Source organism: Erythrobacter cryptus DSM 12079, from assembly GCF_000422985.1.
Classification (GTDB): domain Bacteria; phylum Pseudomonadota; class Alphaproteobacteria; order Sphingomonadales; family Sphingomonadaceae; genus Erythrobacter; species Erythrobacter cryptus.
Genome location: NZ_AUHC01000009.1, coordinates 1 through 57,115 on the forward strand (window position 1 = coordinate 1; position 57,115 = coordinate 57,115).

The 57,115-nt window shown below is 68.1% G+C and carries 46 protein-coding genes, 1 tRNA gene and 1 pseudogene (1 of these 48 cut by a window edge); 16 read left to right on the forward strand and 32 right to left on the reverse strand.

Features of this window, described 5'->3' with window-relative positions:
• The 3 genes and pseudogenes from G524_RS16575 to apaG form a co-directional block, all read right to left on the reverse strand.
• A pseudogene (locus G524_RS16575) lies at nucleotides 1-345 on the reverse strand (transposase); the annotation flags it as partial.
• A 190-nt stretch (nucleotides 346-535) separates the two neighbouring features.
• Entirely contained in the window at nucleotides 536-1,324 is a 789-nt protein-coding gene (locus tag G524_RS0106845) for a LysR family transcriptional regulator (protein ID WP_027443050.1), read from the reverse strand.
• Nucleotides 1,325-1,408: 84 nt separating this feature from the next.
• On the reverse strand, nucleotides 1,409-1,825 hold the full coding sequence (apaG, locus tag G524_RS0106850) for a Co2+/Mg2+ efflux protein ApaG (RefSeq protein WP_027443051.1): 417 nt from the start codon (nucleotides 1,823-1,825) through the stop codon (nucleotides 1,409-1,411).
• 131 nt (nucleotides 1,826-1,956) lie between these two features.
• Here apaG and G524_RS15220 point away from each other — a divergent pair, with 131 nt between their 5' ends.
• Nucleotides 1,957-2,685: a M15 family metallopeptidase gene (locus G524_RS15220; RefSeq protein ID WP_051220962.1), complete on the forward strand. Its 729-nt coding sequence runs from the start codon at nucleotides 1,957-1,959 to the stop codon at nucleotides 2,683-2,685.
• A 4-nt stretch (nucleotides 2,686-2,689) separates the two neighbouring features.
• Here the strand turns inward: G524_RS15220 and G524_RS0106860 are convergent, their stop codons facing one another.
• The 3 genes from G524_RS0106860 to G524_RS0106870 are packed head-to-tail and all read right to left on the reverse strand — an operon-like array spanning nucleotide 2,690 to nucleotide 5,085.
• On the reverse strand, nucleotides 2,690-3,310 hold the full coding sequence (locus G524_RS0106860) for a 2-hydroxychromene-2-carboxylate isomerase (protein ID WP_027443052.1): 621 nt from the start codon (nucleotides 3,308-3,310) through the stop codon (nucleotides 2,690-2,692).
• A 12-nt stretch (nucleotides 3,311-3,322) separates the two neighbouring features.
• Nucleotides 3,323-4,540, reverse strand: coding sequence for a trans-sulfuration enzyme family protein (locus G524_RS0106865; protein ID WP_027443053.1), 1,218 nt, complete (start codon nucleotides 4,538-4,540; stop codon nucleotides 3,323-3,325).
• A gap of 11 nt (nucleotides 4,541-4,551) precedes the next feature.
• Complete coding sequence (locus G524_RS0106870; protein WP_027443054.1) at nucleotides 4,552-5,085, reverse strand: TetR/AcrR family transcriptional regulator; 534 nt, start codon at nucleotides 5,083-5,085, stop codon at nucleotides 4,552-4,554.
• Between the two features lie 107 nt (nucleotides 5,086-5,192).
• Here G524_RS0106870 and G524_RS0106875 point away from each other — a divergent pair, with 107 nt between their 5' ends.
• Nucleotides 5,193-5,600, forward strand: a complete 408-nt coding sequence (locus G524_RS0106875) for a hypothetical protein (RefSeq protein ID WP_027443055.1) — start codon at nucleotides 5,193-5,195, stop codon at nucleotides 5,598-5,600.
• 70 nt (nucleotides 5,601-5,670) lie between these two features.
• Nucleotides 5,671-7,008, forward strand: coding sequence for a phospholipid carrier-dependent glycosyltransferase (locus G524_RS0106880; RefSeq protein ID WP_051220963.1), 1,338 nt, complete (start codon nucleotides 5,671-5,673; stop codon nucleotides 7,006-7,008).
• Here G524_RS0106880 and G524_RS0106885 read toward each other — a convergent pair.
• The 5 genes from G524_RS0106885 to G524_RS0106905 all read right to left on the reverse strand — a co-directional run bounded on the left by G524_RS0106885 (nucleotide 7,005) and on the right by G524_RS0106905 (nucleotide 10,666).
• Nucleotides 7,005-8,099, reverse strand: coding sequence for a glycosyltransferase family 2 protein (locus tag G524_RS0106885; RefSeq protein WP_027443057.1), 1,095 nt, complete (start codon nucleotides 8,097-8,099; stop codon nucleotides 7,005-7,007). The genes G524_RS0106880 and G524_RS0106885 overlap by 4 nt on opposite strands.
• Before the next feature lie 4 nt (nucleotides 8,100-8,103).
• The gene (gene leuB / locus G524_RS0106890; protein ID WP_027443058.1) at nucleotides 8,104-9,162 is read right to left on the reverse strand and encodes a 3-isopropylmalate dehydrogenase; all 1,059 of its coding nucleotides are present in this window, start codon (nucleotides 9,160-9,162) and stop codon (nucleotides 8,104-8,106) included.
• 13 nt (nucleotides 9,163-9,175) lie between these two features.
• Nucleotides 9,176-9,775, reverse strand: a complete 600-nt coding sequence (gene recO, locus G524_RS0106895) for a DNA repair protein RecO (protein ID WP_027443059.1) — start codon at nucleotides 9,773-9,775, stop codon at nucleotides 9,176-9,178.
• A gap of 22 nt (nucleotides 9,776-9,797) precedes the next feature.
• The gene (locus tag G524_RS0106900; RefSeq protein ID WP_027443060.1) at nucleotides 9,798-10,055 is read right to left on the reverse strand and encodes an accessory factor UbiK family protein; all 258 of its coding nucleotides are present in this window, start codon (nucleotides 10,053-10,055) and stop codon (nucleotides 9,798-9,800) included.
• 62 nt (nucleotides 10,056-10,117) lie between these two features.
• Nucleotides 10,118-10,666, reverse strand: a complete 549-nt coding sequence (locus G524_RS0106905; protein WP_027443061.1) for a TspO/MBR family protein — start codon at nucleotides 10,664-10,666, stop codon at nucleotides 10,118-10,120.
• A gap of 331 nt (nucleotides 10,667-10,997) precedes the next feature.
• Between G524_RS0106905 and G524_RS0106910 the strand changes: the two genes are divergently transcribed.
• Nucleotides 10,998-11,204 (forward strand): hypothetical protein, encoded by a 207-nt coding sequence (locus G524_RS0106910; protein WP_027443062.1) that lies wholly within the window; start codon nucleotides 10,998-11,000, stop codon nucleotides 11,202-11,204.
• A 110-nt stretch (nucleotides 11,205-11,314) separates the two neighbouring features.
• Here G524_RS0106910 and G524_RS0106915 read toward each other — a convergent pair whose 3' ends face one another.
• Complete coding sequence (locus G524_RS0106915) at nucleotides 11,315-12,091, reverse strand: TlyA family RNA methyltransferase (protein ID WP_027443063.1); 777 nt, start codon at nucleotides 12,089-12,091, stop codon at nucleotides 11,315-11,317.
• A 35-nt stretch (nucleotides 12,092-12,126) separates the two neighbouring features.
• On the opposite strand from G524_RS0106915, the gene G524_RS0106920 reads away from it, so the two are divergent.
• Nucleotides 12,127-12,678, forward strand: a complete 552-nt coding sequence (locus tag G524_RS0106920; protein ID WP_036857595.1) for a hypothetical protein — start codon at nucleotides 12,127-12,129, stop codon at nucleotides 12,676-12,678.
• 539 nt (nucleotides 12,679-13,217) lie between these two features.
• Complete coding sequence (locus G524_RS0106925; protein ID WP_027443065.1) at nucleotides 13,218-14,294, forward strand: branched-chain amino acid aminotransferase; 1,077 nt, start codon at nucleotides 13,218-13,220, stop codon at nucleotides 14,292-14,294.
• On the opposite strand, the gene G524_RS0106930 is transcribed toward G524_RS0106925, so the two are convergent.
• Complete coding sequence (locus tag G524_RS0106930; protein ID WP_027443066.1) at nucleotides 14,291-15,205, reverse strand: LysR family transcriptional regulator; 915 nt, start codon at nucleotides 15,203-15,205, stop codon at nucleotides 14,291-14,293. The two genes, G524_RS0106925 and G524_RS0106930, sit on opposite strands and share 4 nt — an antisense overlap.
• A gap of 107 nt (nucleotides 15,206-15,312) precedes the next feature.
• Here G524_RS0106930 and G524_RS0106935 point away from each other — a divergent pair, with 107 nt between their 5' ends.
• Nucleotides 15,313-16,014, forward strand: coding sequence for a pirin family protein (locus G524_RS0106935; protein ID WP_027443067.1), 702 nt, complete (start codon nucleotides 15,313-15,315; stop codon nucleotides 16,012-16,014).
• 85 nt (nucleotides 16,015-16,099) lie between these two features.
• Nucleotides 16,100-16,696 carry an FMN-dependent NADH-azoreductase gene (locus G524_RS0106940; protein ID WP_027443068.1) on the forward strand — a complete coding sequence of 199 codons (597 nt, stop codon included), beginning with the start codon at nucleotides 16,100-16,102 and terminating at the stop codon, nucleotides 16,694-16,696.
• Nucleotides 16,697-16,738: 42 nt separating this feature from the next.
• Here the strand turns inward: G524_RS0106940 and G524_RS0106945 are convergent, their stop codons facing one another.
• Entirely contained in the window at nucleotides 16,739-17,641 is a 903-nt protein-coding gene (locus tag G524_RS0106945; protein WP_036857597.1) for a DMT family transporter, read from the reverse strand.
• On the reverse strand, nucleotides 17,641-19,734 hold the full coding sequence (locus G524_RS0106950; protein ID WP_027443070.1) for an NAD(+) synthase: 2,094 nt from the start codon (nucleotides 19,732-19,734) through the stop codon (nucleotides 17,641-17,643). The genes G524_RS0106945 and G524_RS0106950 overlap by 1 nt, the downstream gene beginning before the upstream one ends.
• 185 nt (nucleotides 19,735-19,919) lie before the next feature.
• Here G524_RS0106950 and yghU point away from each other — a divergent pair, with 185 nt between their 5' ends.
• From yghU to G524_RS15225, 3 genes are all read left to right on the forward strand, one after another.
• Complete coding sequence (gene yghU / locus G524_RS0106955; protein ID WP_027443071.1) at nucleotides 19,920-20,780, forward strand: glutathione-dependent disulfide-bond oxidoreductase; 861 nt, start codon at nucleotides 19,920-19,922, stop codon at nucleotides 20,778-20,780.
• A 75-nt stretch (nucleotides 20,781-20,855) separates the two neighbouring features.
• Nucleotides 20,856-20,930: transfer RNA gene (locus G524_RS0106960), tRNA-Gln, on the forward strand.
• Nucleotides 20,931-21,224: 294 nt separating this feature from the next.
• Nucleotides 21,225-23,435: a CHASE2 domain-containing protein gene (locus G524_RS15225; protein ID WP_051220964.1), complete on the forward strand. Its 2,211-nt coding sequence runs from the start codon at nucleotides 21,225-21,227 to the stop codon at nucleotides 23,433-23,435.
• Between the two features lie 51 nt (nucleotides 23,436-23,486).
• On the opposite strand, the gene G524_RS0106970 is transcribed toward G524_RS15225, so the two are convergent.
• From G524_RS0106970 to G524_RS0107000, 7 genes are all read right to left on the reverse strand, one after another.
• Nucleotides 23,487-24,419 (reverse strand): FecR family protein, encoded by a 933-nt coding sequence (locus G524_RS0106970; RefSeq protein WP_027443072.1) that lies wholly within the window; start codon nucleotides 24,417-24,419, stop codon nucleotides 23,487-23,489.
• Nucleotides 24,416-24,787 carry a hypothetical protein gene (locus G524_RS0106975; protein WP_027443073.1) on the reverse strand — a complete coding sequence of 124 codons (372 nt, stop codon included), beginning with the start codon at nucleotides 24,785-24,787 and terminating at the stop codon, nucleotides 24,416-24,418. The genes G524_RS0106970 and G524_RS0106975 overlap by 4 nt, the downstream gene beginning before the upstream one ends.
• A gap of 96 nt (nucleotides 24,788-24,883) precedes the next feature.
• Nucleotides 24,884-26,752 carry a CshA/CshB family fibrillar adhesin-related protein gene (locus tag G524_RS16980; protein ID WP_169447834.1) on the reverse strand — a complete coding sequence of 623 codons (1,869 nt, stop codon included), beginning with the start codon at nucleotides 26,750-26,752 and terminating at the stop codon, nucleotides 24,884-24,886.
• 59 nt (nucleotides 26,753-26,811) lie between these two features.
• A complete protein-coding gene (locus G524_RS0106985; RefSeq protein ID WP_245561319.1) occupies nucleotides 26,812-31,986 on the reverse strand; it encodes an isopeptide-forming domain-containing fimbrial protein in 5,175 nt (1,724 codons plus the stop codon).
• A gap of 23 nt (nucleotides 31,987-32,009) precedes the next feature.
• A complete protein-coding gene (locus G524_RS0106990) occupies nucleotides 32,010-33,047 on the reverse strand; it encodes a DUF11 domain-containing protein (RefSeq protein ID WP_027443076.1) in 1,038 nt (345 codons plus the stop codon).
• A gap of 72 nt (nucleotides 33,048-33,119) precedes the next feature.
• Nucleotides 33,120-33,602 carry a hypothetical protein gene (locus G524_RS0106995; protein ID WP_027443077.1) on the reverse strand — a complete coding sequence of 161 codons (483 nt, stop codon included), beginning with the start codon at nucleotides 33,600-33,602 and terminating at the stop codon, nucleotides 33,120-33,122.
• A 34-nt stretch (nucleotides 33,603-33,636) separates the two neighbouring features.
• The gene (locus tag G524_RS0107000; protein ID WP_036857600.1) at nucleotides 33,637-34,632 is read right to left on the reverse strand and encodes a DUF11 domain-containing protein; all 996 of its coding nucleotides are present in this window, start codon (nucleotides 34,630-34,632) and stop codon (nucleotides 33,637-33,639) included.
• Between the two features lie 165 nt (nucleotides 34,633-34,797).
• On the opposite strand from G524_RS0107000, the gene G524_RS0107005 reads away from it, so the two are divergent.
• Together G524_RS0107005 and G524_RS0107010 are read left to right on the forward strand one after the other, a co-directional pair.
• On the forward strand, nucleotides 34,798-35,253 hold the full coding sequence (locus tag G524_RS0107005) for an MAPEG family protein (protein ID WP_027443079.1): 456 nt from the start codon (nucleotides 34,798-34,800) through the stop codon (nucleotides 35,251-35,253).
• A gap of 10 nt (nucleotides 35,254-35,263) precedes the next feature.
• Nucleotides 35,264-35,710 carry an MAPEG family protein gene (locus G524_RS0107010; protein ID WP_027443080.1) on the forward strand — a complete coding sequence of 149 codons (447 nt, stop codon included), beginning with the start codon at nucleotides 35,264-35,266 and terminating at the stop codon, nucleotides 35,708-35,710.
• An 8-nt stretch (nucleotides 35,711-35,718) separates the two neighbouring features.
• Here the strand turns inward: G524_RS0107010 and trxB are convergent, their stop codons facing one another.
• Together trxB and G524_RS0107020 are read right to left on the reverse strand one after the other, a co-directional pair.
• Complete coding sequence (gene trxB, locus G524_RS0107015) at nucleotides 35,719-36,693, reverse strand: thioredoxin-disulfide reductase (RefSeq protein WP_027443081.1); 975 nt, start codon at nucleotides 36,691-36,693, stop codon at nucleotides 35,719-35,721.
• 67 nt (nucleotides 36,694-36,760) lie between these two features.
• Nucleotides 36,761-37,642: a tyrosine-protein phosphatase gene (locus tag G524_RS0107020; protein ID WP_027443082.1), complete on the reverse strand. Its 882-nt coding sequence runs from the start codon at nucleotides 37,640-37,642 to the stop codon at nucleotides 36,761-36,763.
• Between the two features lie 147 nt (nucleotides 37,643-37,789).
• Between G524_RS0107020 and G524_RS15230 the strand changes: the two genes are divergently transcribed.
• Nucleotides 37,790-38,254, forward strand: a complete 465-nt coding sequence (locus tag G524_RS15230) for a response regulator (RefSeq protein WP_051220966.1) — start codon at nucleotides 37,790-37,792, stop codon at nucleotides 38,252-38,254.
• Here the strand turns inward: G524_RS15230 and G524_RS15235 are convergent.
• Nucleotides 38,251-39,939 carry an acyl-CoA dehydrogenase family protein gene (locus G524_RS15235; protein WP_051220967.1) on the reverse strand — a complete coding sequence of 563 codons (1,689 nt, stop codon included), beginning with the start codon at nucleotides 39,937-39,939 and terminating at the stop codon, nucleotides 38,251-38,253. The two genes, G524_RS15230 and G524_RS15235, sit on opposite strands and share 4 nt — an antisense overlap.
• 400 nt (nucleotides 39,940-40,339) lie before the next feature.
• On the opposite strand from G524_RS15235, the gene G524_RS0107035 reads away from it, so the two are divergent.
• The gene (locus G524_RS0107035; protein WP_036857602.1) at nucleotides 40,340-43,654 is read left to right on the forward strand and encodes a TonB-dependent receptor domain-containing protein; all 3,315 of its coding nucleotides are present in this window, start codon (nucleotides 40,340-40,342) and stop codon (nucleotides 43,652-43,654) included.
• 72 nt (nucleotides 43,655-43,726) lie between these two features.
• Here the strand turns inward: G524_RS0107035 and G524_RS0107040 are convergent, their stop codons facing one another.
• From G524_RS0107040 to G524_RS0107070, 7 genes are all read right to left on the reverse strand, one after another.
• Nucleotides 43,727-44,893 carry an acyl-CoA dehydrogenase family protein gene (locus G524_RS0107040; protein WP_027443084.1) on the reverse strand — a complete coding sequence of 389 codons (1,167 nt, stop codon included), beginning with the start codon at nucleotides 44,891-44,893 and terminating at the stop codon, nucleotides 43,727-43,729.
• A 66-nt stretch (nucleotides 44,894-44,959) separates the two neighbouring features.
• Entirely contained in the window at nucleotides 44,960-46,780 is a 1,821-nt protein-coding gene (glgX, locus tag G524_RS15240) for a glycogen debranching protein GlgX (RefSeq protein WP_051220968.1), read from the reverse strand.
• Nucleotides 46,777-48,408, reverse strand: a complete 1,632-nt coding sequence (locus G524_RS0107050; protein ID WP_027443085.1) for an alpha-D-glucose phosphate-specific phosphoglucomutase — start codon at nucleotides 48,406-48,408, stop codon at nucleotides 46,777-46,779. The genes glgX and G524_RS0107050 overlap by 4 nt, the downstream gene beginning before the upstream one ends.
• Entirely contained in the window at nucleotides 48,405-49,853 is a 1,449-nt protein-coding gene (gene glgA, locus G524_RS0107055; RefSeq protein ID WP_027443086.1) for a glycogen synthase GlgA, read from the reverse strand. The genes G524_RS0107050 and glgA overlap by 4 nt, the downstream gene beginning before the upstream one ends.
• A gap of 7 nt (nucleotides 49,854-49,860) precedes the next feature.
• Nucleotides 49,861-51,120, reverse strand: coding sequence for a glucose-1-phosphate adenylyltransferase (gene glgC / locus G524_RS0107060; RefSeq protein ID WP_027443087.1), 1,260 nt, complete (start codon nucleotides 51,118-51,120; stop codon nucleotides 49,861-49,863).
• A 28-nt stretch (nucleotides 51,121-51,148) separates the two neighbouring features.
• On the reverse strand, nucleotides 51,149-53,311 hold the full coding sequence (gene glgB, locus G524_RS0107065; RefSeq protein WP_027443088.1) for a 1,4-alpha-glucan branching protein GlgB: 2,163 nt from the start codon (nucleotides 53,309-53,311) through the stop codon (nucleotides 51,149-51,151).
• A complete protein-coding gene (locus tag G524_RS0107070; protein WP_027443089.1) occupies nucleotides 53,308-55,722 on the reverse strand; it encodes a glycogen/starch/alpha-glucan phosphorylase in 2,415 nt (804 codons plus the stop codon). The genes glgB and G524_RS0107070 overlap by 4 nt, the downstream gene beginning before the upstream one ends.
• A gap of 236 nt (nucleotides 55,723-55,958) precedes the next feature.
• Between G524_RS0107070 and malQ the strand changes: the two genes are divergently transcribed.
• Nucleotides 55,959-57,115, forward strand: partial view of a 4-alpha-glucanotransferase gene (gene malQ / locus G524_RS0107075; RefSeq protein ID WP_027443090.1) — the 5' portion only. It continues 841 nt past the right edge of the window; 1,157 of the gene's 1,998 nt are visible here — the first part of the coding sequence; its start codon is at nucleotides 55,959-55,961; its stop codon lies beyond the right edge, outside the window.

Consider the following 57,115-nt stretch of genomic DNA (forward strand, 5'->3'; position numbering starts at 1 on the left):
GCACCAGCCTCTCCCGGAACAGCCATACCGTGGTGGCATCGGGCACCCGGCCATCGAGCCCCAGGCCCAGAAACCGCTGGAACGACAGACGGTCCTTGATCTGGAACTCGCATCCCTCGTCGGAGAGCAAATAGAGCGCCTGCAGCACCAGGATCTTGAACATCATCACGGGGCAAACGGCGGTCGCCCGCCTTTGCCCCGCTCGCTGCGCCGAAGTGCCACGATCAATGGCCCGCGCAACACTTCAAAATCCACCACCGACGCCAAACGCTCCAGCCGATCACCCGCCGCGCTCAGCGCCGCATACCGATCCGACAGATCAAAGAAACCAGGCTGACCCACCACCATCGCCCCCGTTCGATACGGCGGCCATTGAATCAAATCAGCGCCTCAAAGGCGAGAGGTTCTTCGAGGCGTCCGATTCGATGCTCGCCTTCGTCATCCGCCACCGCCACGCGCAATATGTCGATGCGCGCTTCGTGCGGCCCGGCCACTGGCTCTGTGAGCGCATCCGCGCCGAGGTGCTCGCGCAGCGCTAGGCGGTGAGAAAGGCGACGAGCGCGCGCACCTTCTTGCTGCGCCATTGCGGCGGCGGGGCGATCAGCCAATAGGCGCGCAAGGCCGGCTCGGGTTCGCCCAATGCGACGAGGCGCCCGGCAGCAAGCGCCGCCTCGGCCAGCGCCAGCGGCAACACCGTGCGCCCTATCCCGGCGAGCGCCGAGGCCAGCGCCTGGCCCGGGCTGCCGGCGCGGATCGCCGGGGTGATGCCCTCATCGAGCGGCATGCCCGGCCAGTCGATCCACGCCGCGCGCGCCTCGGGCGCGGCCACGGTGACCTTGAGCGCCGGGGCAAGCTGCACCCCCGGCAGATCGCCCGGCCCATCGACAAGGCGGATGGCACAATCGAGATTGGCCTCGGTGAAATCGGCGTTCTCGTCCGGCGCGAGGATGAATTGCACCTCGGGGTGCGCGTGGTGGAAGCGGGCGAGCCGGGGGCTGAGCCACTCGGCATAGAATTCGCGCGGGACGGCCAGCGTGTAGCGGTCGGAGGCCTGGCCGGCCTGCATCGCCGCGACGCTCTCCTCAAAGCGCAAGAAGCCCTCGCGCAGCGGATCGAGCCCGGCAGCGGCCTCGGGGGTGAGCTCGAGCCCCTTGGGGGTGCGGCGGAACAGGACGACGCCGAGCACGTCCTCGAGCGCGCGGATCTGCTGGCCGACCGCCGCCGGGGTCACCGCCAGTTCGTCCGCGGCGCGGGTGAAGGAGAGGTGGCGCGCGGCGGCATCGAAGACGCGCAGGGCATTGAGGGGAAGGTGGGTGCGCTTCACGGCGGCTGGCTTAGGCCCGCGCGCGCGGCCCCGCAAGCCTTGCCAATGCCTCGCTGCGCCGCTGGTGCGGGTGCGCGCGCAGCCTCAACGCGGCGGGCGGCTGCCCTCGGCGGTTTCGGGCGCCGACAGCGGGAAGAAGGGGATGCGCACCTCCACCGGCGACCCATCAGCGCGCGCGAAGGTGTAGAAGCCCTCCATCGAGCCGAAGGGGGTGGTGAGCGGGCAGCCCGAGACATAGTCATGGCTCTGCCCCGGCTGGAGCAGCGGCTGTTCGCCCACCACGCCTTCGCCATCGACGTGGTTGACCATGCCGCGCCCGTCGGTGATGCGCCAGTGCCGGCTGACGAGCCGCAGCGGCTCGTGGCTGCCGTTCTCGATGCGGATGTGATAGACCCAGAACCACTTGCCCGCCGCCGGGTGCGACTGCTCGGGCAGGTAATTGACGGCAACCCGGACCGTGACCCCGTGGGTGGTGGCGGCGTGCTGGAAGAACTGCTTCATCTCATGCTCCAGACTAGCGCATCGCGCCGGCGCCACAAGGGGTTTCACGCGGACCATCCCCCAGCTATTCCGCGTTGCGGTGAAAAATCCCGGTTGGCCGGGCGATCATCACGCGCCTATGTGTCGCGCGCATGAACAGGCCGCCTGCCCTTCCCCGCCACGCGCACGCGCGCACCCGCCGCCAGGTGCTTGGGGGCGCGGCGGCGGGGATGCTGGCGGGCCTGCTTGGCGGCTGCGCCACCTGTTCGGCGCCTCCTTCCCTGCCGCTGTCCGGCCCGCCGGTCGATCCCGCCGCCGATCTTGCGCCCGATCTGGTTGATCTTGCCCGCTTCGATCCGCGCCTCAGGTTCGACATCCGCTATGCCACGAGCGCCAATTTCATGGGCCGGGTACTCTACCCCGTCGCCCGCGCGCTCGCCCAGCGCCCGGTGGCCGAAGCGCTGGCGCGCGTGCAGACGAGGGCCGAGGCACATGGCTATGGCCTGCTAATCTTTGATGCCTATCGCCCCTGGCGCATCACCCGGGCGATGTGGGAGGCAACGCCGCCGGAAAAGCGCGAATTCGTCGCCGATCCGGCGGTCGGCTCGCGCCACAACCGCGGCGCCTCGATCGACCTCACCCTCCACCGCAACGGGGTCGAGGTGGCGATGCCATCTGCCTACGACGATTTCACCCCGGCAGCCTATCGCAGCAACAGTGCTGCCCCGCCCGCGGCGCTGGCCGCGAGCCGGATGCTCGAGAGCTGGATGGTGGCCGAGGGCTTCGTGCCGCTCGCCAACGAATGGTGGCACTATGACTGGGCCGAATGGCGCCGCTATCCGATGATGGACGTGCCGCTCGAGGAAGCGGCGGCGAGCTAGGGCCTCACCCCTCGGCCAGCAATTCCTCGATCTGGCCGAGGCGTTCCTTGCCGAAGAACATCTCGTCCGGCTTGCCCGCCCGGCGCACCCACATGGTGGGGATGCCAAAGGCGCCGCGCGCCACCACGCGATCGGTGTTGGCGGCAAGGCCCTGCTTCACCGCCTCGCTCTGCGCGCGGGAAAGAAGATCGGCGGCATCGAACCCCGCCGCCGCCACCGCCGCGCCGATCGCCTCGGGCGCGGCGATGTCGATATTCTCCTCCCACACCGCGCGCAGCAGGCATTCGGCAAAGGTGACCCCGCGGCCATCCTCATCCGCGGCGTAAAGCATGCGCTGCAAGGTGATCGAATTGAAGGGAAATTGTGGGTGCATGCGATAGCGGGCAAGGCCGTGGCGGGCGATGAAGCGCTGCATCTCGAGCAGCGCATATTCATTCTTGCCCTTGATTGCGGCATCGCGGACCATCGGCGGGGCATTGCCGGTGAGGCGGTGCATCCCGGCAAGAAACACCGGGATCACATCAAGACCGGCCTCGTAGCGATCGAGCAGCTCGCGCAGCGGCCACCAGACGAGGTAGGCATTGGGGCTGACGATATCGAAAACCAGTTCCACCCGCGCTGCCATCACCGCTCTCCCCTAGATCCCCGCCGCGGCGAGCGCCTGATCCATGTCCTCGATCAGGTCCTGGATATCCTCAAGCCCCACGTTGATGCGCAAGAGGCCCTCGGTGACGCCCATTTCGGCCCGGGCCTCGGCGCCCATATTGGCATGGGTGGTCGAGGCCGGGTGGCACATCAGGCTGCGGGCATCGCCGATATTGTTGGAAATGTCGATGAGCTCGAGCGCATCGAGCACGGCAAAGGCGCGTTCGCGGGTGCCGACATCGAAGGCAAAGATCGGCCCCGTCGCTTCCATCTGCGCTTTGGCAAGCTGGTGGCGTGGGTGGCTTTCGAGCCCGGGATGGAGCATCCGCCCGCCCGCCGCGGTGATGCGCGGTTCGAGAAAGCGCCCCAGCGCCACCGCCTGTTCGGATTGCTTGTGGGCGCGCAAGGGCAGCGTTTCCAGCCCCTTCAGCACCACCCAGGCGTTGAAAGGGCTGAGCGTGGGGCCGGTGTTGCGCTGGAAGGGCAGCAGCACCTCCTCGATCCACTGCTTCGTGCCGCAGATCGCCCCGGCCAGCACCCTTCCCTGCCCGTCCATCAGCTTGGTGGCGGAATAGGCCACGACATCGGCGCCGAAGGCCATCGGCCGCTGGAGCGCGGGCGAGGCGAAGGCATTATCGACCACGGTGGTGATGCCATGCGCCCTGGCAAGGCCGCAGACAAAGCCGAGATCGACAATGTCGAGCGTGGGGTTGGCCGGGGTTTCGAAGAAGAACACCCGGGTGTTGGGGCGGATCGCGGCCTCCCAGGCGGCATTGTCGGCGCTGTCAATCACCGTGGTTGCAATGCCGAAGCGCGGCAGCAGGCTGTCCACCAGCCAGCGGCAGGAACCGAAGGCGGCGCGCGCAGCAACCACGTGATCGCCGGCCTTGAGCTGGCACAGCAGCGCCGCGGTCATCGCCGCCATGCCGCTCGCCTGAGCGCGGGCGGCCTCGGCCCCCTCCATCAGCGCGATGCGCTCCTCGAGCATGGCGACGGTGGGGTTCTGCAGGCGCGAATAGGTCATGCCCTCGGCCTCGCCGGCAAAGCGCGCGGCGACGGTGGCGGCATCATCATAGGTATAGCCCGAGGTGAGAAACAGCGCCTCGCTGGTCTCGCCGTGTTCGGAGCGCCAGGTGCCGCCGCGCAGCGCCCGGGTGGCAGGGCGCCAGCGGGCGGTGGCGGCGCGGTTCATGCCGGTGGTCTTCTTCATGGCGCGGGTCTCTAGGGCGCGATCAGCCCGGCGGCAAGCAGGCCCGCGCGCGCCCTGTCGCCCTGGCCGAGCGCGCCGAGCATCAGGCTGCCCTCGATCAGGGTGAGCAGATAGCTTGCCCCGCCATCGGGGTCGGGATCGCCCGCGGGCATGTGGCCGACAAGCCAGGCGTGCAAGCGATCGACCATCGCCCGCGCCGCCGCGCGAAAGCCCGGCAGATCGCGCGCCGCCCCGGCGACGATCTCCCACCACAGTGTCAGGAACGGAGCCATCGCCGGATCGGCGTTGTGCGCGAGGATCCGCGCGAGCAGTGCCTGGCGGCTCGCCGGGCGGTCGGCCGCGAGCAGGTTGTCGAGCTGCGCGGCATAGATACCGGCAAGATGCTGAAGCAGGTCGATGATCAGCGCTTCCTTGGTGCCGAAGTGATAAATCAGCATCCGGTCAGAGGTGCCCGCCGCGCGCGCGAGCGGGCGCAGGCTGGCCTGGCCAAGCCCATGGGCGAGCACATGGGCGGCAAGCCGCGGCAGCAGGCTCTCTTTCGTCATCGGAGGCTTTTTCGGGCGGCGCGCCATGGCGGGCTTGTAGCGGGGAGAGGGGCTTGCTACCAGCCTATGTAGCATTCGCTACATTAACCTAATCAGGGAGAACCGCCATGCCTGACCATCTCACCCCCTTTCTTGCGCTCGCCGGCGGCGGGCTGGTGTGCGCTGTGGTAGCCATCCTTGTCGCAGCGCTGCGCCCTGGCGCGCCGGGCGCGCCGCTGCTGGCGGGCGCGCTTTCGGCAGGCTTTGCCGCCTTCACCGCCGTCACCATCGCCACCGAGGGGGTCTTTCCGGTGATCCTCAACCACACCAGCAACCTGTGGGGGGTGCAGGTGTGGTGGGACCTGCTGTTTTCGCTCGGCATCGCCACCTTCCTGGTGCTGCCGCGGGCGCGGGCGGCGGGGATGAGGATCTGGCCGTGGATCGCGCTCATCCTCGCAACCGCCAGCATCGGGCTTCTGGCCATGTGCGCGCGGCTGTTCTGGCTCGAGCGGCAGGCGGGTGCGGCAAAGCCATGATGTGAGGCGCAAAATGGCGCCACAAGGGCGCTTGCCCTTGCCGGCGGCCCCGCCTAAGCGCGGCGGCGCCATGGCTCGCGGCCGCGCCTCCCCTCCTCCCCCCGATCGCCTGCCCGCGCCGCGGCCGCGCGATCCGCTGGTCTGGTGCCTGCTGATCACCGCGCTCTTTGCGCTCCTCGCTGGCTGGCGCCTTGCGATCCCCGGCAAGCCCTATTTCGACGAGGTGCATTACCTGCCCGCCGCGCGCGAAATCGTGCAACTGTTTGAGACCGGCGCGGGCGCCTATCTCAACCGTGAGCATCCGCTTCTCGGCAAGACCCTGATTGCGCTGGGGATGATGCTGGCGGGCGACAATCCGATCGGTTGGCGCATCATGCCCCTGCTGCTCGGCACGCTCGCCCTGTTCGCGGCGATGCGGGCGCTGTGGCACGCGAGCGGCGAGCGTTTTGCCACGCTCGGCTTCGGGGTGCTGCTCGCAACCGGGTTTCACCTCTTCATCCAGTCGCGCATCGCCATGCTCGATATTGCCATGGCGGCCTTCCTCGCGCTTGCCGCCTGGCAATTTGCCGCAGCGATCCGCGCGCCCGAAACCGGGCGCTGGCGCCTCGCGCTCACCGGGATTGCGCTTGGCCTTGCGCTCGGGGCCAAGTGGAACGCCGCCCCGCTTGCGGTGCTGCCGGGGCTCGTGTTCCTCATCGCCCGGGCGCTCGCCGGGCGGCGGCGCCTGCTGTTGAGCCGCCGCGGCGCCCCGGTGCCGGGGATCACCCTGATCGAGGCCGGCCTGTGGCTCGGGGTGGTGCCGCTGGTGACCTACGCCCTCACCTTCCTGCCGGGCTACTGGCTTGCCGCGCCGCTCCACCCCTCGCCGCTCGCCGCGCAGGGGCTGATCGGCTTTCACCGCGAAATCTTCGCGCTGCAAAGCCAGCTGATGACCCCGCACCAATATATGAGCCGCTGGCCGCAATGGGTGCTCAACACCCGCGCGGTCTGGTATCTCTACGAGCCGGTCGACGGGGCGCAGCGCGGGGTGCTGCTGATCGGCAATCCGCTGACCATGCTCGCGGGCCTGCCCGCGCTCCTCTGGTGCCTTGCCAGCGGCGCCTGGCGCGGGGATTGGGCGCGGCTCAGCGTGGTGATCGGCTATGGCGCCAGCCTTGGCCTGTGGCTCGTGGCGCCCAAGCCGGTGCAGTTCTATTATCACTATTTCGTGCCGAGCTTCTTCCTGCTCGCGGCGCTGGCGCTTGCTGCCAGCGATCTTGCCCGCGACCGCCGCACCGCCTGGCTCGGCTGGGGCATCCTGGCCGGATCGATAGCGGTGTTTGCCTGGTTCTTCCCCATCATCGCCGCCCTGCCGCTTGCCGGGCGCGAGAGCTATGTCACCTGGATGTGGCTTGACGGCTGGCGCTAGAAGCGGCCCCAGACAAAGCGGCTCGAGAGCGCATAGTTCCACACCGAGCCAACCAGGATCCCGGCAAGCGCGGCCAGCGCCCAGAACACCCCCCGGCCTTCAAGGAAGGTTGCCACTGCGACATTGGCAAAGGCCCCGACCGCGCAGGTGGCGATGAACCCCGCCCAGCCGCGCAGCAGCGCCCAGGCGCCGCGCAGGCGCTGATCGCGATAGGTGAGCCAGTTGTTGAGCCAGAAATTGAAGCTCATCGCCACCAGCACCGCCGCGGTCTGCGCCAGGGCAAAGCGGTGGCCGACGAGGAACAACAGGCTGGAGAGCACGATGAAATGCACCACCACGCCGAGCGCGCCGACGGTGCCGAACAGGGCAAAGCGGGTGGGGATCACCTTGCCGAAGGTCTTGTCATAGAGGCCGGCAAGAAAATCGAACAGAATGGCGCGGTCCAGCTTGCTTTCTCCTTCGCGGCGGGCGGCAAAATCGAGCGGGAATTCCTTGACCGCAAGCGGCCTTTCGCTGGTGGCGAGCAGATCGAGCAGGATCTTAAAGCCAATCCCCGAAAGCCGCGGGGCGAGCGCGCGAGCGGTGGCGGCAGGGAGCATGAAATAGCCGCTCATCGGATCGCTGAGCGCCACCCCGGTGAGCCGCCGGGCAAGGCCATTGGCAAGGCTCGAGAGCTGCTCGCGCTCGGGCGCGGCCCAGCGCGCGGTGCTCGCGCCTTCAGCAAAGCGGCTGGCAACGCAGATCTCGGCCTCACCCGCCTCGAGCGCAGCGAGCATGAGCGGCAGCAGCGCCGGATCGTGCTGGTGATCGGCGTCCATCACCGCGACATAGGGCGCGGCGGTGGCGCAAAAGCCCTCGATCGCAGCGCTCGCCAGGCCCCGGCGCCCGATGCGCTGGATCACCCGCACGCGCGGATCGGCAAGGGCAAGGGCGCGCGCCTCATCCGCCGTGCCATCGCGGCTGTCATCATCGACGATGATCACCTCCCAATCCGCTTGATCGCCCATCGCCGCGGCGATCCTCTCGATCAGCGGGGCAAGGTTGCCGCGCTCGTTGAGCGTGGGCAGGATGATCGCAAGCCGCAAGGCCATGGCGCTAGAGCCGTGCGCGCACCGCCGCCCCGATCGCCGCGGTGCCGTGCTCCCCGCCAAGATCGGCCCCGCGGATGCCATCGGCGAGCGTGCGCGCCACCGCCGCCTCGATCCGCGCCGCCTCGTCCGCGAGGCCAAAGGAATGGCGCAGCATCATCGCTGCGGAAAGGATCGTCGCCATGGGATTGGCCTTGCCCTTGCCGGCAATGTCGGGCGCGCTGCCGTGGATCGGCTCATAAAGGCCAAAGGTGCCGTGCGCGGTCTGCCGCTCGCCGAGCGAGGCCGAGGGCAGCAGCCCGATCGAGCCGACCGCGGCGCTGGCAAGGTCGGAAAGAATATCGCCAAACAGGTTGCCGGTGAGCATCACCCCGAAGCGTTCGGGATGGCTGACGAGCTGCATCGCGGCATTGTCGACATACATGTGGTCGAGCGCGACCGCGGGATATTCGCCGGCAATGCGGCTCACCACCTCGCGCCACAGCTGGCTGGTCTCGAGCACATTGGCCTTGTCGATGCTGGTGAGCGGACGGCCCGCGGCGGCAGCCGCGCGGAAGGCGACATGGGCGATGCGGGCCACCTCCGGCTCGCTGTAGCTCATCGCGTCCCAGCCCTCACGCGCGCCCTCGGGGGTGGTGCGCTGGCCCTTGGCGCCGAAATAGACATCGCCCGTCAGCTCGCGCACGATGATGAGGTCGATACCCGCGGCGATCTCGGGCCGCAGCGGGGAGAGCGCCTCGAGCCCGGCAAAGACCCGCGCCGGGCGCAGATTGGCAAAGAGGCCAAGATGCTTCCTCAGGCCCAGGATCGCCTGCTCGGGGCGCAGGTGGCGCTCGAGGCTGTCGCAGGCCGGATCGCCCACCGCGCCGAACAGCACCGCATCAGCCTCGGCGGCGAGCGCCAGGGTCGCCTCGGGCAGGGGGTGGCCGTGGCGGCGCCAGGCGCTGGCGCCGACATCGCCGTGGCCAAGGACAAGCCCGGGCAGCGCCAGCGCCTCGAGCACTGCGACCGCCTCTGCCGTCACCTCGGGGCCGATCCCGTCGCCGGGCAGGACTGCAATCTTCATCTCGTGCTGTCTTTCAGATCATCCGCGCGAGCCGCTCGGTCAGCAGCCGCCGCGCGCCCATAACATCGCGCTTGGCGCCTGCAAGCAGGTAGTGCGCGATGCGCCGTTCGAGCACGGCGAGCGCGGCGAGCTGATCGGAAAGCTCGGAGCTCTCGGGGGGGGGCGCGCCGCCATAGCCCAGTTCGGCGAGCAGCAGCGCTTCGTAGGCAACCAGCCCCTGCGCCCAGCCGCGCGCCGAGGGGGCAACGGCGATCGCCTCGAGCAGCGCCTCGAGCGCGGCAAAGAGCGCGGGATAGGGCTGGCGTTCGGGCAGGGCAGCGGCCGTGAGCGCGCAGACCCATTGCAGCGCTGCGGCCGGGAGCGGCTCGGTCATCAGCGCGGCGCGCGACTGGGACAGTTCCAGCCGGGCAAAGGGCAGCTGGCTTTCGGGCCGGCCCGCGATCTCGGCGGCGACGCGGTTGCCCGGCACCAGCACGGGGCGCAGCTGCCGCCCGCGCCCGCCGGCGACATAGGCAGCGATGAGCCCGGTCTCGGCACCAAGCAGGCGCACGATCGCGCCGGTTTCGCCCTGGGGGCGGCTGGCAAGCAGGATGGCGGCAATCCGCAGGGCCACGCGCGCCCGCGCCGCTGCGCGCCTACTTCTTCTTCTGGGCGAGCTGCGCCTCGAGCGCGGCGAGGCGCTCCTCGAGCGCATCGGCCTGCTGGCGCGCCTTGCTCGCCATCGCCTTGACCGCCTCGAACTCCTCGCGGCTGACGAAATCGATGCCGCCCAGCGCCTCACGCAGCCGCTCGCGCGCGCTCTCGCGCGCCTCGCGGGTCATCCCGGCCATGGTGCCGGCGGCGCTGTTCACGAGCTTCACGAGGTCGGCGATGATCGGGTTCTGGCTCTGCATGGAGCGCTATGTGGCCCCTGGCAGAGGGCTTGTCCAGAGGCGATGGGAGGCCCCCCGCGCCGCTAGAGCTTCACCCGTGTCACCGCGCCATCATCCCCGCGCGAGGAGCCATCGGGATTGGCGATGATGAACTGGTAATTGAGCACCGCGGCAAAGATCAGCCAGGCGAGGTAGGGCAGGAGCAGCAGCGCGGCGAGGCGCCGCACCCGCACGATCAGCGCGAGGGCAATGAGCAGGCTGGCAATGCCATAGGCAAGCACGCCAAGGCCCGCCTGCATGTCCTGAAGGCCGAAGAACACCAGCGTCCAGGCTTGCGTGCCAAGGAAGTGGAAGCCGAAGGCGATGAGCGCCAGCGTGCGCCCCGGCGCGCCCCAGGCGCTCCCCACCAACGCCAGGGCAAGGCCGATGAGGACAAAGAGCACGCTCCAGACGATCCCGAAGACCATCGGCGGCGGATAGATCGCCGGCTTTTCAAGGCCGGCAAACCAGGCGGTGTCCGGCCCGCCGAGCTGGCCCGCGGCAAAGCCGATCAGCAGCACCAGCGGCACCATGAACAGGGCCCAGCGCAGCACGCTGGCACGCAATTGCTGGGGCGAGGCAAGGGCTCTCATCACGTCTCCCGCGGCATGGCCCCAAGGCGCGCCCACGCGCGGCCCGATAGCCTGCCTTCGAGGCCCATAACAGAGCCTGCCCGGCGCGCCAACGCCTTGGCCAAGCCCCGGCCCCGGCCCTTGCCAGCCCTGTCCCTCCCCGGGGCGGCGGGCCAATTGTGGTAATTTTGGGGCAAAAATGCACGAAAGGCTTGGGAGATCGCCGCTGCTTCTGCTAGGGGCTGCCACATTCCTGCCGTGATTCGAGAAGCGCGGTTGCGGCAGGGGCATGTGAATAACGCGCTTTGCTCAATCTTGCACCGGAGCTTTCCGGTTCTTCAGGGGAATTGACATGAAGAAGACCTTCGCGCTCGTCGCCGTTCTCGCCCTCGCCACCGCCGCTTGCTCGAAGCCGGCCGAGGAAGCCACCGAAACCACCGCTGACGAAACCGCGGTGACCGAAGAAGCGATGGCCACCGAAACCCCGGCCGCCGACGCCATGGCCGCCGAAACCCCGGCTGCCGACGCGGCTGCTGCCGAAACCCCGGCCGCCGAGTAATCCCGACGGGATTGCCGGATCCGGCTGAGGCGCCGGAACGGGACAGAACAAGGCCGGCAGTGCCCCAGCGGTGCTGCCGGCCTTTTCCTTTGCTCGCGGCCTTGCCGGCCCTAGCCTGGCGCCGCGTCGCGGCGGGCGGCGATCAGGAACTCGACATTGCCCTGCGGCCCGGTGATCGGGCTGGGCGTGATCCCCTGCACCTGCCAGCCAAGGCCCGCGATCCAGCCGCGCACCTCTTCGCACACCCTTGCATGCAGGGCAGGATCGCGCACCACCCCGCCCTTGCCCACTTCCTCGCGCCCGACCTCGAATTGCGGCTTGATGAGGGCAACGAGCTGGCATTGGGGTGCGGCCAGCTGCAAGGGCACCTCCAGCACCTTGGCAAGGCTGATGAAGCTCGCATCGCACACCACCCAGGTTGGGGGGCGGGTGATATGGGCGGGGGTGAGCAGCCTCGCCGAGAGCTGTTCGAGCACGGTGACGCGCGGATCCTCGCGCAGCTTGAAGGCCAGCTGGTTGGTGCCCGAATCGACGCAGAAGACATGCGCCGCGCCGCGCGCGAGCAGCACATCGGTAAATCCCCCGGTCGAGGCGCCGATATCCATGGCAACCGCGCCCTCGGGCGAAAGCCCGAAATGATCGAGCGCATGGGCCAGCTTGATCCCGCCGCGGCTGACCCAGGGATGATCGCGCCCGCGCACCGCGATCGCCGCATCCGCGGGCAGTTGCTGGCCGGGCTTGTCGATCCGCGTCTCCCCGGCAAACACCAGCCCCGCCATCACCAGCGCCTGCGCCCGGGCGCGGCTTTCGGCCAGCCCGCGCTCGACCAGCAGCTGATCGATGCGGCGCTTGGGCGCTTTTGCGGCAGGCACACGAGGCTCGGGCATGGACAAGGCCGGCCCCTAGCGCGCAAAGAGAGGCAATGAAAGCCGCCGCTCTGCTTCCGCTGCTCGCGGGCCTCGTGCTCGCCTCCTGCACATCAACCAGCAAGGCGCCCGCGCCCCGCCCTGTTGTCACCGCGCGCCCCGCCCCAGCGCCCGGCCCCACTGCCGCCAACCCCTCGGCCACGCTTGCGCCGGCGGCGCCGCGGGCAGGCTGGGCCGATGCCCCGGCAACGCCTGGCACCTGGCGCCACACCGCTGCGGGCGGACGCAGCGAAGCGATCTTCCTCAGCCCCGGCGGCGCGGCGCTGGCGCGGCTGCGTTGCCTTCCCGATGCGCGGATGATCGTGTTGCTTCTGCCCCCGAGCAGCGCCGCCCAGCCGCTGGTGACGCTGCGCACCGAGACCATGACGCGCAGCCTTGCGGCCAGCAGCGCCGATCGCGCGCTCAGCGTCACCTTGGCACCCGACGATCCGCTGCTCGATGCCATGGCCTTCTCGCGCGGGCGCTTTGCCGTCGAAGTCGAAGGCGCCGCCCCGCTCAGCCTGCCGAGCTGGGCCGAGGTCAGCCGGGTAATCGAGGATTGCCGCTGAAGGCACGGCCAGCACCGGCCGGCCGCCCGAGTCTGTCCCGGGCTTATCCACAGGTTCACGCACAGCCTGCGCACAGGGCTGCCCCCGCCCAAGCAAAACGCCCGGGGTTTCCCCCGGGCGCCTGCTGGCCGGACCACAGCCGACAAAGCGCGATTATGACGGGGGATGAGAAAATAACAAGTCTTGCCCTTGCGAATCACATGATTCAAAAATGTCACCGAGGCCAGCGGCGAACGCGGTCCTCGGCCCCCGGTGAAACGGCTGGGTCTTGGCACACTAGCGCGAAAGGAGGTGATCCGATGTCTCATGGTTCAGCAGAGAGGTCGGCAAGTTTCCGCGCGAGGCACTATCGGTAAGCACTTACCCCTAGAGGCTTCGTGAGCGGCACTTCCTGGCCGCTGACCATGCAAAGGGCGTTTCCTTCCGCCGGCAAACCAGGGCGGGTTGGAGGCGCCCTTTTCATTCGGGCAATCCGCGCGCTTTTTGCATCGCGGGCAAGGATACTTGCCCTTCGCGCGCCGCAGGATTAGGCGCGGCCCATGCACCTCACCCGCCTGCCCCACCCCTCGCCCACCTCCGATGATGTCCGCGCGAAGCTGATCGCCGATCCCGGCTTCGGCACGGTGTTCACCGATCACATGGTGGTGATCGATTACGATGAGGCGAAAGGCGGCTGGCAGACCCCGGTGCTGGCCCCGCGCCAACCCATCAGCCTCGATCCGGCGGCGAGCGTGCTCCACTATGCCCAGGAGATCTTCGAGGGGCTCAAGGCCTATCGCCACCCCGACGGGGCGCTCGGCCTGTTCCGGCCCGAGGCCAATGCCGCGCGCTTCAACGCCTCGGCCGCGCGCCTGGCCATGCCCGCCCTGCCCGAGGAGCTGTTCCTCGGCGCGATCAGGGCGCTGCTCGAGGTCGATGGCAATTGGTATCCCACGGTCGAGGGCGGCGCGCTCTACCTCAGGCCCTACATGATCGCCACTGAGGCCTTTTTGGGGGTGCGCCCAGCCAGGCAATACAAGTTCATCACCATCGCCAGTCCGGCCGGCAACTATTTCAAATCCGGCGCCAAGGCGGTGAGTATCTGGATCTCCGAATATACCCGCGCGGCCCCCGGGGGCACGGGCGCGGCCAAGTGCGGGGGCAATTATGCGGCGAGCCTCGTGCCCACGGGCCAGGCCTTTGCCATGGGCCATGATCAGGTGCTGTTCCTCGATGCGGTGGAACGCCGCTGGGTCGAGGAACTGGGGGGCATGAACCTGTTCTTCGTCTTCGATGATGGCACGGTGATCACTCCGCCGCTCACCGGCACGATCCTGCCTGGCATCACCCGTGACAGCCTCATCACCCTGCTGGGTGAACAGGGCTTCAAGGTTTCCGAGACGCCCTATGCGATCGACCAGTGGCGCGCCGATGCCGCCAGTGGTCGGCTGGTCGAGGTCATGGCCTGCGGCACCGCCGCGGTGGTCACTGCGGTCGGCAAGGTTGCCGGGCCTGACGGCGAATTCACCATCGGCGCGGGCGGGATCGGGCAGGTGACCGCGCGCATCCGCGAGACCCTGGTCGGCATCCAGACCGGGCGCATCCCCGACACCCATGGCTGGGTGATGCGGCTCTAGCCCGCCGCCGCGCCTTGCGCCGCGCCCAGCGTGTCGCGGAAGGCATCGACCAGCCAGCTTGCCGCCGGGCCGAGCCGCATGTCGCGCCGCCACAGCGCGGCCAGGGCATAGTGGGCGCCGGGCTTTTCGGGCAGATCGAGCGCGACCAGCCTTCCGGCGGCCAGATCATCGGCAATCATGCCGCGCGGCATGTTGCCCCAGCCAAGGCCCTGGCGCAGCAGCGCATGCTTGGCGCCCAGATCGCCGAGCCGCCAGGTAAGCGGCGAGAGCACCGAGAATGTGCGCCCCTCGGTCAGCGGCGAGCGGTCGGTCAGCACCAGTTGCAGGTGGCGACGGCTCTCGCCCGGCGCCACCCCGGCGCGGGCCAGCGGATGCCCGGGCGCTGCCACCGGGATGAGATCGACCGCGCCCAGCACCTGGCGTTCAAGCGCAGGGTGATCGCCGATCACCGGGCCGCCGATGGCAAGTTCGGCCTCGCCGTCGATCAGGCAGGCGGCAACCGCTCCCAGGCCTTCGATCCGCAAGGTGAGCGCGCAGCTTGGGAAAGTCTGGCGAAAGGCACCGAGCACCCGGGCGGTGACCTCGCCGGGCACCATCACATCGACCACCAGGGTGAGCGCAGGCTCCTGCCCGGCGTGGAGCGCGCGCGCCTTGGCGAGCAGGGCATCGACCCCATCGGCAATGCTGCGCGCCTCGGCCAGCAGCCCCGCGCCCGCCGGGGTGAGCACCGGGCGGCGCGAGCCTTCGCGCGCGAACAGCACAAGGCCAAGCTGGGCCTCGAGCTGGGCGATGCCATAGGAGACCGCCGAAATCGCCCGGCCCATGCTGCGCGCCGCCGCGCCGAAGCTGCCGTGCTCGGCCACAGCGATGAAGATGCGCAGCTGATCGAGCGTGGGTTCACCGAGCTTCATCGCTTAATGTTCAGATAATCCGAACATCTTGGCAAGTTTTATCGCAATTATCTGGATGACTGTGCGCGTCTATCTGGGCTTCACACCCTGACCCAAGGAGACAGGCCATGATCGAACTGCGTCCCTTCAACAGCCTCGGTGCTGCCAACCACGGCTGGCTTGATGCCCATCACCACTTTTCCTTTGGCCACTATCACGATCCCGCGCGGGTCCATTGGGGCGCGCTCAGGGTCTGGAACGATGACACCATCGCGCCGGGCACCGGCTTTCCCACCCATCCGCACAGCGACATGGAGATCATCACCTATGTGCGCCAAGGCGCGATCACCCACCGCGATTCGCTCGGCAACGTCGGGCGCACCGAAGCGGGCGACGTGCAGGTGATGAGCGCTGGGGTGGGCGTTGCCCATTCGGAATACAACCTCGAGGACATCCCCACCACGCTGTTCCAGATCTGGATCATCCCCGATGCCCGCGGCGGCCAGCCCAGCTGGGGCGCGCGCCAGTTCCCCAAGGACGACCGCGCGGGCGCCTTCGCGGTGCTGGCCAGCGGGATGGCGGGCGATGCAGATGCCCTGCCGATTCGCGCCGATGCCCGGGTGCTGGGCGCGACGATTCTGGCGGGCGAGAGCGTGACCTACACGCCCCGCAGCGCCGATCGGCACCTCTATCTCGTGCCGGCCACCGGCAGCATCCGCATCGATGATGTCGAAGCCAATGCCCGCGACGGCGTGGCGATCACGCAGATGGCCGAAGTCACCATCACCGCCCTCGAAGATACCGAGGTGGTGCTGGTCGACGCCGCCTGACCCTTCCCCCGACGAGCCGGTCGGCTCTCCCTCCTCTCTCCGCCGGTCGGCTCTCCCCTCTCCTCACGCACAAGGAATCCAGCCCATGAACAGCATTCTCCTTATCACCGCCAGCATCCGCTCGGACGCCGAGAGCGTCTCGCGCCAGCTCGGCCAGAGCATCGCGCAGGGCCTTGCCGCCAAGACCGGCGCGCGCGTCATCACCCGCGATCTTGTCGCCGAGACCCTCCCCTTCGTCAGCGCCGAACGCTTTGCCGCGAACCTCACCCCTGCTGGCGAGCGCACGGCGAATGAGGCCGCGCTCGCCGAAATCGCCGACACGCTGATCGCCGAGCTTCAGGCCGCCGAGACCATCGTGATCGCCAGCCCGATCTACAATTTCGGCCCGCCCGCCAGCCTCAAGGCCTGGGCCGACCTCGTCGCCCGCGCCGGCACCACCTTCCGCTACACCGCCAATGGCCCCGAAGGCCTGCTCACGGGCAAGCAGGCCTATCTTGCGATCGCCAGCGGCGGCACCCCGGTGGGCGCGGATTATGACTTTATGAGCCGCTGGCTCACCTTCTTCCTCGGCTTTCTCGGCATTCCGGTGGTCGCGACCGTCGCGGCCGACGGGATCATGGGCCGGGATGGCGCGGAAAAGATCGCCGCGGCCCACGAAGCGGTGGAACGGCTGATCGCATGACATGGCGGGCTGGGGCGTCTCCGCCGCGCCGGCCCTTTCGCCTCACAGCTTGGGGCGCATCAGCTGCCACTTGAACAGCTTGCGGCTCGGCCGCACGACGATGATCGCCACCCCGGCGAGCGCCAGCACGCCCCCCACGATCAGCGGCCAGCCGATCGCATCGCCGGTAAGCCAGGTGCCAAAGGCGATGGTGAGCAACGGGGTGAGCAGCGTGAGCGGCACGATGAGGTTGGCATCGTGGCGCTGGAACAGGCGGAAATAGGCCGAATGGGCGCCGACCGAGACCACCACCCCGGCAAACAGCACGCACCCCGCCACCGCCAGCGGCGCGGCCCGGATCGCGGCGATCTGCCCGGTCTCAAGCAGCAGCGTGCCGGGCAGCATCACCATGAGCGAGGCGAGCGCCGCCCAGGCCTGGAGCGTGACCGCCCCCACCTCGAGCCGCTTGACGAAGACCGAGGCGAAAGCCCCCACCAGCACCCCGGCAAAGGCAAAGCCAAGGCCGATCGGATCGCTCCCGGGCGCGGGCGCGCCAATCGCCAGCGCCACCCCGCCGAGCGCCAGCACCATGCCGAGCGCACGGCGCCAGCGCACTTCCTCGCCCAGAAAGATGATCGCAAACAGCACGGTGAGCGGCGCGCCTGAAAGGTTGACGATCCCCACCGCCGAGGGGCTGGCGGTCTGAAGCCCCACGAATTGCAGCCCGAAACTGCCCCCGGTGATGGCAAAGCCGATCGCCAGCACCAGCCCCAGCCGCTCAGGGATGCGGCGCAGCAGCGGGAACAGCACCATCAGCACCGCGAGCGAGCGCAGCACGGTGTAGAACAGCGGCGGCACGCCGAGGCCGGCGACCGCGATCTTGCTCACCACCACGTTCATCGCCCAGGCGATGTTGCAGAACAGCATGGTGCCGAGCGCCGAGAGAGGCAGGCCCTTGCCCTGCATCAGCCGGAAGCATCGCCGAAGGCCGTGTGCACCACCTCATCGGGCAGGCTCCGGCGCAATTCCTCGCGCCACACCTCGGCCACGGCATCGGCAGGCGCGCGCCAATCCCCGCGCGGCGAAAGCGCCCCTTGCGAGGTCACCTTGGGCCCGTTGGGCAGTGCCGAGCGCTTGAACTGCGAGAAGGCAAAAAAGCGCAGCAGGAAGCGGTCGAGCCAGCGGGCAATGGTGGCAAGGTCATAGGCATTGCGGCGCTCTTGCGGAAAGCCCGCCGGCCACAGCCCGGCCTCGGCATCGCGCCAGGCGTGCCAGGCGAGAAAAGCGATCTTCGAGGGCCGCTGGCCATAGCGGATCGCGTGGTGGAGGAAGAAGTCGTTGAGCTCATAAGGGCCGATGATGCTCTCGGTTGCCTGCACCGCCCCGTCGGCGCCGGGGGGCACCAGTTCGGGGCTGATCTCGGTCGCCAGCACGTCGGCGAGCACCGCGGCGCAGGCCTCGCTGAACTGGCCGGTGGCGATCACCCAGCGGATGAGATACTGGATCAGCGTCTTGGGCACCCCGGCATTGATGCCATAATGGCTCATGTGGTCGCCCACGCCATAGGTGCACCAGCCGAGCGCCAGCTCGGAAAGATCGCCGGTGCCGAGCACGAAGCCGCCGTGCTGGCCGGCAAGGCGGAACAGGTAATCGGTGCGCAGGCCCGCCTGCACGTTCTCGAAGGTCACATCATGCACCGGCTCGCCATCGGCAAAGGGGTGGCCGATATCGGCGAGCATCTTGAGCGCCGCCGGACGAATGTCGATCTCGCCCGCGGTGATCTCCATCGCCGCCATCAGCTTCATCGCATTGCTGCGGGTGCGCTCTGAAGTGGCAAAGCCCGGCATGGTGTAGCCGCGGATGAAGCTGCGCGGCAGGGCGAGCCGGTCACAGGCCTTGGCCGCGACGATCAGCGCGTGGGTCGAATCGAGCCCGCCGGAAATGCCGATCACCAGGCTTTTGGCCCCGGTCGCCTCGATCCGCCGCATCAGCGCATCGACCTGGATGTTGAAGGCCTCGTAACAATCCTCGTCGAGCTTTTCGGGCCGGTCGGGGACGAAGGGAAAGCGCGCCACGCCGCGCACAAGGCCAATATCGCCTTTCCTGTAGGCATGGGTGAAGGTGATGTGGCGGAAGCTGTCAGCCGGGTGGCCCTCGGCCGCGGCGGCATCGGCGAAGGTCTGGTTGCGCAGCCGCTCGGCAGCCAGGCGGGCGGTGTCGATATCGGCGATGCACAACTCGCCCTTGCGATCGAACCGCTCGCTCTGGGCCAGCAGCGCACCCATCTCGTAGATCACCCCCTGCCCGTCCCAGGCCAGATCGGTGGTGCTCTCGCCGTGCCCGCTGGCTGAATAGACATAGGCGGCAATCCCCCGCGCCGCGGAGGAGCGGCAATGGAGGTGGCGATCATCGGCGCGCCCGATGGTGACGGGCGAGGCGGAAAGGTTGCACAGGATCAGCGCCCCGGCGAGCGCGGCGCGCATCCCCGGCGGGATCGGCGCCCAGAAATCCTCGCAGATCTCCACCGCAAAGCGAAAGCCGGGAAGATTGTCGGCGGCAAAGACCAGATCGGTGCCGAAGGGCACCTTGTGCCCCGCCACCGCGATCATCAGCCCGCGCGCATCGCGGCCCGAGGCAAAATGGCGCTTCTCGTAGAACTCGCGGTAATTGGGCAGGAAGCTCTTGGGCACCACGCCGAGCAGGCGGCCATGGGCGATCACCGCAGCGCAATTGTAAAGGTGGCCCGAACGCCTGAGCGGCGCGCCCACCACCAGCACCGGGGCAAGCGCGGCCGAGGCGGCGATCACTTCGGCGAGCGCTTGCTCCACCCGATCAAGCAGTGCTTCCTGAAGCAGCAGGTCATCGATCGCATAGCTGGAGAGGCACAGTTCGGGAAAGACCACAAGATCAACCCCCGCACCATGCGCCTTGGCCGCCTCGGCAAGCACGCCTTTGGTGTTGAAGGCGACATCGGCGCTGCGGCTGCACGGCGTTGCGCTCGCCACCCGCACGAAGCCGTGGTTGTGGCAATCGAAGAAGGGGTGCAAGGTTGCGCTCATGGTGGTGCGGGCAGCTCCGGAAGGTTCGGCCCTGCGCTCTAGCCGACAATCGCCGCCCTTCCTAGCAGCGGGCTGGAAAGTCATACTTGGCCACGCGCAAGTCTTTCCTGTGCCGCGCGCGCTTGCGCCGCAGCGGGCAAGCGGCCAAGTCTGGTGCAAACCCCAAGTCCAAGGAGCTGCGAGCCATGGCCGATGCCCCCTATGTGCCCCCCAAGGTGTGGAGCCCCGAGACGGTTTCGGGCGGGCGCTTTGCCAACATCAACCGCCCCACCGCCGGCGCGCGCGAGGAGCGCGACCTGCCGTGCGGCGCGCACCCCTTCCAGCTCTATTCGCTCGCCACGCCCAATGGGGTGAAGGTGACGATCATGTTCGAGGAGCTGCTCGAGGCCGGCCACAGCGCGGCCGAATATGATGCCTGGCCGATCAACATCTCCAATGGCGAGCAGTTCACCACCGGCTTTGTCGCGATCAACCCCAATTCCAAGATCCCGGCGCTGCTCGATCGCAGCACTCCCGAGGCCCCGATAAGGGTGTTCGAGAGCGGGGCGATCCTCGTGCATCTGGCCGAGAAGTTCGGGATGTTCCTGCCGCAGGATCCGACCGCGCGCGCCGAGGTGCTCTCCTGGCTGTTCTGGCAGGTGGCCAGCGCCCCCTTCATCGGCGGGGGCTTTGGCCACTTCTATGCCTATGCCCCGGAGAAATACGAATATCCGATCAACCGCTATGCGATGGAGACGAAGCGCATCTTCGATGTGGCCGACAAGCGGCTGGCCGAGAGCCGCTTTCTGGCGGGCGATGAATATACCATCGCCGACATCGCCAGTTTCCCCTGGCTGGCGCCCTTCACCGAGGGGACGATCTACAATGATGCCAAGACCTTCCTAGCGATCGACGAATATCGCCATGTCGCGCGCTGGGTGGCCGAGATCGCCGCGCGCCCGGCAGTGAGGCGCGGGCGAATCGTCAACAAGCTCTGGGGCGATCCCGAAACCCAATTGCCCGAAAGGCACTCTGCCAGCGACTTTGCCGGCAAGCGGCTGGGGTGAGTCGGGCGCGCGCCGCGCCCCCCACATCGCCCCCTTCACATAGCCGCGCGAGCCGCTATAGAGCGCGGCTCCTGCTGGGGCGTAGCCAAGCGGTAAGGCAGCGGTTTTTGGTACCGCCATGCGAAGGTTCGAATCCTTCCGCCCCAGCCAGTTTTCTTATCTCCATCGATTCTCTTGCATTGCTCCGCAAACGCGAGCCCGTGTGGAGCGGCTTTGCGGGCCGGGTATGGGCTTGCTGGCACACTCGCACCCGGGGCGGATTGCGGAGAGCAGCCCGCTTGCCCCGGCCTCGCCCTTCACCACCAGGCTTCCGGCTCGGCCACGCGCGCCCCTGCGATCCGCTTGCCCAGTGTGGCCCTGCGCGCCTAATCTGAACGCCATCGCCCAACACAGCGGCGCAGGATCGGGGAGGGGCACCAGCGCAAGCCCATGATCGCAGCACGAATGGCCAGGATCAACCTCGTGCTGGTGGGACTGCTCGCCCTGCTGGCGGTGCTTGGCCTTGCGCTCGCCATGCCTGCGCTCACTACCCGCCTGCAGCTCCTGGTGTTCGACACCTATCAGCGCCTCGGCCCGTGGGAGGGGCCTGAAAGCGCGCGCGTGGCTCTGGTCGATATCGATGAGCCATCGATCCGCAGCCTCGGCCAATGGCCCTGGCCGCGCCCATTGCTTGCCCGCCTCACCCAAAGGCTGGGCAAGGCCGGCGCCGCGGCCATCGCCTATGACATCGTCTTTTCCGAACCCGATCGCACCTCGCCCGAGGTGCTGGCCAGCACCTATCCCGATCCCGGCCTCGGCGCCGCGCTCAAGGGCCTGCCGCGCCACGATAGCCTGCTGGCGCAAAGCTTTGCCGATGTGCCGGTGGTGCTGGGCTATTTCTTCCTCGCCCCCGGCAAGGGCGGCGATGATGTCAGCGTGCGCGCGCCCTTCACCCTCTCGGGCACCCTGCCCACCCGCGACGTGCCCACCTATGCCAAGGCGCTGCTGCCGCTCGCACCCTTGCGGGAAGCGGCGGCGGGCATGGGCTTTGTCACCTTGCAAGGCGATGCCGACGGGATCGTGCGGCGGGTGCCGCTGGTGGCGATTCAGAACCGCCAGGCGGTGCCGGGCCTCGCGCTCGAGGCCCTGCGCCTTGCGGAGGGCGTGGCAGCGCCCCTCCTCATCGCCAGCGACGGCAGCGGCGAGAGCCTGGCCGCGCCGGGCAGCGCGGTGGCGGTGCGGCTTGGGGCGCGCACCATCCCGCTCAACGATGCGGGGGAAATGTGGCTCCATTTCCCCCGGCGCCTGCCCGGCCCGGTGCTGAGCGCCGGGGCGATCATCTCCGGCGCGCTTTCCGATGCCGCGCTGGCCGAGGCGGTCAAGGGGCGGATCGTGTTCGTCGGCGGCAGCGCCGAGGGCCTGCAGGATCTCGTCGCCACGCCCTTGAGCCCCAGCGTTGCCGGGGTGAGCGCCCATGCCATCGCCGCCGAACAGGTGCGCGCCGGCCATTTTCTCGAGCGGCCCGATTGGGCGCGCGCGCTCGAATTGGTGCTGGCGCTGCTTTTGGGCGGGGTGTTGGCGCTGGTGCTGCCGCGTCTTGGCGCGGCGATCGGGCTGATCCTCGCCCTTGCCGGCATGGCCGGGGTGGTGCTGGCGAGCTGGCTTTCCTTCACCCGGGCCGGCTATCTTTTCGATCCGGTGCTGCCGCTGCTGGCGATCCTTGCCGTCTATGGGGTGCAGACGGTGCTCGCCTTCTACCGCGAGGAGATGCAGCGGCGCTACATCCACGCGGCCTTCGACCGCTATCTCTCGCCCGAACTGGTGCGCCAGATCGCCGCCGATCCCGGGCGGCTCGAACTCGGCGGCGAAGAGCGCGACATGACCGTGCTGATGTGCGACATCCGCGGCTTCAGCCATATTTCCGAGAGCCTTGCCCCGCGCGAGGTGATCGGCTTTCTCACCGCCTTCCTCACCCCGATGAGCGATGTGCTGCTGGCGCATAAGGCAACGCTCGACAAATATATCGGCGATGCCATCCTCGCCTTCTGGAACGCGCCGCTCGACGATCCCGATCACCCCGTCCACGCCGCCCGGGCGGCGCTGGCGATGGTCGCGCGGCTCGAGACGCTCAACCGCGAGATGGCCGCGCAGCAGGAGATCGCCTGGCCCGGCCCGGTGGCGATCGGCATCGGCCTCAACAGCGGGCTGTGCTGTGTCGGCAACATGGGTTCGCGCGAGCGGCTGAGCTATACGCTCATTGGCGATACCGTGAATGTCGCCGCGCGGCTCGAGGGGCTGACCAAGGCCTATGGCGTGCCGATCATCCTTGGCGAGAACCTGGCCGAAAGGCTCGGCCATTTTGCCCTGCTCGAGCTTGACCGGGTGCGGGTGGTGGGGCGCGACCAGCCGCTGAGGATCTTTGCCCTTTTGGGTGATGAGACGCTTGCGCAAGCACCCGAAATGGCTGCGCTGGTGGCCGCGCATGGGGCGATGCTGACGGCCTATCGGCAGCAGGAATGGGCGCGCGCTGAGGCCCTGCTTGACGAGGCCCGCGAGGCCTATGAAGCCCGCGGCCTTGGCCCCTTGCGCGCGCTTTTTGCGGCGCGCATCGCCGCGCTCGCAGCCAACCCGCCTGGGCCGCAATGGGACGGGGTGTTTCAGGCGCGGGAAAAATAGCCGCGCGCCCCGGCGAGAGCCTTGGCCACCCGCTGCCCGGCAGGGCTGCGATCAGCGCGGCCGATCGGGCCCCCTGTCGGTGGGCCTGTCGGTGGGTTTGTCGCTGCGCGGCAGGCCGGTCGGCTGCTGGCCGCCCTCGCGCCGGTCATCATCATCGGTGGCGATCAGCACGCCTGTGGCCACCGCCGCCACCGCAGCCGCGCCGAGCAGGGCCTTGCCCAAGCCGCCACTCTTGAAACTGCGCGCCCAGGCCGGGGAAATCTGCTCATGCACCCGCAAGAGCCCGGCATTGCCGAGCCGGAACGGACCGATCGGCGCCGCGCCTGCGCGCGGGATGAAAGCCGCCTCGCCCGGGGCCTGCAACACCACCGTGACGCCCGCCCCGCTCACCTCGGCACGGCCCGGGGTCAGCCCGCTTGCTGCTCCTGCCGCGGGGCCGCGCAGCACCACCAGGGTGGCGCTGGCCTTGTCCGCTCGCACGCGCGCAAGCGCCGGTTCCTTGCCCGCGATCGCCGCCGCGCTCTCGCCCACCAGCGCGTCGAGCGCGGTGCCGCGGATGCCGATGCGCCCCGCAGGCGTGGCGATCTCGCCGCTGCGCTGGCCGGCCTCGCTGCCCGAAAGGAAGCGCAGCGCGCCCTTGAGCAGCGTTGCCACGAAGGAGCGTTCGCGTCCCGGATCATAGACATAGCGATCGATCTTTAGCCGGGTGCGCTCCCCGATCCCGAAGCTCGAGCGATCAAGCAGCAGCAATTGCGCCTGGGCCTTGGCCTTGGTGGCGATCACATCGCCCCAGGCCACCTTCTGGCGCAGCCGCAGCGCTGCCGGCCGGGCCGTGCCCGCGGCCTCGATGCTGACCTCGCCGGTAACGCTCGCGGCGCTGCCCACCTCCACCCGTTGCTGCGCGCCCGCCGCCCCCGGCGCCGCCAGCACCAGCGCCGCCAGCAGGGGGCCGAGCGCCCGCAGCGATGCGCGCCGCGCGCTCACCGCGAAGCCTCCGCCCTGCCGGGGGTGCAGAAGCCCTTGGCCTGATCGAGCAAGCCCGCGGGGTAATCCTTGGGCTTGAGCCGCGCCAGTTCCACACTGCCGCCCTGGTGATCTCCAAGGCGACAGAGCACCAGCGCGCGATCGAGCCGGGCCGCCGCCGAGCGGGGGAAGCGCGCCAGCACCCGGTCAAGCGTGGCGAGCGCCTCGACCAGCGCCCCGCCCTGCGCCTGTTCGCGCGCCAGGGCCACGCCTTCGGCCTCGATCAAGCTGGCGGCGATCAGGCGCTCGTTCGCATCGTTGCTCTGCGCGAGTGATACGGCCGGCCAGAGCACGGCCAGAAGCGCAAGGAGACTGAGCCTCTTTCGCATGGCTTTTCAGCCCTGTGGTCTTGTTTCGGGCAAACCTATCACGGCTGCGGCACGCTCTCAAGCCGCGATCGCCCACAGGTCTTGCCGCGCGGCGGCCTATTGCACCAGGGCGCGGAAGCGGATGGTAAAATTGGGCTGGCTGGTGCCGCTGGTCGCAGCCGCCATGGTGCCGGTGGGGGCGATGCGGATCGCGCGGACATTGGGATCGGCCGTGCCCGTGGGGGTGTAGGTGAAGGGCCCCGAAGTTCCGACCGACGAGAATCGCACCATCGTGGCAGCGTTGAAGGGGTTGAGCCCGCTTGCAGGCGTGCCATTGGTGAAGGTCACTGGCGTTCCCGGCATGAAGGCCATCTGGCCCGGCATGTCATCGAGAATGATGATCGAGTTTGCATCAACCGTGCCTGCGCCGACATTGCGCACGGTGATCGCATATTCGACGATCGCCCCGGGGATGAGCTTGGGATTGGTGGTGCCGTTCACCGGATCGGAGATCACCGTGCTGGTCTTGCTCACCACCAGGAATGCCGCGGCGCGCCGGGTGTTGGTGATGGTGCAGGTGATGACATCGCCAAGCTGCGGCACGATTGTTCCCGGCACGGTGGTGGGCAAGGTGGTGCCGGTGCCGCTGGTCGCATTGGTGCAACTCATCGTCGCGGTGTAGTTGCCGAGGTTGGTCGTGCCTGCGGCGATCTCGTCGAGGGTGTAGGTGGTGCCCGCCACCAGTTGCACCGCGCCGGTATTGCCGCCGGTGACAGTGGTGCCGGTGCCGCTGGTGGTGGAGGAAGCGACCACGCTCGCCCCATCGCGGATGCGCACGGTGAACTGGTCGGTGCTGAAGCGCCGACCGCCCGATCCCAGCGCCTTGCGCAAGGTCAGGCGCGGCTGGGCGCCATTGGTGAAGGTACACACCAGCGCTTCGCCGAATTCGAGCTGCCCGATATTGACGCTGGTGGCGGCAAGGTTGTTGGGCAGGCTGGCGCGCGTCGGCCCCATGGTGTTCACGCAGGTGAGGCGCGCGCTGTATTGCGACAGGCTGCTCGCGCTCCCCGCTGCCATGGTCTCGCGCAGGGTAATCGGCATGCCCGCCGACATCACCAACGCGTTGGTGGAAAAGGGGCCGGCGCCGCTGCCGCTGGTGGTGCCGCTGGCCAGCGTCGCCCCGGTGATGCTGGAGGCGATCTGGAACTGGAACTGATCGGCCGTATTGATGCGCGCGCCCGTGATGGTCTTCTGCAGGCGGATCGAGGCAAAGCGCACCGCGAACATCACCCCTTGCAGCCCCCCCGCCACGGTCTCGACCGTCACCGAGGTGGGGCTGTTGCTGCCAAGAATATAGGCGCCGACCGTGCCGGCAACGCCGGTGATGTTGACATTGCTGGTGCCGACCCCAGCGATCGCGGGGAAGGTGCCGCCGCTGATCGGCGGCACGCTGTCGAGCAGCTGCCAGGCGCCGCCATTGGTGGACAGGCGCAGGGCCTCGCCCTGGTTGCTCGATTCGGCATCGGCGACGATGAAGGAGAAGACCGAGGCGCTGGCACCCGCGGGCGGGATCACGGTGATGTTCGAGAGAATGATACTGCGCGTGCCGGCGCTGGCGGTGTAGAGCACCGTGCGGCCGGGAATGCCGATGAAAGCGGTGTTGCCCACCGCCGCCCCGCTCCACGAAGGGGCGGTAACGGCGTTGTAATGGGTGGTGGTGCGCCCGCCGGTGACGCGCAGGTTGAAGCTCAGGGTCGAGCCATCGGGCAGGGCAAAGCTGAGGTTCTGCCCCGTGGCGCTGCGCGCGGTGGCATCGGCATAATTGCCAAGATTGAGCCAGCAATAGGTCTGCCAGCTGGCCGGCGCGGCGCCCTGGGCGGTGGCCTGGCCGCAGTTCTGCGCCTTGGCCGCCCCACCCCAGGCGAGCAGCACCAGCATCAGTGCCAGTGCCAGTGCCCGGCGCAGCCTGCCCGCAATCGCAATCATGCGAGGCACATAGGAAATCATGGTAAATGCGCGGTTAGCGCGGCGCGGCATGGCCCCTGTCATTGCCCGGCCCTCCGCAGTCCGAGCAGCCCGAGGCTGTCGGCATCGAACTTCATCCGCACCGCGGCATAGACGCCCTCATTGGTGCTGCGCGCCGCGCCGAAATCGCCATCGCGAAAGCCCGAGATATTGTAGCCCAGCGTCACCAGCACCCCATCGGCCGGCACCACACCGATCATCGGGCCGAAGGCATAGCTGGTGACCTCATCCTCGAGATTGGTGCGCACCGTGGCGCTGGCACCGATCTCGATGCGCTCACCGATCCCGATGCGCCCATCGGCGCCCACCAGCAGGCTGGTGCCGGAAAAGGCGATCCCGTCGAAGCGATCGAGATTGTAGCGCCCGCCGAGGAACAGCGCGAGTTCGTGGCGCCGCACCTCGACCCCGTCCACCTGCCCACGCGGGGAGAAATTGGCCGAAAGGCTGGCCACCAGGCGGCGTGCGGTGGCATCGCCATCGACCACCAGCCCGCTGCGCCCGGCCGCGCCCCTGGCCCCGGCCTCGCCCGCGAGCGCGCCGGTCACGCGGTCGCTGCGGTATTCGAGCCGCCCGAGCAGCGCGAGGGGCGAGGCATCCGGGCGATGGGCAAAGGCGATGCTGGCATCGATGATCGCGCTTGCCGCCCCGCCCTCGCTCTCGGCCCGGGTCCAGGTCGCGCCCGCGCCTACCATGCTGCCCGCGCCAAGCTGGCGGATCGCGCCGAAGGTGAGGCCGCGCCGGTCGGCGCTCTCGCCATCGCGCAGCTCGCCGCGGGCAACGATGCTCCAGCGATCCTTGCGCCAGGCCGCACCCAGCGTGACAGCGGTGAAATCCTCGAACAGCAGTCCGCCTGTAAGCTGGCCGCCGCTCGCGGGCGGCTGGGCCGGGTTGATCACCCCGCCCGCGGCCGGCGCGCCGCCCAGCGTGCGGTTGCCATCGATGGTGGCATCGATCAGCAGCGAGGGGCTGACCTGCAGGCTCTGCGACAGGCCGAAGGCGGCAAAGCTGCGGCTGCCGTTCTCGCCGATGGTCTCCTGCCCGATGGTGGTGACCACTTGCGCCCCGCTCCAGGGCGAAACCTCGATCCCGCCGCGCAGCTGGCGCGCATCGAGCGCAGCGCCATCGGCGATTTCGTAGGTGCCCACCAGCCGCACGTCGCGGGTGATGGCATAGCGCACCCCCAGCCGGTGGCGCGCGGGCAGATCGAGGCTCTCGCTCTTGCCCAGCGCCAGCGCCGTGGCCGCCGAAAGCTCGAGCCGGTTGCCCAAGAGGCGCTGGGTCGCCCCGGCCTCGAGCACGGTCGAGGTGGCGCTGCTGCCATCGGCGAGGCGATCATCGAAATGGGCGATCCCGATGCGCAGATCGGTGCGCTGGCGGGTGAGCACGATCTGCGCCTGGCCGGCGCGGCGGCGGGCAGCATCGATCAGGCTGTCATCCTGCCACAGGCTGCCGACGAGGCTGAGATGCTCGTTCAGCAGCACGCGGCCATCAAGCCCGAACTTGCGGCGCCCACGTTCGGCGGCGTTCTGCTGGCCGATGCCGTAATCGGCATCGATCTGGCGGGCATAGGCGAGCATATCGAGCTTGCCGGACTGGTGCTGGGCTTCGACCAGCCAGCCGCTGGCGGTCTCGCCGGCGCGGCGGCTGACCCCGAGTTCGGCGCGGATTTCGGTGCTCTCGCCGATCCGGGCGCGCAGATCGATGGCGCCCAGATCGGTGCGCGCGGCCTCGCCGCGGCCATCGACCAGCCCGGCATCGCTGATCGCGCTGGCGCCGATCCGCAGCGCGCCATCGGCGCTCGTCCAATCGGCCCGCACCCCGGCGTTCCACTCGGCCTCGCCCGTCCCGTCGGTCTCGAACTCGATGACGATGAATTGCGGGTTGAGCGCTTCATCGCGGCTCAGCACCGGGGCGGCAAAGCGGATCGTGCCGGCGATGAGATCGATGTCGTAATCGGTAAAGCGCACCAGCTCGCGCGTCGAGAGGATCAGCTCGGGACGGAAGCGGTCGCGCACCTCGATGGTGACGCGCTCGGAATTGGCCAGGATGCGGCGACTGGCAAGGGAGTAAGGTCCGGTGATGCCCTGCCCCTGGATCTCCTGGCGCTGGAAGCGGCTGGCGATCTGGGCGGCGAAACCTTGCGCGGTGACCTGGCCGAAGCGCGCCTCGCCCTTCACCCCGGTGGCGGTGCGGTTGTAATTGGCAAGCCTCGTCTGGTTGAAGGCGGTCTGGAAGTCGCCATAGAGCGCATAGAAGGTCGCGGTTTCGATGCGGACATAGAGCTTCTCGCGGCTGGCGGCGTCGAACTGGCGGGTCGAACCATCGCCGAACACCGTGTAATAGGCGCGCGGATCGATCGCGCCCAGCACCGGGCTGTCCTCGCGCTGGCGGGCGCTGTCATAGGCCAGGGTGAGCAGATATTTGCCCAGCACCCGGCCCTTGGCGTAGAGCGCAACGCGCGCATCCTTGCCCAGATCGCTGTCGAAGCGACCGGCGCGCTCCATGTTCTCGGCCACCGAACGCGCGCCGATCGTGCCTTCGGCAAGGCCGATGAGCGTCCATTCAACCTCGCCCGGCACGATCCAGGCCTCAAGCTCCTGGCGCCGGGCGATGCGCCCGTCCTCGAAGGTGAAGCCGAGCCGCAGCGCGCCGCTGACCATGGTCGGGGCAAGCTCGATCAGCGCCACCCCATCATCGCCCGACACCACCCAGCGCGCTCCGCCCGGCGCAAGGCGGGTGAGCTGGTTGAGCTGCTGGCGGTCAAGTTCCTCGGCGCTCTGATAGGGCGCATTGAGGGTGAAGGTGCCCGCAATCCCTTCGCGCAAGGGGCGTCCGTTGCGATCGAGCACCCGCACCGCCACCACCGGGCGGGTGCGGCCATCGGCGATCAGCCGCGAACGCTCGGGCAGGAATTCGACCCGCGCCGGGGTGCTGGTGAAGAACACCTCGCGGGTGAAGCTCTTGGAAACCTCGCCCTGACTGTTGACGATCCGCGCCTCGAGCAAGGTGCGCTCATTGATGAGCGGCACGCCGCGCCACTGGCTCACCGCAAAGCGGCCCTTTTCGGGAGTGAGCACCCCGTCGAAGGCGAGCGGATCGACCGGCTTGCCATCGACGAGCAGTTGCACGCTCTGCCCGCGGCGGTGGCGCACAGCAACGCGGATCGCCGGGGCGCGGGGGTTGGCATCGGGCGCAGGCGTGAGGAAGCCATCCTCGCCATCGCCAAGCGCCAGGTAATCGGTGGCGGCGGGCTTGTCGGCCTCACCCGGCGCGGTGCCTTGCGGCTTTTCGCCCTTGGCCGGGGCCTCGGCGGCGGGCGCTGCGGCCAGCGCGGGCGCAGGGAGCGCGGCACCGGCGGGCAGGAGAACATGGAAATCGGCCACCACCAGGCTCCCGCCCTGCCCGATGGCAAAGCGCGAGAAGGCGCTGCCGGCATTGCGGGTGTTGGCCTGGCAATCGATCAGCCGCGCGCCCTCGGGCAAGGTCATGCGCGCCACCTGCACCACATGGGTGCCGGGCACGATCCCCTCGAAGTGATAGCGCCCCTCGGCATCGCTGACGGCAAAGCTGCCATCCTCGAGCATCACGCGCACCCCGGGCACGCCGATGCGCTCGGCCTCGGGCATGGTGCAGGGGCCGGCGGTGATGCGGCCGATGATGGTCATGCGCTCGGCGATCCCGCTGCGTTCAAGCTGGAGCGCGGCGCTGGCGCGCGCCTCGCGGCCGAGCGCGTCGGTGAGGCGCGCGTCATTGACCACCCGGCCCGCGGGCGCATCGGGGCGCACGCTCATGGCATAGGTGATCCTCAGGCTCGCCCCCCCGGCAAGATCGCCGAGCGCGAGAGTGAGGCTGCGCCCATCGGGCGTGATCGACACGCCGCCTGGCGCAGGGGCGCCGTTGATGCGGATCGAATCGCGCCGCAGCCGCAGCCAGCGCGAGGGCGTGTCGGTCAGCACCAGCGCCCGGCGCACCCGATCGGCATCAGGATTGCGCAGCGTGAGGGTGTAGAACACCACATCGCCCGGCGCGGCGCGCAGGCGCGAGACGGTCTTGGTCAGCACCAGCGGACCGGCGGCGCGATCGACCGGCAGATCGATCTCGACCGGGCGCGGATCGGTGAGCACGAAGGGATCGGCAAAGGAGCCTTCGCGGATGACGAAGGGCCGGCCATCGGGGCGGGTGAGCCGTGCCAGCACCTCCGGCGCCACCGCCGAGGGCGCGCTGTAGGGCGCCGGCGGCTCGATCACGAAGCGGTAGCGGCCCGGATTGGCGAGCGGGAACCAGAATTCGCCCGGCCCCATCGGCGTGCTGCGCCCGGCCCCGTCGATCACCGGCGCGCCGGTGACCACGCTGGCAGGCCAGGGCGTGACCCCATCCTCGGCAAAGACCGTCGCGGGCGCGCCGCTCGCCGCATCGACCAGCGTCACCCGCGCGCCATCGACAGGCGCGCCGGTCTCGCTGTCGAACACCACGCCGAAGGGATCGACCAGCACCTTAACCTCGGCGCTGACCATCGCGGTCTCGCTGTCGGGGCTCATCGCGGTGAGCGTGATGCGCGAATCCGCACCCACGCTGAGGCGGCAATCCTCGACCGCCACCGGGGGCGGGATGCGGCGGGTCTCGATCACCCCGGCAAAGACACCGCTGTCGGGTGCGGTCTCGAACACGGTGATCGTCTCGACATCGCCCTCGCGGGTGGTGATGCGCAGGCGCAGCTGGTCAATCGCGGCGGGATTGCGGTTGGCCGCGGCTGCCGTGATTTCGAAGAACAGGGGCTCGCCACCGCGCAGCTGATCGGTCTGGATAACGCGGGCGGTGGCAATCGTGGCGGTGCTGCCGGCGCTCGCATCGGGGGCGCTCGCCGTCAGGCTGGCGCGCCCGATCGGCCCGGGGACCGTGCCGCAGCCTGGCTGGCGATAGACCAGCTCGGTGCCGCTCTCGCCGCCGCGGCGATAGACCCTGATGGCAGGGGGCGATGCGACAGGCGCAGCGCGCACCTCGAAGCGCACCGGGTTGCTGGCAATGCTGCGGCGGGCGCCATCGGCCTGCCAGCTCGCCTCGGCGATATTGGAGATGATGCGGGGCGATGCCGCATCAAGGCCCTGAGCGAGCCCCTGCTCCTGCGGCACGGCAAAGGGCAGCAGCACTGCCAAGAGTGCTGCTGCCACGCGCAGCAAGGAGCAGGGAACACGCAAGGCCTGTCCTCCGGATCAGGGGGTTAGTTGATCTCGACCCGGAAATAGACCGAGCGGGTCTGGCCGGCCGCGACATCGTCGAGGTCAGCCAGCACCTGGTTTTCGCCCGAGGGCCCGGTGCCGGCGCTGTAGGTGCCGCCCGGGGTGCCGGCGCTGCAGGTGGCATTGCCGTTGACGAAGATGCCAAAGGCGTTGTTGTAGGTGACGTCGAAGGGCAGATCGTCGGTCACGCTGACATCGGTGGCGGTCGCCGCCCCCGCGGCGTTCGCCACGGTGATGCAATATTCCACCGTCGCCCCGGGGATCGCCTTGGGATTGGTGGTGCCATTGACCGGATCGCTCACAACCCGGCTGGTCTTGGCGACCGTGATCACCGCGCCCGCGACCGTATACTGCCCGGTGGCGGAGAAATCGCCCTGGTTGGCAAGGTCGGTCGCGCCCGCGCCATCGGCGAGCACCGTATCGACGCCGCTGGTATTGGCCCCGGCGGTGGCGGTCAGCTCGGCGCCCAGCGCCCCCGCGCCGCCGGCCGCATGGGCATTGGCGGTCAGCGTCACGTCGAAGACATCGGCATTGACGGCGTTGAGCCCGATATCGGCGAGCACGAACACCCGCACCGTCGCATCCTCGGCCACCTCGTCGAGATAGGTCACCAGCGCATCGCCGGCATCGAAGGTGTTGTTGCCGTTGCTGTCGCGATAGATACGGAAGTTGCTGATGTTGGCGGCCGCACCGGCGGTCAGCGCGCTCGCAAGCGCAAGATCGACGGTGTCGTTCGACAGGTTGGTGACATCAAAGGCAATCACCGCATCCTGCTGGCCGGGCGAAACCGAGGTCGCCGGTCCGACATAGCTGACGGTGACATTCACCTTGCGGTCGACGGTGAAGCTGTCGCTTGCCGTCTCGGCATTCTGGGTAATGCCGCCGACATTGTAGCTGACGGAGACATTGTTGGTGATCGTTGCGCCTGCATTGGTCCCTTCGGCCAAGGCAGGGGCGCTGGACATGACGACGAGCGCAAACGCGCTCACCGCCCCCAGCAATTGGGAGGTGGTCTTCATGGCTTGGTCCTTTGCGTGTGCCCCGCGTGATCAACTCCGCCCGCAGGGCCTGGCGGTTATCGCCCGCTCTTTTCAGCGGATGATGGCTGGATAGGTGAGCCGGCCCTTCTCTCCGGGCGCGATACTGGCGATCACCCAGCGCACGTGGGTGACATCGCCGTGGGTCGCCGGGCGGGTGGTGCCGTCGGGCTGGGGAACCGTGAGGTCGGCCAGCCGGCCCCAGCTCTTGCCGCCATCGACCGAGACCTCGAGCGCCGGATCGGCATCGGGCGCGAGCCGCACGGCGGCAGGCAGCGGGTTGGTGACGGTAAAGCCGGTGACGGCCTCGGCGCCATTGTTGGCATAGTCGGTGCCGAACACCAACCGGTCACCCGGAACGATCGCGGCCGGCGCGACCAGCTCGGTGCGGGTGGTGCCATCGGCTTCGGTGATGGTCTTGACCGCTTTGACATCGCCGACAAGGCTGATCGGGCTGGCGTCCTGCGCCGCCAGCGGGGCCAGCGGCAGCAGCGCCCCGGCCACAGCCGCAAGCATCCTGAGATGGAATCCTTTCATCTTGGCAACCCTTCTTTCCTTTCGGTTGTGCTGGTCATTCCTCGATCACCACGGCAAAGCTGATGGCGTGGCTGGTGCCGCCGGACACGGTGCCGAGCGCGACCCGCACGCCGCCGGCATCGCTGGCGCTGCCGGCGTCGCTGTCATCGGCATCGCTCAAGCCGGCGGAATCGAGCGTGAGACTGCCGGGCACGTAGCGGGTGCCGGCAGGGATGGCGTCTGTGACGACCAGTCCGGCCACGCTGCCGCTTCCGGTCACATTGGCGGTGATGGTGAAGGTGGCGATCGATCCGGGCACCGCCTCGCTGCCGCCAAACGGATCGCGCAGCGCCACCGCCTTGGTCAGCGCCACGCTCACCACCCCGGCAACAAGTTCGCCGCGGGCCAGCGCGCTGGCCGTGGTGGTGCCAACCACGGCATCGCCCCCGCCGCTCCCTTGTCCGGCAAAGATCGTGCCGGGCGCACCCGTGCCGGTTACCGCCGTGGCGGTCAGCTCCACACTGCTTTGTGCCCCATCGCTGACCGATGCGGGCACTTCGACGATCACGAAGATGCGCAAGCCCGCATCGGGCGCAAGTTCGGCGGTGGTCTGCGGCGCGGGCAGGATCGCATCGACCCCCGGCTCGTAGGTGCCATTGCCGTTGCTGTCGATCGCGATGGCGACCACGCTCGTATCGAAGTCATTGCCCGCCACCGCCGGATTGGCGGTGAGGCGATAGGCCTCGGGGCCGTTGCCGGGGTTGGTCAGTTCGAACACCAGCACCGCCTCTCCCGGGCGCGCCGCGACCGGCCCGGGATCGAGCGAGGTCAGCGTGACATCAAGCAGCTCGTCAACCCGCACCTGCACTGTGTTGGAACTGATGGTGCGCGCGCCGCTGCCATCATCGAAGCTGGCAATCGCGGTGTTCTCGATCAGCGTACCGGCGGTGACGCCCCCGGCCTGCGCCGGAACAGCGGCAATGATAAGGCCGATCGCGGCCATGCTGGCGCCGGCAGCACGCAGGTGCTTGAAAGTGCGGGTCCTGTTCATCCCCCGGGCAGATACGCAGGAATGGTTAGCAAAGCGTTAGGCTTGACACCTTTATCGCTGGCCTTCCGTATTTTTTCGGATCGCCCGGCGACGGGTTGCAATTGACAATGATTTCGCCTTGCCGCAGACCCGCTCGCCTGAAGGGGTCAATCAGGGGACATGGCGATGCAGGCCCAGATGCTCGCGCCGGCCGCGGTGCTGGTGGTGTGGACGCTGATCGTGCTCTTGTGGATCATCCCGGCACGCTTCGGCGCCATCGCCAGGGTGGCCGACAAGTCGGTGCTGCCGAACAAGCCGGGGGTGCGCGGCTGCGATCTCGAAGGGGTGATCCCCGACAAGGCCAATTGGCCCGCGCACAATCACACCCATCTGCACGAGCAGCCGACGCTGTTCTATGCCACGGTAATCATCCTTGCGCTCACCGGGCCGGGCGCGCTCGATGTGGCGCTGGCCTGGGCCTATGTGGCGCTGCGGATCGTGCATTCGCTTTGGCAGAACCTCGTCAATACCATCCCCGTGCGCTTTGCCCTGTTCCTCGCCAGCACGCTGGCGCTGATCGTGCTGGCGGTGCGGGCGGTGATGGCCACCGTGCTCGCCGATCCTGCGGCGCTGCCAGGTTGAGGAGCAGGCGATGATCGGAATGGAAATCCTGAAGCCCGTCGTTGCCCTTCTGGCCTGGACGATGGTGATGTGGGTGTGGATGTATGCCACCCGCATCCCGGCGATGATGAAGGCCGGAATGGATGCCAAGAGCCTCGTCGGCACCACCGGCGCTTCGCTGCGCGCCCAGCTGACCGAGAAGGTCAGCTGGAAGGCCGACAATTACAACCACCTGCACGAAGCCCCGACGCTGTTCTATGCCGTCGCGATCGTGCTGGCGGTGATCGGCCAGGGCGATGGCATCAACGCCATCATCGCCTGGGCCTATGTCGCCCTGCGCATCGCCCATTCGCTGGTGCAGGCAACGATCAACAAGGTGGCGATCCGCTTTGCCCTGTTTGCACTCTCATCGCTGGCGCTGATGGTGCTGATTTTCCACGCCGCGATCCCGGTGTTCGATCTCCACCTTGGCGGCTGAGCGGCGGATCACTCCGCCGCCTGCGCCGTGCGCGCTTCGGCATGGGCGCGCGCGGCCAGGAAACGCTCGGCATCGAGCGCGGCCATGCAGCCCATGCCCGCCGCGGTCACCGCCTGGCGATAGGTGTGATCGGTCACGTCGCCAGCGGCAAAGACCCCGGGGATCGCGGTCTTGGGCGTGCCCGGCTCGGTGAGGAGATAGCCGCTCTCGTCCATTGGCAGCTTGCCCTTGAACAATCCGGTCGCCGGGGCATGGCCGATGGCCACGAAGGCGCCATCGACAGCAAGGTGGCTCGTCTCGCCCGTCACCGTATCGGTGAGCGCAAGCCGTTCGAGCAGACCCGAAGGCCCGGCCTCGAAGGCGCTGACCGCCTTGTTCCACAGCACCCGGATCTTGGGATTGGCAAACAGACGCTCCTGCAGGATCTTCTCGGCGCGCAAGGCATCGCGGCGGTGGATCAGCGTCACATCATCCGAATGGTTGGTGAGATAGAGCGCTTCTTCGACCGCGGTGTTGCCGCCGCCGATCACCGCCACCTTCTTGCCGCGATAGAAGAACCCGTCGCAGGTGGCGCAGGCCGAAACCCCCTTGCCGCCCAGCTCCTGCTCGCCCGGAACGCCCAGCCACTTGGCCTGCGCGCCGGTGGCGATCACCAGGGTTTCGCCGACATATTCATCGCCGCTGTCGCCGATGGCGCGAAACGGCGGGCCGCCTTCCAGATCGACCGAGGTGATCGTGTCCCACACCACCTTCGTGCCGACATGCTCGGCCTGGGCCTTCATCTCCTCCATCAGCCAGGGGCCCTGCACCACCTCGCGAAAGCCGGGATAGTTCTCGACATCGGTGGTGATGGTAAGCTGTCCGCCGGGCTGGAGGCCCTGCACCACGATCGGCGCGAGCATCGCCCGCGCGCCATAGATTGCCGCGGTATAGCCCGCCGGGCCCGAACCGATGATCAGCATCTTGGTGTGGTGGGTGGCCATGGTGCCTTGCCTCTTGATTGCGAATGTCTGGTGTGGGGGCGCGATATGGGGGCGCTGGCGGCGATTGTCACGCCACCAGCCGCGCGCGCAGGCGCGCTTTTGTTTGCGCGCTGACACCCAGGCTTTCAGCCAGATAGGCATCGAGCGAGCCGTGGGCACGCGCGACTTCGTCGAAGAAGGTCTCGATATATTCGGGGTGGACGCCCATCAGGTAATCGAGCGCCTCGGGCGCAATGGCGCCATAATGGGCCTGCATGCGCGGCAGCGACTGGCGTTCGAGCACCTCGCGGGTGGGCGCCTGGTTGGTGAGCAGGAACTCGGCCACCACATCATCGCGGTGCACGCCGAGCACATGGAGCAGCAGGCTCACCGCAATCCCGGTGCGATCCTTGCCGGCAAAGCAATTGACGAGGCTGGCCCCCTCATGCTCCGCGAGCGCGGCGAAATAGCGGGCAAAGATCGCGTGCATCGCCGGATTGTGCGGCATCCGGCGATAGACCGCGAGCATCCGTTCGCGCGCGCGCACTGCCGTCATCCCTCGAACTGCGAGACGTAGGCCACCGCATCGCCGCATCCGTTCGCGCGCGCGCACTGCCGTCATCTCCACCTGCCCGCCGCCGCCCTCGTGCGGGGGGGAATTGCTGGTCTCCCCCTCATGCGCAATCACCCGCGCGGCAAAGCCCGGCGGGCGGCGGCAGGGAAAGCCGCGCCGCTCGCTTACCCCGCGAAGATCAATCACGGTTTGGATGGCAAGGCTCTCGATCAGCGCCAGGTCGGCATCGCTCGCCTCGGTGTGCTGGCCCGAGCGCAGCAGCACCCCGCGCACCACCCGGCCCCCGCCCGCTACCGCATAGCCGCCATAATCGCGCAGGTTGTGAATGCCCTCGGTGACATAGAAGGGGCCGATGCGGGAGGCATCGGGGGCGGGCTTGAGGCTGTCGCGAATCATGGGCCGACACTGGCAGCCGCGCATGACCGGGGCAAGGCAGCGTCCCCGCAAGCCTAAGCGATTGTCCGGGGGGGCGCTCCAAGGCGGCTGGAACCGTCACATGGTTAACAACACGGGTGAAACCCGTCACCAAGCAAGGCCCCTGCCATGGCCCGCATATTGATTGCCGATGATGATGAACTGATCGCCGAACGCGCCAGCGAGGTGCTGATCGATGCCGGCCATGCCTGCGGCTGGGTCACCAGCGCCGCGGCGGCGTGGATGTGCGTGCGGCGCAAGCGGCCCGATATCCTGCTGCTCGACCATGCCATGCCGGGCGAGAGCGGGATGACCTTGCTCGGCCGCCTGCGCCGCTCGCCACTGCTCTATGATCTGCCGGTGATCATGTTCACCGCCTTGAGCGGCGAGGAGGACGAGGCCCAGGCGATCTTTGCCGGGGCGCAGGATTTCATCCGCAAGCCGTTTGAACCGGCCGAACTGGTGCGCAAGGTGACGCGGATGCTGCGCCTGCGCGCCGGTCGCCCGCGCCACATCGATCTGCGCACCGCGGTGATGACCCCGCCGCAAAGCGCGCCAGGGGCCATCGCGGCGGGCGCGCGCCGGTTGCTCTAGGCCGCGCGCTCGGCGGGAGCGGCTGGGACCGTTGCCGCCGCCTGCCCCTGACCCGCCAAGAGCCCGCGCGCGATCACCTGTGCCTGGATTTCCGCTGTGCCTTCAAAGATGTTGAGGATGCGCGCGTCGCACAGCACCCGGCTGATCGGGTATTCGAGCGCATAGCCATTGCCGCCGTGGATCTGCACCGCATTGTCGGCAGCGCTCCAGGCGGCGCGCGCGGCGATGAGCTTGGCCATTCCGGCCTCGATGTCGCAGCGCACCGCGCGGTCCTTGGCACGGGCGGCGGCATAGGTCAGCTCGCGCGCCAGCACGGTTTCCACCACCATCAGCGCCAGCTTGTCGGCAATGCGGGGAAAGCTGATCAGCGGCGCGCCGAACTGGTGGCGGCCGAGCGCATAGTCGCGGGCAAGATCAAAGGCATTCCAGGCAACCCCGATCGCGCGCGCCGCGGTCTGGATGCGCGCGCCTTCAAAGGTGCGCATCAGCTGCTTGAACCCCTGCCCCTCGACCCCGCCGAGCAGGCCATCGGCCGCCACGGCAAAGCCATCGAGCCCGAGCGCATATTCCTTCATCCCGCGATAGCCGAGCACCGGGATCTCGCTTCCGGAAATGCCGGGATCGGGAAAGGGATCGCACTCAGTCCCGCGGGTCTTGGCGGCAAGCAGCATCGACAGGCCGGCATGGCCCGGCGCGGCTGGATCGGTGCGCACCAGCATGGTCATGAGGTCAGCCCGGGCGGCGTGGGTGATCCAGGTCTTGGCCCCCGTCACCCGCCAGCTGCCATCGGCCTGCCGCTCGGCGCGGGTGCGCACCGCGGCCAGATCAGAGCCGGTGTCAGGCTCGGTGAACACCGCCGTGGGCAGGCAGGTGCCATCGGCGATGCGCGGCAGCCAGCGCTCCTGCTGGGCGCGGGTGCCATTGGCGCTGATGAGCTCGCCCGCGATCTCCGCCCTTGTGCCGAGGCTGCCGGCGCAGATCCACCCGCGCGACAATTCCTCCGAGACCACCGCCATGGCGAGCTTGCCAAGGCCAAGCCCGCCATGCTCGGCCGGAATGCAAATGCCGAACACGCCGAGTGCGGCCATGGCGGCGATCACCTCCTCGGGGATCAGCGCATCGGCAAGGTGCCAGGCATGGGCATGGGGGGTGATTTCCGCCGCGGTAAAGGCGCGCAGCTCGGCGCGGATGAGATCGAGCGTCTCATCGCCAAGCGCCTCGTGCGGCCGTGCGCCCTCGGCGAGCAGCGCGGCGAGCGCGGCGCGGCTTTCGGGTGTGCTGCCCTCAGCCAGGAAGTGCGCAACCGCAGGTTCGGCGGCAAGCGCGCGCGCCTCGGCTTCGCAGCCGAAGGCCGCCGGGCGCACGATCTCGCTCGCGCTCATCGGCAGGCCGTGGACGATCTGGCCGAGATATTCGCCCATGCCGATGCGCAGCACCAGCGCCTCGAGCGTGCCGAAACTGCCCAGCGCGGCCGCACGGGCGGCCCAGTCGAGCCCCGCCTCGAGCATCGCGAGCGTCGCGGCGAGCCAGGCATAGCCGTGGACGGCGTGCTGCGCGCGGCCAAGCAGGGCCGGATCGGGCGTGCCTTGCGGCGCGAGCTCGGCGCGCAACCTGCTGCGCACGGTTTCGGCATAGGCATGGGCGGCGCCAAGCGCGGCGCGCGCGGGGGCAAGCTCGTCGGTCATGCCCGCCTGCTAGCAGAGCTGCAAGGCCAAGGCGAACCCCTCAAAAGTGGCCGCACGTCCCGCATCCCCCCCCGGGCGCACCCGGCGAATTGTTGCTTTGAGGTGACAGGCTTACAGCAAAGTTCTTCTGTTCTCGATGCAGCGCCAGTGTTGGGTTACATCTGAAAACGCAGGTCTATAGTCTATCTCCAAACATAAGTGCGTAAGCACGCGCACAAAAGGTTCGGCGACAGGGGACGCTCTGTTCGACGGACTGCGTAAAGAGCAGGCGGAACCACCGAAAGCCCACAGGCGTTGGCTTTGCCATGTCTCCGCAGGATTTCGGTAGTTCATTCGTGTGAATTTCGGCGCCACAAAAGCACCGACCTTTTGAATATTTCCAATAAATACGAGGATCCTTATGCGCTTTTCCAAAGTTAGCTTTCGCTCTCTAAACACGGTTTCTTGCGCAGCACTTGCCACATCAATTCTGCTTTCCGTTGCTGTTCCATCGGTGGCGAAGGCGCAAGACAACCTTGCTGAGGCGGAAGCTGCCGAAGCCGAGGGCGAGGCTGCCCAGCAGATCGTCGTTACCGGATCGCGCATCGTGCGCGATCCCAATGCCACAGCGCCGCTGCCGATCAGCACGCTTGATGCTCAGGATTTGCGCAATTTCGGTTCGACCGACATCACCGCGGCCCTGCGCCAAATCCCGGCCCTCATCTCCTCGGGCACCGTGGCGGACTCGCTCGAGCGCGGCGCCGGGGGGGTCGGTCAGGCAACTCTCAATCTGCGCCAGCTCGGCGCCAACCGGACGCTGGTGCTGGTCGATGGCTGGCGTCACGTCTCGGGTGTCGCGGGCTCGCAGACCGTCGACGTGGCAACCATCCCCAATGCTCTGGTCGAGCGGGTCGAAGTGCTCACCGGCGGGGCATCGGCCGTCTATGGTGCGGACGCTGTTACCGGTGTGGTCAACTATGTGCTCAAGCGCGACTTCGAGGGTCTCACCCTTGATGGCCAAATGGGCATTTCTTCCAAAGGCGATGGACGCAGCGCCCGGATCGAGGGGGTTTACGGCAAGAATTTTGCCGAGGGGCGCGGCAATGTGACCTTCGCTGCCGGCTACACCAAGGATAACGAGATTCTCTTCGGCGCGCGTGAATTCACCCGCAATAATGGTCGGGGCAACAATTCGACCACCTATGCCAACCCGCTCAAGCGCTTCCAGCGGGGTGATATCAATCCGGCAACCATGCCGAACTTCGCCGATCGCTATCGCGTCGGTGGCCCTGGCGTTTTCCCCTACGGTCCGGTCATCCCCTCCCCTGCCTTGGTCAGCATCCTGTTTCCGGGGGGGATCACTGCGGCCGAGCAGGCGCTGGTGGATCGGGCTGCCAACGCCCCTGCATTCGTGATTGGGGCCGACCCGCGCTTTGCCATCTCGAGCAATGCCGGGCTGGTGTTCCGGCGTGATTTCGGTTTCTTCAATGCGGATATCAACAACAACGGCATTCCTGACTGCGACGAGAGCTATATCGGCCAGACCGGCTTTGGCGGTGGCGGCTGCTATGTGACCACGCCCAATGGCGGCGTCAGGATCTTCCAGGATGGCATCATCTCTACCGATTCCAACCAGTTCGGTGGCGATGGGGCGGTCGAGCGCACCAACGAGACCTCGCTCATTCCCGGCTCGGAACGGATCTATGCCAATTTGCGGGGAAGCTACGAGTTTTCCAGCGCCGCGCGGGTGTGGTTCGATGCCAAGTATTCCCGCAACGATGCGATCAGCCGGAACAACTACAACACCTTCTACGATAGCCTGCTGATTTTCGCAGACAATCCCTTCATCCCCGACGTGTTGCGCGCCGATGCCAACGAAGCACGCGGGCTGCGCATCAGCCGCGACTTTCTTGACCTTGGAGAAGGCATCTCCGAATCGCGGCGCCAGACCTACCGTATCGTCGGCGGGATCGACGGCGAGATCACCCCGCACCTGCGCTATGAACTGGTTGGCAATTATGGTCGCACCGACAACCGGACAACCAACCACAACTCGGTGCTCTATGACCGCCTGTTCGCAGCGATTGATGTTGTGACCAATCCGGCCAATGGCCAACCCATCTGCCGCTCGACGCTGAACCCGTCCGCCGCGCCGCACCCCGGGTCACAGTTCTTCCCCGTCATCCGTGGGGGCTTTTTCACTTTCACGCCGGGGGCAAACAGCGGCTGCGTGCCGGTCAACCTGTTCCGCGGGGTCAATTCGGTAACACCCGAGGCGGTCGAATGGATCACCACCCCCACCACCGACAGGGCAAGGCTTGAGCAGACTGTCGTCACCGGCCTGCTCAATGGCGATACCGGGGGCTTCTTCAACCTGCCCGGTGGTGCGGTGCAGTTCTCGCTGGGTGCGGAATACCGCAAGGAGACCTCGCGCAGCACATTCGATCCGCTCGTTCTTGGTCTCTTGCCGGAAGGCTCGCCTGCCGGCCCGGCCGGAACCTTCATCGGCACGGTCTCGAGCAACCAGTCTCTGATTTTTGACGCCACCCGGACGCTCAATGCCGGCGGCTCCTTCGACGTCGCCGAGGTCTTTGGCGAGATCTTAGTGCCGATCCTGCGCGACGAACCGTTCTTCCATGAACTGAGCATCGGCGCGGCAGGCCGCTATGCCGACTATTCGACCGTGGGCGGGACCTTCACCTGGAATGTCAATGGAATCTGGGCACCGCTTCCCGACCTGCGCTTGCGGGGCACCTATGCCCGGGCGATCCGGGCACCCAATATTGCCGAATTGTTCAGCCCCGAGCAAACGGCCTTCTTCCGCCCCGCTGACCCGTGCAGCCAGTCGCTGATCGACAACCTGATCGCCAACAACGATCCGGCCGCGCAGAACCGGCTCAACAATTGCCGCGCCGATGGCATTCCTGCTGGCTATGAGGACCCGCTCACGGCCCGTTTCGCCGGCGTTTCGGGCGGCAACCCCAACCTCAAGGAAGAGACGGCGACCACCTTCACCGCGGGGGCGGTGCTGCAACCACGGTTCATCCCCGGGCTGACGCTTTCGGCGGACTACTATTCGATCCAGATCGATGATGCGATTGCGGCGGTCTCGGCGCAGGACATCGTCAACAATTGCTACGACCTGCCGACGTTCCCCAACGACTTCTGCGCGCTGTTCAGCCGCAATCGCGATCCCAGCTCGCCGACTTTCCTGGGCTTCAACTTCCTGCGCCAGTCGCAGATCAATTTCGCCCGGCTCGATACCCGGGGGATCGATGCGCAGCTCAACTATTCCTTCAGCCTGGGGCAGAACAACTTCAACCTCGCGATCAATGGCAACTGGACCGAGCGGCTCAACCGGTTCTTCGACCCGCGTCGCCCTGACATTGCCAATCCGGGCCTGCGGGAGCTGGGTGCACCGGAGTTCTCGGGCTTCGGCAGCATCACCTGGAACCGCGGGGATTTCACGCTCAACTACGGGCTGCAGTACATTGAATCGACTGCCGTTGCGTCCGTGATCCAGATCGAGCGTATCGACTTCGAGTTTGGGCCGGCTGGCTTTGCGCCGGATTACTGGATCCACAACCTCGCCTTCTCGCTCGATGCGACCGACAACATCACCTTCTACGGTGGCATCAACAACCTGACCGACGAGGAACCCTATCTTTCCAGTTCGGCCTATCCGGTCTCGGGTCTGGGCCGCAACTTCTTCCTCGGCGTGACCGGTCGGTTCTGATTGCCCGGAGCCAGAGCAAAAAACAGGGGCGGGATGGCCTGGTGCCGTCCCGCCCCTTTGCTTGGGCCCGCGCTATTCGTGGGTGCCGAGCAGGCCGCGCGCCACCACCCAATTGTGGATCTCGCTCGGCCCGTCATAGATGCGCATGGTGCGCAGCTTGTTGCTCATCAGATAAAGCGGCAGCTCGCGGGTCATGCCCATGCCGCCATAAAGCTGCATCGCATGGTCAACGATCTTGTAGGCTTCCTCGATGCAGAAGCTCTTGATCATCGAGATTTCGCTCCTGGCATCGCGGCCCTCGTCGATCTTCCAGGCGCAGTCATAGGTCATCAGCCGCATGGCGTGGATCTTGGTTGCGGCATCGCTCACCCAGTTCTGCACCGTCTGGCGCGCGGCCAGCGGCTTGCCGAAGGTGGTGCGCTGCGGGGCATAGTCGATCATCATCTCAAGCGCGCGGCTGGCCATGCCGATCGCCCATGAGGCCATCTCGATCCGCCGGGTGCCAAGCCGCACCTGCATCGGGGCAAAGCCCTGGCCCCGCTTACCGAGGAGCTTCCAGCCCGGCACCCGGCAATCCTCGAGCGCGATCTCGTAGGTGGCGGTGCCGTCGATCATCGGGATCTTGCGGGTGACGTTGAAGCCGGGCGTGCCCTTGTCCACGAGGAAGGCCGAAATGCCATTGCGCCCGCCCGGGTTCTTGTCGGTCACCGCCATCAGGATGGTGAAATCGGCCTCGGCCCCCTTGGTGATCCAGATCTTGCGCCCGTTGATCACCCAGTCATCGCCGTCCTGCACCGCGGTGGTGGTCATCCGCGCCGGATCGGCCCCGGCGCCCGGCTCGGAAATGCCGATCGCGCTCACCGTCTCGCCGCGCACATAGGGTTCAAGATAGGCGGCGCGCTGGCGCTCATCGGCGGCGACCATCAACATCCTGAGGTTGGGCGAATCGGGCGGCAGGTAATAGGGCACGATGGTGCGGCCCAGCTCCTCACTCACCCCCACCATCGCCACCATCGGCAGGTTCATGCCGCCGACCTCCTCGGGCGCATCGAGGCCCCAAAGCCCCAGCTCGCGGCTGACGGCATCGACCTCGGCGGTTTCCTCAGGGGTGAGATAGGTGCCCAGCCCCTGGTTCTCGCGCGCGATCACCGCCGCCTCGCGCGGCAAAAGCTGATCGCGCACGAACTTGCGCACCAGGTCCTTGAGCATTGCGTGTTCTTGCGCGAGTTCGAAGTTCATGAAGGCTCCTGCTTTGGGCTTTCGTGGCGTGTTGCAGCGTGCTGACACCACAAGAAACGCGCGCTGTCACCCGCCGGATTGGGGAGCGGGCGGGAAATTCTCTTGCGCCGCGTGCGAGATCACGCGCCGGGCGCTGCGGCTGACGGTAAGGCCGGGGCGCGGCGATCCCGGCGGGGGCAGCCAGACAAAGCCATCGGTGGCAAGGTCCTCCCACTCGTGCGGCGCCAGCGGCCTGCCGGCGGGCGAAAGCCAGCGCCCGCCCTCGGGAAACCGGGCAAAGGCGTCGAGCCGCGCCGCCCGCGCCGCGGCAAGGCCGGCAACATGGGCCTCGAGCGCCGTGTCGCGTGCCTGCCAGTCGATCGGCATGTCCTGGCAATAGGCATTGTTGTTGCCCTGCTGGCTGCGGCCGCATTCATCGCCAGCGGTGAGCATGATCGTGCCGGTCGCGGCAAACAGCGTGCCGAGCAGCGCGCGCAGGTCAGCCGCACGCCGGGCCAGCACCGCCGGGTCATCGCTCGGCCCTTCGACGCCATTGTTCCACGAATGGTTCTCGGCGTGCCCGTCGCGCCCGCCCTCGCCATTGGCCTCGTTGTGGCGGTGCGCATAGGCGACGAGATCGGCAAGGGTGAAGCCATCATGCGCGGCGATGAAATTGACGCTGCGGCAATCGGCCCCGAAGATGTCGGACGAGCCGGCGATGCGGGTCGCCAGCACCCCCGCCGCCGCCGTGCCCTGCCAGAAGCGGCGCACATCATCGCGAAAGCGATCGTTCCATTCGAGCCAGCCCGCCGGAAAGCGGCCGAGCTGATAGCCGCCCGGGCCGATATCCCACGGCTCGGCGATCATCACCCGATCGGCGAGCAGGGGCTCAGCCGCCAGTTCGGCAAAGATCGGCGCCTCGGGATCGAAGCCAGGGCCGCGCGCCAGCACCGGGGCAAGATCGAAGCGGAAGCCATCCACCCCGGCGTGGCGCACGAAATGCACCAGCGCATCGATCACCAGCTGCCGCACCCAGGGCCGGGCACAGTCGAGCGTGTTGCCACAGCCGGTGTCATTGATGAGGCTGCCATCGGGGGCGCGGGCGTAGGCGTCCGCATCAAGCCCGCGCAGCGACAGGGTGCCGCCCTCGGCATCGCTTTCGCCCGTATGGTTGAAGACGAGATCGAGGATCACCCCGATCCCGGCGGCGTGGAGCGCGGCCACGGTGTTGCGCAATTCGGCGATCCCGCCCGGGCACAGGCCGGGATCGAGCGCCATCAGCGCCACCGGGTTGTAGCCCCAGCGGTTGGCAAGGCCGAGCGGCGGCAGGTGGCGCTCATCGATCCAGGCGACAATCGGCATCAGCTCGACCGCGCTGACGCACAGCCGCTTGAAGTGCGCGATCACCGCCGGGTGGGCGAGCGCGGCGATGGTGCCGCGCTGGCGCTCGGGCACCTCGGGGTGCAGCAGGGTAAAGCCGCGCACGTTGATCTCGTAGATCAGCCCGCCCCGGGCAAAGCGCGGCGGCGCGGGGGGCACCTCGGCAAGCGCGCGCGGAACGATGGCGCGCGGCACGAAAGGCGCGGTGTCAACGCCATATTGGGAAAGCTGCGGCACCTGCACGAAGCGCCGGTCAAGCTCGAGCGCATGGGGATCGACCAGCAGCTTGGCCGGATCGAACCACAGGTTCTGCGCGGGGGCATAGGCGCCGTGGGCGCGGTAGCCATAGCGCACTCCGCTACGCGCCCCCGGCACCTCGCGCACCCATGCCTCGCCCGCGCGCGCCATCGGCAGGCGGGTTTCACTCTCGCCGTCATAGAGGCACAGCTCGACCCGCTCGGCGCGCGGGGCGCGCACGGCAAAGCGCGTGCCCGAGGGGAGCACCTGCGCGCCGAGCCGGGCGCTCACGTCACCACGTCAGGCGCGCTGCGGCCGGTGTGGCGGGCGATGCGGGCAATCGCCTCGGCCGCGGCGACAAGATCGGCGAGCATGGTGGTCGTGTCGGCGGCAAGCCTGCCGCTGGGGGCCTCGTAATGCTCGAGATAGAGGCGCAAGGTCGCCCCTTCGGTGCCCGTGCCCGAAAGGCGAAAGACGATCCGCGCCCCGCCATCAAAGCGCACGCGCACCCCCTGGCGCGTGCTGACCGCGCCATCGACCGGATCGGTATAGGCAAACTGGTCGGCGGCGCTGACCGTGAGCGCGCCGAAGCGCTGGCCCGGAAGGGTGGGCAGCGCGGCCTCGAGCGCGGCCATCAGCGCCTCGGCCCGTTCGGCGGGAAGCGCCTCGTAATCATGGCGCGCATAGTAATTGCGCCCGAAGCGCGCCCAGTGTGCGCGCGCGATCTCGGCCACGGGCTTTCCCGTCACCGCAAGGATATTGAGCCACAGGAGCACCGCCCACAGCCCATCCTTCTCGCGCACGTGGTCGCTCCCCGTGCCGGCGCTTTCCTCGCCGCAGATCGTGGCAAGCCCGGCATCGAGCAGGGTGCCGAAGAACTTCCAGCCGGTGGGCGTCTCCCACAAGGGTACGCCGAGCGCCTCGGCGACGCGATCGGCCGCGGCGCTGGTGGGCATCGACCGGGCAATGCCCGCGATCCCCTCGCGATAGGCCGGGGCGAGATGGGCATTGGCGGCGAGCATGGCGAGCGAATCGGAGGGGGTGACGAACAGCCCCTTGCCGATGATGAGATTGCGATCGCCATCCCCGTCGGAGGCCGCGCCGAGAGTGGGCGCCGCATCGGACATCATCAGGTCATAAAGCGCGCGTGCATGGACGAGATTGGGATCGGGGTGATGCCCGCCAAAATCCTCGCGCGGCACGCCATTGCGCACCGTGCCGGGGGCAAAGCCGAGGCGCTGCTCGAAGATCTCGCTGGCATAGGGCCCGGTCACCGCATGCATGGCATCGAAGGCCAAGGTCAGCCGCCCGGCGGCCACCGCGGCGCGGATCGCCTCGAAATCGAACAGGCGCTCCATCAGCGCGGCATAGTCGGCCACCGGATCGATCACCTCGACCAGCATCTCGCCCACCCGCGCCGTGCCGATGCGGTCAAGATCGATATCGGGCGCGTCCACCGCCAGCCAGCGGGTGATTTCCATGGTGCGCGCGTGGATCGCCTCGGTCACCGCCTCGGGCGCGGGGCCGCCATTGGCGATATTGTACTTGATGCCGAAATCGCCCTCCGGCCCGCCCGGATTGTGGCTGGCTGAAAGGATGAGCCCGCCGCTCGCGCCATGCTTGCGGATCACGTGGCTGGCCGCCGGCGTTGAAAGGATGCCGCCCCGGCCCACCAGCAGGCGGGCATAGCCATTGGCCGCCGCCATGCGGATCGCCTGGTTGATCACCGCGCGGTTGTGATAGCGCCCGTCCCCGCCGATCACCAGGGTGGCCCCGGCAGGGGGCGATGCCACATCGAACACGCTCTGGATGAAGTTTTCGGCATAATTGGGCTGCTGGAACACCGAAACCTTCTTGCGCAGGCCCGATGTGCCCGGCTTCTGCCCGGCAAAGGGCGTGGTGGGGTGGCTGATGATCATGCCCGCTCCGCCAACAGCGCGCGGTAGAGCGCGGCATAGGCCGCCCCGCTCGCGTTCCAGGAAAAATCCGCCTTCATCCCGTTCCTCTGGATCCGCCGCCAGACATCCGGGCGGGCGTAAAGCTCGATCGTGCGGTCGATCGCAAGGGCGATTGCCTCGGGCGAGACCGCGTTCATCTGTACCCCGGTGGCCACCCCGGCAGTAAGCGCGGCCGGGTTGGCATCGATCACCGTGTCAGCTAGCCCGCCGGTGCGCGCCACCACCGGAACGCAGCCATAGGCAAGGCCATAAAGCTGGGTAAGCCCGCAAGGCTCGAACCGGCTCGGCACCAGGATCGCATCGCCCCCACCCTGCATCCGGTGGGCGAGCGGCTCGTCATAGCCGATGCGCACCGCGATGCGCCCGGGATGGCGCGCCGCGGCCGCGCGCAGCGCCGCCTCGATCTCGGCATCGCCGCTGCCGAGCAGCGCCAGCCGCCCGCCAAGGGCAACGAGCTGGCCGAGCGCGCCGGGCAGGAGATCCATGCCCTTCTGCCAGGTCAGCCGGCTGATGACGATGAAGAGCGGGCCATCGTCCGGTTCGAGCGCGAATTCCTGCTCGAGCGCGCGCTTGTTCCTGGCCCGCGCGGCAAGGCGCGCGGCGGTGTAGCGGGCGGCAAGGTGCGGATCGCGCGCCGGGTTCCACTGCGCGGTGTCGATCCCGTTGAGAATGCCGTGCACCCGCCCCGCGCGCGCCAGCACCACGCCTTCTAGCCCCATGCCAAATTCGACGCTGCGGATCTCGCGCGCATAGGTGGGGCTCACCGTGGTGATCGCATCAGCAAGCTGCATCCCGGCCTTGAGAAAGCCGACCCCGCCATAGCTTTCGACCCCATCGAGCGCCCAGGCCGCATCCGGCAGGCCCAGCGCGCCAAAGATCTCGGCGGGAAAATAGCCCTGGAAGGCCATGTTGTGGATGGTCATCACGCTGGGCACGGCGCGGGCGTGGAGGAAGGCAAGATAGGCGGGCACCAGCCCGGCCTGCCAGTCATGGGCATGGACGAGATCGAAGCGCCCGGCCGCGGTCTTTGCGCAGGCAATATCCGCCGCAGCCCGGGCAAAGGCGGCAAAGCGGCGCCAATTGTCGGCCCAGTCGCGCCCGGCGGCATCGGCATAGGGCCCGCCCTCGCGCGCAAACAGGTCCGGGGCATCGAGCACCAGCAGCTGGTGATCGCCAAGCCGCCCCTCGAGCAGCCGCGCCGGGGAGCCGAGCAGCGCGTCCCATTGCCCCAGCACCCGCGGCCGCTTTAGCGCCGCGCGCACCGCAGGATAACCGGGCAGGAGCGTGGTGACCGCAATGCCCTCGGCCGCGAGCGCGGCAGGAAGCGCGCCGGCAACATCGGCAAGCCCGCCGGTCTTGACCAGCGGCGCGGCCTCCGAGGCAACCGAGAGCACCCGCACGGCCATTGCCTCCCTAAAGCCGCGCCATCATGTCGCGGGTGACGAGCACCACGCCCTTGTCCGAGACGCGGAAGCGCCGCGCATCCTCCACCGGGTCCTCACCGATCACCATGCCTTCGGGGATGCGCACGCCCGAATCGATGATCACGCGGGAAAGGCGCGCCCCGCGTCCGATGTTGCAATAGGGCAGGATCACCGCCTCGCGCACCCGCGCATAGCTGCCCACCTTGACCCCGGTGAACAAGAGGCTGCGCCAGACTTCCGAGCCCGAGACGATGCAATCGCCCGAGACCAGCGAGGAGACCGCATGGCCGCGCCGCCCATCCTCGTCATGGACGAACTTGGCCGGGGCGGCGACCACGGCATCGGTCCAGATCGGCCAGTCGCGATCATAAAGATTGAGCTTGGGCACGGTGTCGGTGAGATCGAGATTGGCCTCGAAATAGGCATCGAGCGTGCCGACATCGCGCCAATATTCCTCGATCTCCTCGGCTGCGCGGATGCAGCTGGTGGTGAAGCGATGCGCCACCGCCTTGCCGTGCCGGACGATGTAGGGGATGATGTCGCGCCCGAAATCGCGCTTGGAATGGAGGTCTGCGGCATCGCGTTCGAGCTGATCGAACAGGAAGCTGGTGTTGAACACATAGATCCCCATCGAGGCGAGCGCCATCTCGGGATTTCCGGGAATGCCGGGGGGATCGGCGGGCTTTTCGACAAAGGCGGTGATGGTGTCATCGGCATCGACCTGCATCACCCCAAACCCGCTCGCCTCGTGCCGCGGCACCACCAGGCAACCCACGGTCACATCCGCGCCCGAATTGACATGCTGCTGGAGCATCAATTCATAATCCATCTTGTAGATGTGATCGCCCGCGAGGATCACCATGTAGCGCGGATCGTGGCTGGCGATGATGTCGATGTTCTGGAACACCGCATCGGCCGTGCCTTCATACCATTGATGCTCCGAAACGCGCTGGCTGGCGGGCAGGATGTCGAAGCTCTCGTTGCGTTCGGGGCGCATGAAGTTCCAGGCGCGCTGCATGTGGCGGATCAGCGAATGGGCCTTGTACTGCGTGGCAACGCCGATGCGGCGAATGCCCGAGTTGATGGCGTTGGACAGGGCAAAATCGATGATCCTGGTCTTGCCGCCGAAATAGACCGCGGGCTTGGCGCGCCGGTCGGTCAGCTCCATCAGGCGGCTGCCGCGCCCGCCGGCGAGCACATAGGCCATGGCCTCGCGCGCCAATGGCCGTCCAGAGGTTCTTTCCTGCATCCCAACTCTCCCCAGAGCCTGTGTGGCCTTATCCGGTAAATTGCAGCATTATCGTGGCAAGCGGCGGCAGCACCAGGCGGGCTTCGCCGCCTTGCGCGATCACCTGGCCAAGGTTCCCCTGCCCGCTGCCGCCATAGTGGGCGGCATCGCTGTTGAGCACCTCGGCCCACACCCCGTCATGCGGCAAGGGCACGCGGTAGGCGCGGTGAAGCTGCGGGGTGAAATTGGCGATCACCGCCACCGGCGCCGCACCGGGGGCAAGGCGCAGCCAGGCGAACACAGAATTGTCGGCATCATCGGCAATCAGCCAGCGGAAGCCCTCCGGCTCGCAGTCGCGCGCGTGCAGCGCCGGGGTGGTGCGGTAAAGGCGGTTGCAATCGCGCACCAGCGCCTGGATGCCGCGGTGCGCAGGCGCATCGAGCAAGTCCCAGTCGAGCGCGCGCGCCTCGCTCCATTCGCGGCGCTGGGCAAATTCCTGCCCCATGAACAGCAGCTTCTTGCCGGGATAGCCCCACATCATCGCATAGTAAGCGCGCAGGTTGGCAAATTGCTGCCAGTCATCGCCGCTCATCTTGGCGATCAGGCTGCCCTTGCCGTGCACCACCTCATCGTGGCTCAGGGGCAGTACGAAGTTTTCCGAAAAGGCATAGACGAGCCCGAAGGTGATCTCGTTGTGGTGGTATTTGCGGTGCACCGGATCGCGGCCCATGTAGGCGAGCGTATCGTGCATGAAGCCCATGTTCCACTTGAACCCGAAGCCGAGATTGCTGCGCGGGCCATCTTCGTGGGCGGGATGGGAGACGCCGGGCCAGGCGGTCGATTCCTCGGCGATGGTGAAGATGCCGGGATGGGCGGCATAGAGCGCGCGGTTGGCAGCGCGCATGAACTCCACCGCCTCCCAGTTCTCGCGCCCCCCCTCGGCATTGGGGATCCACGCGCCCTCGGGGCGGGAATAGTCGCGGTAGAGCATCGAGGCCACCGCATCGACCCTGAGGCCATCGACATGATAGTGCTCGGCCCAGAACAGCGCGTTGTTGACGAGGAAGGCGCGCACCTCGCGCCGCCCGAAATTGTAGATCGCGGTGTGCCAATCGGGGTGAAAGCCGAGGCGCGGGTCCTCGTGCTCGTAGAGCGCCGTGCCGTCAAACCGGGCAAGGCCGTGTTCGTCCATCGGGAAATGCGCCGGCACCCAATCGATGATCACCCCGATCCCGGCCCTATGCGCGCCATCGACGAAGCGGGCAAAGCCCGCGACATCGCCAAAGCGCGCCGTGGGGGCATAAAGCCCGGTGGTCTGATAGCCCCAGCTTGGATCATAGGGATGCTCGGAGATCGGCAGGAACTCGATATGGGTAAAGCCCATGTCCACGACATAGGGGATGAGCCGCTCGGCAAGCGCGTCCCAGCTCAAGAACCAGCCATTTTCATCGCGCTGCCATGATCCCGCGTGCACCTCGTAGATCGCGATCGGCGCGCGCCGCGGATCGAGGCGCGCCCAATGGGCGCGGTGGGCGCCATCGCCCCAGTCGGCCTTGCCGGGGCGGGCAACGATGCTCGCGGTCTTGGGGCGCAGCTCGCTGGCAAAGGCAAAGGGATCGGCCTTGAGCGGGAGCACAGTGCCATCACTGGCGGTGATGCGATATTTGTAGGCCGCCCCCTCGCCGATATCGGGGATGAAGATTTCCCACACCCCGATATCCACCCGCCGGCGCATCACGTGCGCGGCCGGGTTCCAGCCGTTGAAATCACCCACCAGGCTGACCAGCGCGGCATTGGGCGCCCACACGGCAAAATGCACGCCATCGCAGCCCTGGTGGGTGATGGGGTGCGCGCCGAGCTTGTCGAACAGGCGCACATGGGTGCCTTCGGCCAAGAGGAAATCATCCACCGGCCCCAGCACCGGGCCGAAGGAATAGGGATCGGTCACCCACCATTCCCGGCCCTGGCCGCGGCAGTGATAGCGCAGCGGCTTGGGCTTGCCCCGCACCCACCCCTCGAACAGCGGCCCATCGACGCGCACGAGTCGGCCCAGCCTTGCACCCTTGAGCGAGAAGGCCTCGGCCTCCTCGGCGCCGTGGAGCAATGCCCTGGCAAAGGTGCCCTGAGGGCCTTCATGCGGGCCCAGCAGCGCGAATGGATCGGCATGGGTGCCGGCAATCAGCGCCGCGATCGCCTCGGGCGGTGGCTTCACAGCACGCCCCAGATGGCTTTCGCATATTCGCGGATGGTGCGATCGGAGGAGAACCAGCCCACCCCGGCGATGTTGTGGATCGCCGCGCGGCGCCAGGCGGCCCGGTCACGCCAGCGCGCCTTCACCTCGTTCTGCGCGGCGGCGTAGGCCTCGAAATCGGCCGCCACCATGAACCAGTCCGATTGCATCAAGCCTTCCATCAGGGCGGCGTAGCGGGTGGGATCATCCGGGCTGAAGACGCCGCTGGCGATCGAGTGGACGGCCTGGGCGAGTTCCCGATTGCCCTCGATCAGCGCGCGCGGATCGTAGCCCCCGGCGCGCTTGGCCGCCACGTCCTCGGCGGTGAGGCCGAAGATCACGATGTTCTCGCGGCCGACGCGCTCCATGATCTCGATATTGGCGCCATCGAGCGTACCGATGGTGAGCGCGCCGTTGAAGGCAAACTTCATGTTGCCCGTGCCCGAGGCCTCCATGCCCGCGGTGGAGATCTGCTCGGAAAGATCGGCCGCGGGGATGATCCGCTCAGCCAGGCTGACATTGTAATTGGGGACGAACACCACCTTGAGCACCTCGCCCACGATCGGATCGGCATTGACGCGACGGGCGATGTCATTGGCGAGTTTGATGATCAGCTTGGCGTTGTGATAGCTCGGTGCGGCCTTGCCGGCAAAGATCTTGACCCGCGGCACCCAGTCGCGCTCGGGATGGCTGCGGATCTGGTCATAGAGCGCCACGGTCTCAATCAGGTTGAGAAGCTGGCGCTTGTATTCGTGGATGCGCTTGATCTGCACATCGAACAGCGCATCGGGATCGAGCCTGATGCCGATAAGCTCGCGCAGGTGGTTGGCCAGATCGACCTTGTTGGCGCGCTTGACCTCGTCCACCCGCTCGCCCAGCGCCGCATCCCCGGCAAGCGCGCCGAGCGCAGCAAGCCCTTCGGCATCCTCGAGAAAATCGCTGCCGATCGCCTCGCGGATGAGCGCGGTGAGGCGCGGATTGGCCTGGTGCAGCCAGCGGCGCGGGGTGACGCCGTTGGTCTTGTTGTTGATGCGGGTGGGATAGAGCTTGTGGAGATCGGCAAACACCGTCTCCTTCATCAGCTGGGTGTGGAGCGCGGCCACGCCATTGACCGAATGGGCGCCGACAAAGGCGAGATTGGCCATCCGCACCCGCCGCTCGCCATGCTCGTCGATCAGCGAGATCGCCGCGATCGCGGCATCGTCAAAGCCCTTGCGGCGCGCCTCGCGCAGCACCTGGGCGTTGATCGCATAGACGATCTGCATGTGCCGCGGCAGCAGCCGCTCGAACAGCGGCAGCGGCCAGCTTTCGAGCGCCTCGGGCAGGAGCGTGTGGTTGGTATAGGCGATGGTGCCTCGGGTGATGTCCCAGGCCTCATCAAAGGCAAGGCGATGGTCATCGATGAGCAGCCGCATCAGCTCGGCCACGGCGAGCGAGGGGTGGGTGTCGTTGAGCTGGATCGCCACCTTCTCGGGCAGGCTGCGCACCTCGCCGTGATATTGCACGTGGCGGCGCAGGATGTCCTGGATGCTGGCGCTGGAGAAGAAATATTCCTGCCGCAGCCGCAATTCCTGCCCGGCCGGGGTGGAATCGGCCGGATAGAGCACCCGCACCAGGCTGTCGGCGCGCACCTGCGCGGCGAGCGCCCCGGCGTGATCGCCGGCGTTGAAGGCATCGAGCCGGATCGGGTCCATGGCATTGGCGTGCCACAGCCGCAGGGTGTTGACCCGCCGGCCGCGCCAGCCCACCACCGGGGTATCGAAGGCGGTGGCCTCGATCTTCTCGGCCGGCAGCCAGCGCACCGCGCCTTCCTCGCTCACCACCTCGCCGCCAAAGCCCACGCAATAGGCGCTTTCGCGCCGCTCGAACTCCCAAGGGTTGCCATGGGCGAGCCAGGTCTCGGGGAGTTCGACCTGCCAGCCATCATCGATGCGCTGGCGGAACATGCCGTTGATGTAGCGGATGCCATAGCCATAGGCGGGGATGTCGAGGCTGGCGAGGCTCTCCATGAAGCAGGCCGCCAGCCGCCCCAGCCCGCCATTGCCGAGCGCGGCATCAGGCTCGAGCGTCTCGATCCGGGCAAGGTCAAGCCCGTGCTGGCCGAGCGCCTGCTCCATCGCCCGGGTGCAGCCGAGGTTGGAGAGGGCATCGCGCAGCAGCCGCCCGATCAGGAACTCGAGGCTGAGGTAATAGACCCGCTTGGCCCCGGCCTCGTGGGTGCGCGCCGTCGAGGCGAACCACAGGTCGATGATATCATCGCGCAGCGCCAGCACCGCGGCGTTGTACCAGTCATGCGGCTTGGCAGCGCGCTCGTTCTTGCCGACCCGGTAATGCAGCGCGGCAAGGATGCGCGCGTCAAGCTCGTCCTCCTTGCCGCTTGCGGGAATGGTCATCGCCGCTCAACTCCCTGCCCTGGCTGCGCCCTCGCCCGGCTGCGGCGCCCCCGCCACCGCTTCACGCACCGGCGAGAAACTAAGCACGCGGCTGGCCCGCCAGCAATCGCGCAAATCGCGTTTCAATCGTATTCATGCGCGCAAAGCCTGCGATTTTCCGGCTTGCCAAGCGCCGGGGGCGGGCCGATCCGTGGCACAGGCGGCCCTCCAGCGCAGTGCCGCCGGAAAGGCGCGCGATGACCCCACTTGACGAGCTGGCTGAGGCCTGCGGCCTTGCGCGCAGCTGGCGCGATGTCGAAGGGCGCGTGCACCGGGTCGGGGATGATGTGCTCGCCGCGATCCTCGCAGCGCTCGGCCATGAGACGGGCAGCGAAGCGCAGATCGCCCGCGCGCGTGTGCAGCTTGCCGCGCGCAAGGCCGCGCTGCCGCGGCTGCTGGTGGCCGATGTCGGCGAGGCGATCACCCTGCCCTTCGTCCCGGCGCGGGCCGAGATCACCGGCGCAGATGGCATCACCCGCCCGTTGCCACTTGCGGGCCGGCAAATGACGGTGCGCGCCGCCCCGGGCCATTACGACCTCGCGCTCGATCATCAGGCCCTGCGCCTGGCGGTGGCGCCGCCGGCCTGCCCCCTGCCCGATGTGCCCGACCGCCGCCCCTGGGGCGTGGCGGTGCAAATCCCGGCCTTGCGGGGCGCGCGGGCGGCGAGCCACGGCACACTCGGCGAGCTTGCCGAAGCGGCGGCGATTTTGGGGAAGGCCGGGGCCGATGCGCTGGCGATCAATCCGCTCCACGCGCTCTTTCCCGGCCATGGGCGCGCCTACAGCCCCTATTCGCCCTCGAGCCGGCTGTTCCTCAACACCGCCATGGCCGATCCGACGCTCGCCGGCCTGCCGCCGCTGCCAGCCGAGGCCGAGGTGGCAGCAGATGGAGAACTCATCGACTGGGAAGCCACCCTCCCCCGACGCCTTGCGGCGCTGCGCGCCATGTTCCGCCGGCTCGATCCGGCAATGCGCGCTGCCCTCATGCCCAGGGGCGATACGATGCTTGCGCGCCACGCGCTGTTCGATGCGCTCGATAGCCATTTTCGCCCCTCGGGCGCCCATGGCTGGCGCGATTGGCCGCGCGCCTATCACGACCCCGAAAGCCCAGCGGCGGCGCGTTTTGCCGCCGAACATGCCGAGGACATCGCCTTCCACACCTTCCTCCAGGGCCTCGCGCGGCACAGCCTTGCCGCCGCCCATGCCAGCGCGCGCGCCGCGGGCATGGCGGTGGGGCTGATCGGCGATCTTGCCGTGGGGGTTGATCCTGCGGGCAGCGATGCCTGGTCGCTGCGCCATGCCATGCTTAAGGGCCTTACCATCGGCGCGCCGCCCGATCCGCTGGGGCCGCTGGG

Bases quoted from the DNA above. Each gene is read 5' to 3' on its own strand.
- apaG (WP_027443051.1), bottom strand. From the start codon at position 1,825: ATGAAGCAGTTCTTCCAGCACGCCGCCACCACCCACGGGGTCACGGTC.
- G524_RS15220 (WP_051220962.1), top strand. From the start codon at position 1,957: ATGAACAGGCCGCCTGCCCTTCCCCGCCACGCGCACGCGCGCACCCGC.
- G524_RS0106860 (WP_027443052.1), bottom strand. From the start codon at position 3,310: ATGGCAGCGCGGGTGGAACTGGTTTTCGATATCGTCAGCCCCAATGCC.
- G524_RS0106865 (WP_027443053.1), bottom strand. From the start codon at position 4,540: ATGAAGAAGACCACCGGCATGAACCGCGCCGCCACCGCCCGCTGGCGC.
- G524_RS0106870 (WP_027443054.1), bottom strand. From the start codon at position 5,085: ATGACGAAAGAGAGCCTGCTGCCGCGGCTTGCCGCCCATGTGCTCGCC.
- G524_RS0106875 (WP_027443055.1), top strand. From the start codon at position 5,193: ATGCCTGACCATCTCACCCCCTTTCTTGCGCTCGCCGGCGGCGGGCTG.
- G524_RS0106880 (WP_051220963.1), top strand. From the start codon at position 5,671: ATGGCTCGCGGCCGCGCCTCCCCTCCTCCCCCCGATCGCCTGCCCGCG.
- G524_RS0106885 (WP_027443057.1), bottom strand. From the start codon at position 8,099: ATGGCCTTGCGGCTTGCGATCATCCTGCCCACGCTCAACGAGCGCGGC.
- leuB (WP_027443058.1), bottom strand. From the start codon at position 9,162: ATGAAGATTGCAGTCCTGCCCGGCGACGGGATCGGCCCCGAGGTGACG.
- G524_RS0106900 (WP_027443060.1), bottom strand. From the start codon at position 10,055: ATGCAGAGCCAGAACCCGATCATCGCCGACCTCGTGAAGCTCGTGAAC.
- G524_RS0106905 (WP_027443061.1), bottom strand. From the start codon at position 10,666: ATGAGAGCCCTTGCCTCGCCCCAGCAATTGCGTGCCAGCGTGCTGCGC.
- G524_RS0106910 (WP_027443062.1), top strand. From the start codon at position 10,998: ATGAAGAAGACCTTCGCGCTCGTCGCCGTTCTCGCCCTCGCCACCGCC.
- G524_RS0106915 (WP_027443063.1), bottom strand. From the start codon at position 12,091: ATGCCCGAGCCTCGTGTGCCTGCCGCAAAAGCGCCCAAGCGCCGCATC.
- G524_RS0106920 (WP_036857595.1), top strand. From the start codon at position 12,127: ATGAAAGCCGCCGCTCTGCTTCCGCTGCTCGCGGGCCTCGTGCTCGCC.
- G524_RS0106925 (WP_027443065.1), top strand. From the start codon at position 13,218: ATGCACCTCACCCGCCTGCCCCACCCCTCGCCCACCTCCGATGATGTC.
- G524_RS0106930 (WP_027443066.1), bottom strand. From the start codon at position 15,205: ATGAAGCTCGGTGAACCCACGCTCGATCAGCTGCGCATCTTCATCGCT.
- G524_RS0106935 (WP_027443067.1), top strand. From the start codon at position 15,313: ATGATCGAACTGCGTCCCTTCAACAGCCTCGGTGCTGCCAACCACGGC.
- G524_RS0106940 (WP_027443068.1), top strand. From the start codon at position 16,100: ATGAACAGCATTCTCCTTATCACCGCCAGCATCCGCTCGGACGCCGAG.
- G524_RS0106945 (WP_036857597.1), bottom strand. From the start codon at position 17,641: ATGCAGGGCAAGGGCCTGCCTCTCTCGGCGCTCGGCACCATGCTGTTC.
- G524_RS0106950 (WP_027443070.1), bottom strand. From the start codon at position 19,734: ATGAGCGCAACCTTGCACCCCTTCTTCGATTGCCACAACCACGGCTTC.
- yghU (WP_027443071.1), top strand. From the start codon at position 19,920: ATGGCCGATGCCCCCTATGTGCCCCCCAAGGTGTGGAGCCCCGAGACG.
- G524_RS15225 (WP_051220964.1), top strand. From the start codon at position 21,225: ATGGCCAGGATCAACCTCGTGCTGGTGGGACTGCTCGCCCTGCTGGCG.
- G524_RS0106975 (WP_027443073.1), bottom strand. From the start codon at position 24,787: ATGCGAAAGAGGCTCAGTCTCCTTGCGCTTCTGGCCGTGCTCTGGCCG.
- G524_RS16980 (WP_169447834.1), bottom strand. From the start codon at position 26,752: ATGATTGCGATTGCGGGCAGGCTGCGCCGGGCACTGGCACTGGCACTG.
- G524_RS0106990 (WP_027443076.1), bottom strand. From the start codon at position 33,047: ATGAAGACCACCTCCCAATTGCTGGGGGCGGTGAGCGCGTTTGCGCTC.
- G524_RS0106995 (WP_027443077.1), bottom strand. From the start codon at position 33,602: ATGAAAGGATTCCATCTCAGGATGCTTGCGGCTGTGGCCGGGGCGCTG.
- G524_RS0107000 (WP_036857600.1), bottom strand. From the start codon at position 34,632: ATGAACAGGACCCGCACTTTCAAGCACCTGCGTGCTGCCGGCGCCAGC.
- G524_RS0107005 (WP_027443079.1), top strand. From the start codon at position 34,798: ATGCAGGCCCAGATGCTCGCGCCGGCCGCGGTGCTGGTGGTGTGGACG.
- G524_RS0107010 (WP_027443080.1), top strand. From the start codon at position 35,264: ATGATCGGAATGGAAATCCTGAAGCCCGTCGTTGCCCTTCTGGCCTGG.
- trxB (WP_027443081.1), bottom strand. From the start codon at position 36,693: ATGGCCACCCACCACACCAAGATGCTGATCATCGGTTCGGGCCCGGCG.
- G524_RS0107020 (WP_027443082.1), bottom strand. From the start codon at position 37,642: ATGATTCGCGACAGCCTCAAGCCCGCCCCCGATGCCTCCCGCATCGGC.
- G524_RS15230 (WP_051220966.1), top strand. From the start codon at position 37,790: ATGGCCCGCATATTGATTGCCGATGATGATGAACTGATCGCCGAACGC.
- G524_RS15235 (WP_051220967.1), bottom strand. From the start codon at position 39,939: ATGACCGACGAGCTTGCCCCCGCGCGCGCCGCGCTTGGCGCCGCCCAT.
- G524_RS0107035 (WP_036857602.1), top strand. From the start codon at position 40,340: ATGCGCTTTTCCAAAGTTAGCTTTCGCTCTCTAAACACGGTTTCTTGC.
- G524_RS0107040 (WP_027443084.1), bottom strand. From the start codon at position 44,893: ATGAACTTCGAACTCGCGCAAGAACACGCAATGCTCAAGGACCTGGTG.
- G524_RS0107050 (WP_027443085.1), bottom strand. From the start codon at position 48,408: ATGATCATCAGCCACCCCACCACGCCCTTTGCCGGGCAGAAGCCGGGC.
- glgA (WP_027443086.1), bottom strand. From the start codon at position 49,853: ATGGCCGTGCGGGTGCTCTCGGTTGCCTCGGAGGCCGCGCCGCTGGTC.
- glgC (WP_027443087.1), bottom strand. From the start codon at position 51,120: ATGCAGGAAAGAACCTCTGGACGGCCATTGGCGCGCGAGGCCATGGCC.
- G524_RS0107070 (WP_027443089.1), bottom strand. From the start codon at position 55,722: ATGACCATTCCCGCAAGCGGCAAGGAGGACGAGCTTGACGCGCGCATC.